Source organism: Rhizobium ruizarguesonis (assembly GCF_012349115.1).
Lineage (GTDB): Bacteria > Pseudomonadota > Alphaproteobacteria > Rhizobiales > Rhizobiaceae > Rhizobium > Rhizobium ruizarguesonis.
The window spans coordinates 1-43,993 of the sequence record NZ_PQIG01000107.1 but is presented as its reverse complement, the minus strand read 5'-3'; the positions used below and the strand labels follow the sequence as shown (position 1 = coordinate 43,993).

At 61.5% G+C, this 43,993-nt stretch carries 41 protein-coding genes, 1 tRNA gene and 1 pseudogene; 25 read left to right on the top strand and 18 right to left on the bottom strand.

Annotation, left to right across the window (positions count from 1 at the left end):
- Window positions 1-237: 237 nt before the first annotated feature.
- The 4 genes from C3Y91_RS29035 to C3Y91_RS29020 are packed head-to-tail and all read right to left on the bottom strand — an operon-like array spanning window position 238 to window position 2,712.
- Entirely contained in the window at window positions 238-1,023 is a 786-nt protein-coding gene (locus C3Y91_RS29035) for a rhomboid family intramembrane serine protease (RefSeq protein ID WP_130665174.1), read from the bottom strand.
- A 33-nt stretch (window positions 1,024-1,056) separates the two neighbouring features.
- The gene (locus C3Y91_RS29030) at window positions 1,057-1,635 is read right to left on the bottom strand and encodes a cob(I)yrinic acid a,c-diamide adenosyltransferase (protein ID WP_130656348.1); all 579 of its coding nucleotides are present in this window, start codon (window positions 1,633-1,635) and stop codon (window positions 1,057-1,059) included.
- Window positions 1,636-1,656: 21 nt separating this feature from the next.
- Complete coding sequence (locus C3Y91_RS29025; RefSeq protein WP_018069234.1) at window positions 1,657-1,860, bottom strand: twin transmembrane helix small protein; 204 nt, start codon at window positions 1,858-1,860, stop codon at window positions 1,657-1,659.
- 18 nt (window positions 1,861-1,878) lie between these two features.
- Window positions 1,879-2,712, bottom strand: coding sequence for an SDR family oxidoreductase (locus tag C3Y91_RS29020; protein WP_018069233.1), 834 nt, complete (start codon window positions 2,710-2,712; stop codon window positions 1,879-1,881).
- A 75-nt stretch (window positions 2,713-2,787) separates the two neighbouring features.
- Between C3Y91_RS29020 and C3Y91_RS29015 the strand changes: the two genes are divergently transcribed.
- Complete coding sequence (locus C3Y91_RS29015; RefSeq protein ID WP_018069232.1) at window positions 2,788-3,711, top strand: YihY/virulence factor BrkB family protein; 924 nt, start codon at window positions 2,788-2,790, stop codon at window positions 3,709-3,711.
- On the opposite strand, the gene gluQRS is transcribed toward C3Y91_RS29015, so the two are convergent.
- Window positions 3,676-4,557 (bottom strand): tRNA glutamyl-Q(34) synthetase GluQRS, encoded by an 882-nt coding sequence (gene gluQRS / locus C3Y91_RS29010; RefSeq protein WP_130665173.1) that lies wholly within the window; start codon window positions 4,555-4,557, stop codon window positions 3,676-3,678. The genes C3Y91_RS29015 and gluQRS overlap by 36 nt on opposite strands.
- Here gluQRS and C3Y91_RS29005 point away from each other — a divergent pair.
- Both C3Y91_RS29005 and C3Y91_RS29000 read left to right on the top strand, forming a co-directional pair.
- Entirely contained in the window at window positions 4,556-5,248 is a 693-nt protein-coding gene (locus C3Y91_RS29005; RefSeq protein ID WP_130662846.1) for a DNA-3-methyladenine glycosylase family protein, read from the top strand. The two genes, gluQRS and C3Y91_RS29005, sit on opposite strands and share 2 nt — an antisense overlap.
- A gap of 111 nt (window positions 5,249-5,359) precedes the next feature.
- Window positions 5,360-5,917, top strand: coding sequence for an HNH endonuclease (locus tag C3Y91_RS29000; RefSeq protein WP_018069229.1), 558 nt, complete (start codon window positions 5,360-5,362; stop codon window positions 5,915-5,917).
- A 74-nt stretch (window positions 5,918-5,991) separates the two neighbouring features.
- On the opposite strand, the gene C3Y91_RS28995 is transcribed toward C3Y91_RS29000, so the two are convergent.
- Both C3Y91_RS28995 and C3Y91_RS28990 read right to left on the bottom strand, forming a co-directional pair.
- Window positions 5,992-6,513, bottom strand: a complete 522-nt coding sequence (locus tag C3Y91_RS28995) for a disulfide bond formation protein B (protein WP_024323604.1) — start codon at window positions 6,511-6,513, stop codon at window positions 5,992-5,994.
- A 22-nt stretch (window positions 6,514-6,535) separates the two neighbouring features.
- Window positions 6,536-7,132 (bottom strand): YqaA family protein, encoded by a 597-nt coding sequence (locus C3Y91_RS28990; RefSeq protein ID WP_024323603.1) that lies wholly within the window; start codon window positions 7,130-7,132, stop codon window positions 6,536-6,538.
- 202 nt (window positions 7,133-7,334) lie between these two features.
- Between C3Y91_RS28990 and C3Y91_RS28985 the strand changes: the two genes are divergently transcribed.
- Window positions 7,335-7,619 carry a hypothetical protein gene (locus C3Y91_RS28985; RefSeq protein ID WP_024323602.1) on the top strand — a complete coding sequence of 95 codons (285 nt, stop codon included), beginning with the start codon at window positions 7,335-7,337 and terminating at the stop codon, window positions 7,617-7,619.
- A gap of 47 nt (window positions 7,620-7,666) precedes the next feature.
- On the opposite strand, the gene C3Y91_RS28980 is transcribed toward C3Y91_RS28985, so the two are convergent.
- Window positions 7,667-9,415, bottom strand: a complete 1,749-nt coding sequence (locus tag C3Y91_RS28980) for a cation:proton antiporter domain-containing protein (protein ID WP_024323601.1) — start codon at window positions 9,413-9,415, stop codon at window positions 7,667-7,669.
- Between the two features lie 282 nt (window positions 9,416-9,697).
- On the opposite strand from C3Y91_RS28980, the pseudogene C3Y91_RS28975 reads away from it, so the two are divergent.
- Window positions 9,698-9,983 (top strand): annotated as a pseudogene (locus C3Y91_RS28975) (hypothetical protein).
- Between the two features lie 169 nt (window positions 9,984-10,152).
- Entirely contained in the window at window positions 10,153-10,440 is a 288-nt protein-coding gene (locus tag C3Y91_RS28970) for a hypothetical protein (protein WP_012759154.1), read from the top strand.
- A gap of 255 nt (window positions 10,441-10,695) precedes the next feature.
- On the opposite strand, the gene C3Y91_RS28965 is transcribed toward C3Y91_RS28970, so the two are convergent.
- The gene (locus C3Y91_RS28965; protein WP_130665171.1) at window positions 10,696-11,553 is read right to left on the bottom strand and encodes a LysR family transcriptional regulator; all 858 of its coding nucleotides are present in this window, start codon (window positions 11,551-11,553) and stop codon (window positions 10,696-10,698) included.
- A gap of 109 nt (window positions 11,554-11,662) precedes the next feature.
- Here C3Y91_RS28965 and C3Y91_RS28960 point away from each other — a divergent pair, with 109 nt between their 5' ends.
- Window positions 11,663-12,121 carry a DUF3237 domain-containing protein gene (locus C3Y91_RS28960; RefSeq protein ID WP_018069222.1) on the top strand — a complete coding sequence of 153 codons (459 nt, stop codon included), beginning with the start codon at window positions 11,663-11,665 and terminating at the stop codon, window positions 12,119-12,121.
- 122 nt (window positions 12,122-12,243) lie between these two features.
- Here C3Y91_RS28960 and C3Y91_RS28955 read toward each other — a convergent pair.
- Window positions 12,244-12,328 (bottom strand) — tRNA-Leu (locus C3Y91_RS28955).
- Between the two features lie 125 nt (window positions 12,329-12,453).
- Entirely contained in the window at window positions 12,454-13,749 is a 1,296-nt protein-coding gene (locus tag C3Y91_RS28950; RefSeq protein WP_024323599.1) for an MFS transporter, read from the bottom strand.
- 129 nt (window positions 13,750-13,878) lie between these two features.
- On the opposite strand from C3Y91_RS28950, the gene C3Y91_RS28945 reads away from it, so the two are divergent.
- Window positions 13,879-14,457, top strand: a complete 579-nt coding sequence (locus C3Y91_RS28945) for a TetR/AcrR family transcriptional regulator (RefSeq protein WP_130665170.1) — start codon at window positions 13,879-13,881, stop codon at window positions 14,455-14,457.
- Between the two features lie 89 nt (window positions 14,458-14,546).
- Here C3Y91_RS28945 and C3Y91_RS28940 read toward each other — a convergent pair whose 3' ends face one another.
- A complete protein-coding gene (locus C3Y91_RS28940) occupies window positions 14,547-15,527 on the bottom strand; it encodes an aldo/keto reductase (protein WP_168576101.1) in 981 nt (326 codons plus the stop codon).
- Window positions 15,528-15,745: 218 nt separating this feature from the next.
- Here C3Y91_RS28940 and C3Y91_RS28935 point away from each other — a divergent pair, with 218 nt between their 5' ends.
- The gene (locus C3Y91_RS28935) at window positions 15,746-17,374 is read left to right on the top strand and encodes an AMP-binding protein (protein WP_027689392.1); all 1,629 of its coding nucleotides are present in this window, start codon (window positions 15,746-15,748) and stop codon (window positions 17,372-17,374) included.
- Window positions 17,375-17,419: 45 nt separating this feature from the next.
- On the opposite strand, the gene C3Y91_RS28930 is transcribed toward C3Y91_RS28935, so the two are convergent.
- The 3 genes from C3Y91_RS28930 to secA all read right to left on the bottom strand — a co-directional run bounded on the left by C3Y91_RS28930 (window position 17,420) and on the right by secA (window position 23,011).
- On the bottom strand, window positions 17,420-18,697 hold the full coding sequence (locus C3Y91_RS28930) for a GNAT family N-acetyltransferase (protein WP_018069217.1): 1,278 nt from the start codon (window positions 18,695-18,697) through the stop codon (window positions 17,420-17,422).
- Window positions 18,698-20,113: a lipopolysaccharide biosynthesis protein gene (locus tag C3Y91_RS28925; protein ID WP_032995491.1), complete on the bottom strand. Its 1,416-nt coding sequence runs from the start codon at window positions 20,111-20,113 to the stop codon at window positions 18,698-18,700.
- Window positions 20,114-20,293: 180 nt separating this feature from the next.
- Window positions 20,294-23,011, bottom strand: a complete 2,718-nt coding sequence (secA, locus tag C3Y91_RS28920) for a preprotein translocase subunit SecA (RefSeq protein ID WP_018069215.1) — start codon at window positions 23,009-23,011, stop codon at window positions 20,294-20,296.
- Between the two features lie 246 nt (window positions 23,012-23,257).
- Between secA and C3Y91_RS28915 the strand changes: the two genes are divergently transcribed.
- The 6 genes from C3Y91_RS28915 (at window position 23,258) to C3Y91_RS28885 (ending at window position 27,491) form a co-directional block, all read left to right on the top strand.
- The gene (locus C3Y91_RS28915; protein ID WP_024323596.1) at window positions 23,258-24,139 is read left to right on the top strand and encodes a peptidylprolyl isomerase; all 882 of its coding nucleotides are present in this window, start codon (window positions 23,258-23,260) and stop codon (window positions 24,137-24,139) included.
- Between the two features lie 227 nt (window positions 24,140-24,366).
- A complete protein-coding gene (argJ, locus tag C3Y91_RS28905) occupies window positions 24,367-25,608 on the top strand; it encodes a bifunctional glutamate N-acetyltransferase/amino-acid acetyltransferase ArgJ (RefSeq protein WP_024323595.1) in 1,242 nt (413 codons plus the stop codon).
- The gene (locus C3Y91_RS28900) at window positions 25,589-26,395 is read left to right on the top strand and encodes a GNAT family N-acetyltransferase (RefSeq protein WP_018069212.1); all 807 of its coding nucleotides are present in this window, start codon (window positions 25,589-25,591) and stop codon (window positions 26,393-26,395) included. The genes argJ and C3Y91_RS28900 overlap by 20 nt, the downstream gene beginning before the upstream one ends.
- Window positions 26,392-26,805 (top strand): 8-oxo-dGTP diphosphatase MutT, encoded by a 414-nt coding sequence (gene mutT / locus C3Y91_RS28895; RefSeq protein ID WP_012759141.1) that lies wholly within the window; start codon window positions 26,392-26,394, stop codon window positions 26,803-26,805. Before C3Y91_RS28900 ends, mutT begins: the two co-directional genes overlap by 4 nt.
- A gap of 126 nt (window positions 26,806-26,931) precedes the next feature.
- Entirely contained in the window at window positions 26,932-27,249 is a 318-nt protein-coding gene (locus tag C3Y91_RS28890) for a hypothetical protein (RefSeq protein ID WP_003543245.1), read from the top strand.
- A 74-nt stretch (window positions 27,250-27,323) separates the two neighbouring features.
- Window positions 27,324-27,491 (top strand): Flp family type IVb pilin, encoded by a 168-nt coding sequence (locus tag C3Y91_RS28885; RefSeq protein ID WP_024323594.1) that lies wholly within the window; start codon window positions 27,324-27,326, stop codon window positions 27,489-27,491.
- A 15-nt stretch (window positions 27,492-27,506) separates the two neighbouring features.
- Here C3Y91_RS28885 and C3Y91_RS28880 read toward each other — a convergent pair whose 3' ends face one another.
- On the bottom strand, window positions 27,507-28,391 hold the full coding sequence (locus C3Y91_RS28880) for a methyltransferase domain-containing protein (RefSeq protein WP_018069210.1): 885 nt from the start codon (window positions 28,389-28,391) through the stop codon (window positions 27,507-27,509).
- 77 nt (window positions 28,392-28,468) lie between these two features.
- On the opposite strand from C3Y91_RS28880, the gene C3Y91_RS28875 reads away from it, so the two are divergent.
- From C3Y91_RS28875 to C3Y91_RS28860, 4 genes are read left to right on the top strand one after another with little or no spacing between them, the layout of a single operon-like run.
- Window positions 28,469-29,245: a ComF family protein gene (locus C3Y91_RS28875; RefSeq protein WP_018069209.1), complete on the top strand. Its 777-nt coding sequence runs from the start codon at window positions 28,469-28,471 to the stop codon at window positions 29,243-29,245.
- Between the two features lie 33 nt (window positions 29,246-29,278).
- Window positions 29,279-29,536, top strand: coding sequence for a glutaredoxin 3 (grxC, locus tag C3Y91_RS28870; protein ID WP_018069208.1), 258 nt, complete (start codon window positions 29,279-29,281; stop codon window positions 29,534-29,536).
- A 10-nt stretch (window positions 29,537-29,546) separates the two neighbouring features.
- The gene (locus C3Y91_RS28865; RefSeq protein ID WP_018069207.1) at window positions 29,547-30,404 is read left to right on the top strand and encodes a carbon-nitrogen hydrolase family protein; all 858 of its coding nucleotides are present in this window, start codon (window positions 29,547-29,549) and stop codon (window positions 30,402-30,404) included.
- A complete protein-coding gene (locus C3Y91_RS28860; RefSeq protein WP_018069206.1) occupies window positions 30,401-30,829 on the top strand; it encodes a DUF1178 family protein in 429 nt (142 codons plus the stop codon). Before C3Y91_RS28865 ends, C3Y91_RS28860 begins: the two co-directional genes overlap by 4 nt.
- An 85-nt stretch (window positions 30,830-30,914) precedes the next feature.
- Here C3Y91_RS28860 and ubiG read toward each other — a convergent pair whose 3' ends face one another.
- Window positions 30,915-31,661 carry a bifunctional 2-polyprenyl-6-hydroxyphenol methylase/3-demethylubiquinol 3-O-methyltransferase UbiG gene (gene ubiG, locus C3Y91_RS28855; protein WP_018069205.1) on the bottom strand — a complete coding sequence of 249 codons (747 nt, stop codon included), beginning with the start codon at window positions 31,659-31,661 and terminating at the stop codon, window positions 30,915-30,917.
- Window positions 31,662-31,956: 295 nt separating this feature from the next.
- On the opposite strand from ubiG, the gene C3Y91_RS28850 reads away from it, so the two are divergent.
- The 6 genes from C3Y91_RS28850 (at window position 31,957) to clpB (ending at window position 41,514) form a co-directional block, all read left to right on the top strand.
- A complete protein-coding gene (locus C3Y91_RS28850; RefSeq protein WP_011653679.1) occupies window positions 31,957-33,231 on the top strand; it encodes an aspartate kinase in 1,275 nt (424 codons plus the stop codon).
- A gap of 89 nt (window positions 33,232-33,320) precedes the next feature.
- Entirely contained in the window at window positions 33,321-35,588 is a 2,268-nt protein-coding gene (gene ptsP / locus C3Y91_RS28845) for a phosphoenolpyruvate--protein phosphotransferase (protein WP_018069204.1), read from the top strand.
- Between the two features lie 29 nt (window positions 35,589-35,617).
- Window positions 35,618-36,697: a peptide chain release factor 1 gene (gene prfA / locus C3Y91_RS28840; protein ID WP_018069203.1), complete on the top strand. Its 1,080-nt coding sequence runs from the start codon at window positions 35,618-35,620 to the stop codon at window positions 36,695-36,697.
- On the top strand, window positions 36,694-37,554 hold the full coding sequence (prmC, locus tag C3Y91_RS28835) for a peptide chain release factor N(5)-glutamine methyltransferase (RefSeq protein WP_075225963.1): 861 nt from the start codon (window positions 36,694-36,696) through the stop codon (window positions 37,552-37,554). Before prfA ends, prmC begins: the two co-directional genes overlap by 4 nt.
- A gap of 342 nt (window positions 37,555-37,896) precedes the next feature.
- Window positions 37,897-38,661, top strand: coding sequence for a DUF4167 domain-containing protein (locus C3Y91_RS28830; protein WP_130673162.1), 765 nt, complete (start codon window positions 37,897-37,899; stop codon window positions 38,659-38,661).
- A gap of 252 nt (window positions 38,662-38,913) precedes the next feature.
- Window positions 38,914-41,514: an ATP-dependent chaperone ClpB gene (clpB, locus tag C3Y91_RS28825; protein ID WP_168576100.1), complete on the top strand. Its 2,601-nt coding sequence runs from the start codon at window positions 38,914-38,916 to the stop codon at window positions 41,512-41,514.
- Between the two features lie 114 nt (window positions 41,515-41,628).
- Here clpB and C3Y91_RS28820 read toward each other — a convergent pair whose 3' ends face one another.
- Window positions 41,629-43,569 (bottom strand): M23 family metallopeptidase, encoded by a 1,941-nt coding sequence (locus C3Y91_RS28820; protein ID WP_027689391.1) that lies wholly within the window; start codon window positions 43,567-43,569, stop codon window positions 41,629-41,631.
- Between the last annotated feature and the right edge of the window lie 424 nt (window positions 43,570-43,993).

Below are 43,993 nucleotides of genomic sequence, written 5' to 3'. Positions count from 1 at the left end.
GGATCTTCACGTTGTAGTCGACAACCCGTTTGACTGGGACGAGTATCTTCATGGGGTCCTTCCTTCAGGAGAAACTGGCTTCAGAGGCTTTTTAGAAAATGCGCGCTCGGGCGCCGCTCCGATTGTCGAATGGCGACATGGATACGCGTTTTTCCTCCAAATTCAACGCTTCCATGACGCCGGCAGGCAATTTGCCTCGGCAATATATGGACGTTTACGTTCACGTCAATATTGTCGTCAGCGACGGCCCCAGGGAAATCGCTGTGCCGTTCGCCCGTCCGTGCCGGCCGCGATGGCCGGGCCGGCGCCTGGGTCGTTTCTGACGGCACGGGGCGTGACGATCTGCCGGTCGAAGAGCGGCACACCAGGCCGGCGCAACACCAGGATCAGGAAAGCCCCTGCAAGGATGCCGCCGACATGCGCGCCCCAGGAAACGTCGCCGTCAGGTGCAATCGCCAGCATGAAGAACTGCTGCCCGATCCACAGAAGCAGCGGCACGAAGGCCGGCAGGGGCAACGGCACACGGAAAAACACCAGCACCCAGACCCGGACGCGCGGATGCACCATGACATAGGCGGCAACGACGCCGGAGACCGCCCCTGATGCGCCGACCAGCGGCGCTTCCGAAGTCATGGTCAGCAGGCCGTGGCAAAGCGCGCCGGCGGCTGCGCAAACGAGATAGAAAATCAGGAAGCGCAGATGTCCCATCGCATCCTCGACATTGTCGCCGAAGACCCAGAGGAAGATCATGTTGCCGGCGAGATGCCAGAAACCGGTGTGGACGAAGGCATAGGTGAGGTAAGTCAGCGGCTCCGGCACGATTTCGAGCCCCTGCGCCAGCACCGCGTGGCCGAAGGCGATTGCCGGGATATAGCCGAGCCCGACGGTCGTCGCCTGGGCTGCCTGTTCACTCTCAAAACTGGTCAAAAGCCAGGCCGCGACATTCAGTACGATCAGTGCGAGTGTCACCCACTGAACCTTGATATGTTTCAGCGTGTTGGCATCGTGAAGTGGTATGAACATAAAGGCCCCCGGGCGATCGTGATCGCGGCTAGCCTATCTGTTTTTTCCCGGAACCCAAAGCACATCCGCATGACCCCGGTTGTTTGCATGACGTGCGGCGACGAAGAGGAAATCGGAGAGCCGGTTGACATATTTCATCGCCGGCTCGCCGACGATTTCGCCGTCGGTGCGGGCAAGCGCCACCATCAAACGTTCGGCGCGCCGCGCAATCGTGCGGGCAAGATGCAGATGTGCGGCGGCCGGGCTGCCGCCTGGCAGGATGAAGGATTTCAGCGGCTCCAGACCGGCGTTCAGCTGGTCGATATCGTGCTCGACGCGGTCGACCTGCGTCTCGATGATCCGTAGCGGCTCGTAGGCCGGCGGCTCACCCGTGTCAGGGGTGGCGAGATCGGCGCCGAGATCGAAGAGGTCGTTCTGGATCGACATCAGCATGGCGTCGAGTTCGGGCAAGCCGGCCGTGTACAGCCGCGCCAGGCCGATCGCGGAATTGGCCTCGTCGATCGTACCGTAGGCCTCGATGCGCAGATCGTCTTTGAGCCGGCGCGGGCCGGACACCAGCCCGGTCGTGCCGTCATCGCCTGTTTTCGTGTAGATCTTGTTGAGCTTGACCACGGTTTCCCCCTTGAAGTCTGGTCAGGTCGGGCGGCCACCGCCGGTCAGCCAGAGTGTCAGCATGATCAGGATGACGGCAATCGCCTGCAGCAGCACACGAAGCTGCATCAGTTTGTTGGAAAGGTTGGGATCGCCGCCCTTCATCATGTTGAAGAGACCGCGGATCAGGACGAGGGCGACGACGCCCATGACGATGATCGCGAGGATATAGGTGACCGTGGACATGGTATTCAGCTTTCTCAGTCAGTCCGTCCGGCGCATCAGGCGGTAGAAGAGGTCTGCCGGAAGCAGCCGCTTCAGGAACATACCCTGCTTAGCCGGAGTCGTTACGGGATAATGTGGCCTCGGATTTTTCGAGTTCAATGCGTGTTTCAATACGGAATAGACCGCTTCCGGGCCGAGTTTGTGGCGATTGACCGGTCCCGATCCGTCGAGTCTCGCCAGTTGCCTGATGTAATCGACCGCGTGCGGCGAATTCTCGAGGTCGATATGCTCTTTGATCTTTGCGAGCGCATTGGCGGTGAAACGCGTGGCGATCGGTCCCGGTTCGATCAGGCTCACATGGATGCCGCTGCCCTGCAGCTCCATGCGCAGGGTGATGCTGAGGCCTTCGAGCGCGAATTTGGAAGCGGTGTAGGCGCCGCGATAGCGATAGGGGACGACGCCGAGGATCGACGAGCATTGCACGATCCGCCCTTGGCCACGTTTGCGCATCGGCGGAATGACCTGCCGCGTCAGTTCATGCCAGCCGAAGAAATTCGCCTCGAACTGTGCGCGCAGCGTTGCCGTCGAAAGATCCTCGACAGCGCCCGGCTGGCCGTAGGCGCCGTTATTGAAGAGTGCGTCGATGCGACCGCCGCTGCGTTCCAGAACCGCGCCGACCAGATCGGAAATCGTCTCGGTCCTGGCATAATCCATCAGGAAGGCTTCGATGCCCTCCGCTTCCAGCCCCTTGAGATCGTCCGGCTTGCGCACCGTCGCGAAGACACGCCAGCCATCGGCTTTCAGCGCCCGCGCGCAATGAGCGCCGATACCGGACGAACATCCGGTCACGACGATGGTGCGCTGCTCCGCCATGGAATGATTCCTGTACAAAATGGGACTCGTTTCCCATATTCGGCCAGAGGATACAATCTGAAAGCCGGAGACAGAATGCTGAAGGTGCTGCGCACGATCTACGAGGTGGTCTATGACGCGATCTGTCACATGGTCGAGGACGACGGCTTCGCCATGGCAAGCCATGTGGCGCTTTCAAGCCTGCTTGCAGTTTTCCCCTTCCTGATCTTCGGCACGGCGCTTGCAAACTTCCTCGGCGCCGATCAGTTTTCCTCGACCGCCATCCACCTGATCTTCGACACTTGGCCCGAGGCGATCGCCAAGCCGCTCGCCGACCAGGTGCTGCAGGTGCTGACCATTCCACGCGGCGGGCTGCTGACGATCTCGGTGCTGGCGGCCGCCTATTTCGCCTCGAACGGCGTCGAGGCGCTACGCATCTCGCTCAATCGCGCCTACCGGGTGCAGGAAACGCGGCCCTGGTATTTCACGCGTCTCGCCAGCCTGGGCTACGTGCTGATCGCGGTCATCATCTTCGCGGCAATCAGCATCCTGCTCGTCGCCCTGCCGCTGGCACTCGACTATGCCAGGAAGTGGTTTCCGCTGTTTGCCGATACGCTCGACATCGTCTTCAGCTGGCGCATCTACGGCACGCTGGTGGTTCTGACGGTCGGACTGCTGGTCATGCATCTCTGGCTGCCAGCCGGCAAGCGGCGGGTCTTCGACGTCATTCCCGGCGTGCTGCTGACGCTGCTTCTCTGGCTCGCCGGCGCGCTGATCTTTGCCTATTACCTGGTGACCTTCGCCAACTATACGGCAACCTATGCCGGTCTCGCCTCTGTCATGATCGTGCTGATCTTCCTCTACATGGTCGGCGTCATCTTCATCATCGGCGCGGAGATCAATGCGGCGCTGATCAAGTTCCGCGTCTTCCGGATGTTCTCCCACACGCTTTCGATCGTCGGCAGAGAGCGTGTCGAAAGGCAGTCAGAGCCCGACAAGGCGGCGAATATCCGCTCCTGACATGCCCTGGGCGCGCAATTCGCCAAGCCCAGTGTCGCCTTGGCTTTTCGAAAGCTTGCGGCCATCCGCGCCAAGAATGAGACGGTGATGGTGATAGACCGGCTGCGGCAGGCCGAGCAGCACCTGCAACAGCCGGTGCACCGATGTCGCGTGGAAGAGGTCGAGCCCACGCACGACATGGGTGACGCCCTGCAGCGCATCGTCGACGACCACGGAAAGATGATAGCTCGACGGCGCATCCGAGCGCGACAGGATGACGTCGCCCCAGACGTCGGGCTCGGCGGCGATCTCACCTGTCCTGCCGTCGCCGGTTTCCGTCCAGAACAGCAGCTCGCCGATCAGGTCGAGCGCTTTGCGCATATCGAGCCGCCAGGCATGTTTCTTCCCAGGGGTCAGCAGGTCCCGCCATTCGTCTGCCGAACGCTCGCGATCATTTGCGGTATAATGCGGAGTGCCGTCGGGATCGCGCGGCCAGGATTCACCAGTCGCCTCGTAGGCAGCGACGCGCGCCTTCACCTCGCCGCGCGTCAGAAAGGCTGGATAGACCAGCCCGCGCTCGATCAGCGTGTGCAGCGCCGTCTGATATTCGGGAAAATGGTCCGACTGGCGCCGCACCGGGCTTTCCCAGCTGATATCAAGCCATTCGAGATCCCTAAGGATGCCGGCCTCGAACTCGGGCGTGCAGCGCGTCTGATCGATATCTTCGATGCGTAGCAGCAAGCGTGCTTGTTCGGCCTCGGCCATGTCGCGGTTCAGCAGGGCCGAGAGGGCATGTCCGAGATGCAACGGCCCGTTGGGGCTCGGCGCAAAACGAAAGACAGGTTTTTGACGCTCACTCGTGGTCATGCTTTCTTCTGCCATGGATTCGGCTTTTGAACCACTGCGAGGCAAAATGCAGATCATCCGCAACGAAGACGATGTCAGGCAGGGGCTCGAAGCGCTGCTTCGCCTCGATCCACGTCTTGCGCCGATTGTCGCGGAGGCCGGACCTATTCCGCTGCGGCTGCGTGAGCCCGGCTTTGCCGGTCTTGCCCATATCATCGTCTCGCAGATGGTGTCGCGCGCCAGCGCCGATGCGATCTGGCGGCGCATGCTGCCGGCGGACGGTCTTTTAACCGCCGGAGGCTACGCACTGCTTCACTCCGAGGCATGGCGCGAATTCGGCCTGTCGCGCGCCAAGGCCGAGACGCTGTCGCGGATCGCCGAGGCGGTCGCCTCCGGCCGCCTCGATCTCCCCGGGCTCTGCCTGAAGCCGCCGGGCGAAGCGCTTGGCGAACTCACCGCGCTGAAAGGCGTCGGTCCGTGGACGGCGGAGGTCTATCTGATGTTTTGCGGCGGCCATGCCGATGTTTTCCCGGCCGGCGATGTCGCGCTGCAGAATGCCGTCGGAGCGGCATTCGGTCTTGCAGCACGGCCGCCGGCAAAGGCGCTGACCCAGCTTGCGGAAGTCTGGTCGCCGTGGCGTTCGGTGGCGGCACGGCTTTTCTGGGCCTATTACGCCACGAAAATGCGCCGTGACATGGTGCCGATCGGCTGATCGGCAACACTCTTCAAATTGCCTTTATCCTCTGAATTTATTGGACTTCACAATCCTGTAACAACCGGCCTAATATACAGGTGCAGATGCCGAATCGATCAGGAGAGTCCCTTGACGATTGCAGTCTCCCCACAGGCCCTGCCGGCGCTCGTCCTGAACGCTGACTACCGGCCACTGAGTTATTACCCCTTGTCGTTGTGGTCCTGGCAGGACGCGATCAAGGCGGTATTTCTCGACCGTGTGAACATCATTGCAGAATATGAACATTCGGTTTCTTCGCCGAGCTTTTCGATGCGGCTTCCGAGTGTCGTGTGCCTGAAGACTTACGTTCAGCCGTCCCGCAATCCCGCCTTCACCCGGTTCAACGTCTTCCTGCGTGACCGGTTCGAATGCCAGTATTGCGGCGCCCATGACGACTTGACCTTCGACCACGTCATCCCGCGCGCCCATGGCGGCGAGACGACCTGGCAGAATGTCGTGGCTGCCTGCTCGCCCTGCAATCTGCGCAAGGGCAGCAAGCTTCCGAAGCAGGCAGGCATGTTCCCGGCGCAGAAGCCCTACCAGCCGACGGTGCAGGATCTGCACAATAACGGCCGGCTGTTCCCGCCAAACTATCTGCATGAAAGCTGGCTCGACTATCTCTACTGGGATACCGAACTGCAGCCCTGATCGAACGGCCTACAGCGTCGCGCGTCTTTTCGGACGCGCAAAAGACGCTGTAGCATTTCGGTTTCCTGCATAATTTATTCAGTGGCGGCCTTGCGAACGCCGACAAAGGCGAAGGCCGCAAGCAGGATTCCGGCAATCACGTTCCAGCCGGCAAAAGACAGGCCGAGCACCCGCAGGGCCGCGTCGGTGCAGGACGGGCCCTTGATGGTGTTGAGCTCACCGAGCAGATCACCGGCATTGGTCGTCATGCTGCTTGCCGTCGTCGAGCAAGTGGCCGGGCCGGGCCAGAAATGCCATTCGACGCCGGCGTGATAGACACCCATGCCTGCCGTCACCAGCATCAGGATGCCGGCCGCGAGAATGAGCGCCCGGGTGATCCAGTTCGGCAGTCCGACGAGTTCGGAGATTGCGGCCAGGATCGCGATCGGGATGGCGTAATAATAGGGCTGACGCTGCAACAGGCAGAGCGCGCAAGGAATATAGCCGCCGATATACTGGAAGCCGAGCGCGGTGCCGACCGCCGCCGCCATGCCGATGGCGAGCAAAATGGAGTAGACAAAGCCGGGGCGGGCGAGCGGCGAGGAAGTGGCGGTCATGGCGGAGCTCCGCGAAATTGGCTCAGTGGGCAAACAGTTTATAAGCGATTCCGAGTGTGATGAGGACGCCTGCACCGATGCCGACGATCTGACCAAGGCGCTTCTCGACGAAGTGGCGGATCGGCTCGCCATATCGACGAAGCAGCCACGCCAAAAGCAGGAACCGAGCACCGCGAGCTATGATGGCTGAGATAACGAAGAAGCCTAGATTCATGCCAATGACGCCAGCCATAATGGTCACGACCTTAATCGGCGGAAGGTGTGCTAAGCCGGAAGTCACCAGCAATAGTAACAGGATTTCCCATTCGCCGTGAATTTCGCGTCGCAATCGCTCGAAATCATCGAATTTGCTGTAGAACTCAAGGACTGGTCTGGCGATTGCATCATAGGCGTAATAGCCGAGCGCCCAGCCGGCGATGCCGCCGAGGACGGAGGCGACGGTTGCAATCAGCGCATAGCGATAGGCGCGTTCCGGCTTGGCAAGCGCCATCGGCAGGAAGAGCACATCGGCGGGGACGAGAAAGACGGAGCTTTCGACGAAGGCGATGACGGCGAGCCAGACTTCGGCCGATTTGCGCGAGGCCAAAGACATGGTCCAGTCGTAAAGTCTGCGGAGCATTCCGTTTCCTTCCTGTTGCGGTGCAAAAAGCTTTAGGGGCCGTGCGCGGCGCTGTAAATGCTCGGCCGTGTCCTTCCTGCCACCGCCGTCGAAAAATTTTCGTGATGCGGGGTATCGGCACCTCTCCCAAGATTTCGTGGGATTGCGAATCGGCCATTCTGCGGCAAGCTGATTTGGGGTCGACGTGCAGGGTGGCAGGGGAATGTTCAAAGTGATCGAAGGCGGCCGTGGGCAGGCCGTGCAAATGGATGACCGATCCGAAGAGGGTCGTGGACCGAGCAAAGACGACGTGCGCCGGGAGGCTGCGCGGCGGCTGAACGAGAGCGGCTATCATCTCTCCCGCATCCGGGAATTCGCGACCGGCGTACCGATGCTGGCGTCTCTTAAATATTTGTCGCTGCAGATCGATTTCGCAGCCGAGACGTTGTCGCGGCTTGATCCGATCCCGGAGGATTTCCACGCCGATGGCTATTGGCCGGCGGGCTGAAGCAATCACGGTGGCGCGATTGCCGCTGACATGCGGTGGCGTTTGCGTCAGGACAGGTCCATCGACTTTTCCCGTTGCTGACGCAGGACGTTCATTTCCGTCCGCTGCTGGGCCATTTCGCTAACGGCGGCGCGCAGATGTGGATGGTGCGACATGAACATGTTGAAGTCGCGCCGTTCGAGCACCTCGAACTGGCAGAAGTCGACGGCGATGACGTCGGCTGTCCGCCGTCCGCCGGTCAGGAGCGCCATTTCCCCGAAGAAGGCTCCCGGCTCCAGGCGGATCGCGCCGCTGGCGAGCCGCACTTCCACCGCGCCCGAGGAGATGAAATACATGCTATCGCCCCGGTCGCCGCGGCGGATGACGCGTTCGCCGGGCGGCGCGGATTTCGCCTTGAAGAGCAGCAGCAGTTCCTCCTGCGCGTCCTCGTCGACCTCGGAGAACAGCGGGAAAGTCTCGATCAGCTGCTGCATCTTCAGTTGATGCTGGCGCTCGCGCTCTTCGCCGAGCGCCCTGATCTTTTCCAGTTCTTTGCCGAGCGCCTTCTGCCTGCTCCTGCCGTAGCTTTCCCAGAGGGAGGGCCACTTCGAATGGATGTATTTCTTCAGACCGTCGGTCGCGAAGATCACGATCGGGTTGAGGGTGATCGACAGGATCGCGGCAGCCAGGATCAGATCCTGGCCCTCATGTGGCAGGAGCCCGAGTGAGACGCCGAGGCCGGCGAGGATGAAGGAAAATTCGCCGATCTGGGCAAGGCCGCCGGCCAACGTTAACCCCATGCTGATCGGGTATCGCAGCAGGATGACGATGAGGAAGGTGATGATGCCCTTGCCGAGGATTACGAGCGCCAGCGCGCCGATCACGGCCAGCGGCTGGCGCACCAGGATCGAGGGGTCGAAGAGCATACCGACGGAGACGAAGAACAGCACGGAGAAGGCGTTCTGCAACGGCAGCGAGTCGGCCGCCGCCCTGTGGCTGAGCTGGGATTCGCTCATGACGACGCCGGCGAAAAATGCACCGAGCGCAAAGGAGACGCCGAAGATCGCCGCCGAGCCGAAGGCGATGCCGAGTGCGATCGCCAGTACCGTCAGCGTAAAGAGTTCGCGCGAGCCGGTGCGGGCGATCATCGTCAGCAGCCAGGGTACGATGCGAGGACCGAGGAAGATCGCCATGGCGGCGAAGGCCACAACCTTCAGCAGCGTCAGGCCGATCGTCAGCGCCAGCGGCAGGTCGCCGAGGCCGTGGTTGGTCGTATCGCTGGCGTTGCCACCCAAAAGCTCTGCGAGCGCCGGCAGCAGCACCAGCGCCAGTACCATCACCAGATCCTCGACGATCAGCCAGCCGACGGCGACGCGTCCGCTGGCCGCGTTGACGAGATTGCGCTCCTCCAGCGCCTTCAAGAGAACGACGGTGCTCGCGACCGACAGGCTGAGGCCGAGGACGATGCCGGCGCCGAGGCTCCAGCCCCAGAGTTTGCAAAGACCGATGCCCAACAGGGTGGCGAGGATAATCCGCCCGATTGCGCCCGGCACGGCGATGCCGCGCACGGCGAGCAGGTCGGAAGCGGAAAAATGCAGGCCGACGCCGAACATCAGAAGAATGACGCCCATTTCGGCGAGCTGGCCGGCAAGGGCGGTATCGGCGACGAAGCCCGGCGTGAACGGGCCCATCAGGATGCCCGCCATCAAATAACCGACAAGTGGCGGCAGCCGAAGCCTGTCGGCTCCATAGCCCAGGATCGCTGCGAAAACGAAACTGACGGCGACCGTCGCGATAAGTCCTACTTCCTGATGCACGTCCGCCCTCTCTTGTGATAGCGGCGGCCACTTTGGACGAAGCGCAAGCAAAATTAAACAGTTGATTTGGATGACCGGCTACTGTTCGGGGGCCTTCGCTCTCATTTTGGCGGGTAGGATAGAATAATGCTGCAATTCCAAATGTTAAGGCGTCCTTCTCAGGTCTAAAAAGTCGCGCGGCGTTGTAGGCACGGCCCTTTTTCGCGGCACGGTCGGACCGTCACGATGTTGGAACCACTTGTGTCTTGCCTCGTTGCTCTTTCATCACGAAAGGAAAACGACATGCGAAAGATGATCTTGAACTGTACTGTGGCGGCCCTTGCCGTCTGCTCGTTTGCAGCGCCTGTTCTTGCCGACAAGCGTCTATGTCAGGGAGCGTTCCTATGACGACGGCTATCGTCATGAGCGGGTACGACCCGGCATCACCATCAGCGAGCGTGGCGTCACTTTCGGTGCCGTGCGCGAACGTGAGCACCGCCGCTATCGCGATAATGGCTGCGAAACCAGGAGCGTCACCCGACAGACCGACGAAGGCGAGGTCACCAAGACGGTCCGGCGCTGCAATTAACGAAAAAATGTGCGATAAGGACGAAGCCCGGTTCCGACGAGCCGGGTTTTCGCCTTTTGTGGCACGAATATTTCAATGCAGTGGTGAAAGTCGTCTGTCGGTGTTATGAGCACGCCTTTGGTAACAGCGCGTTCCCAGCGCAAACACCGCCCGCACAGGATCTTTTAGTATGATTGAGCTTACGCCGTCCCAGATCGCCGCACTTAAACTCGCCAGGGATGGAGACCTTTATCCTCAGCCAGCCAATAAATGGACGCACGAGAACGCGACGGTGACTTATGCAAAAACTGACCGGTGGAAAGAGCGGCCCCAGAAAATAAAGTCGGTCACTGCCAAGACGCTGGGCGAGTTGAAAGAGCCGGGTTTTCTGGAGAGGCGGCATCTGGATGACGACGCAACAAAAGACGTCTACGGCATCACGATGGCCGGCAAGATGTGGCTGCTGAAAAACAAGTAAGCTCTGCGTAGGCGCCGAGTATTTTCACAAGCCTCCCAGCCTAACGGGATATGACGGCCTCATATCCGACTTTTTGGGAGGGACTTGAGATCGCCGCCAAAGCGTCGTGGCCAACAGAATTCTATCGGGTACGGGCGGCGGTCGAGGCGGTCGAGGCGGTCGAGGCGGTGATGCAGCGTCGTCTTTCGCTGGCGCACAGCTGCCAGCGACGGCGCCCGTTATGACGCTCAAGCTTCACAGTGTCTTCGTTCGGAACTATGCGACTTCACGTGCCTGCTCGCAAAGCCATGCGCAGAGCTGCCGTGGCGCCTGGCGCGCGTCATTGGAGCGCATGAGCGCAAAATGCCAGGCTGGGCCGCTCAGCACGTAGGGGAACGGTGCGATCAACCGGCCCTCGGTCAAAAGCGGCCGAAACAGCGACGGCGACAACAGCGCCACACCCACGCCTGCCAGCGCCGCATTGGCATCCAACTCGTGCGTGGGGTAATCGACCGCCAGAAAGCGCAAATCCTGCGGGGTCGCGCATTGAGCCTCCTTAAACCATTGCTCCCAATCAGGGTGCGGCAAAAGCTCGAAGTCAGCCAGCGCCTCCGGCGCGGCAAGCGTCCGTGTTCCAAGCAGGGAAGGCGACAGCATCGGCGTCACTTCTACGGGAGCGAGCCGATATTCTTCCAGCCCGGCCCATCCACCGCGACCCGTTCTTATGGCGACGTCGAATGCGCCCGTGTCACGTATTTCCGCCGAGACGTCGACCTCGATGACGGAAGCTCCAGGCGTAGGGTAGCGCGCCAGACGCGGTGCAAGCCAGCGTGACGCAAAGGTCGGCGGCGCCGTGAGCCTGAGTGGCGGTGTCGCCGCCTGAAATTCTGCGAGCGCCTCACTGATCCCGGTTAATGCCTCCCGGACCCGGTTTGCCAGAACGGAGGCGGCGCCCGTCGGGACCACTCGCCGACCGGCACGGATAAATAGCGGCTGACCGAGTTCAGCCTCCAGGGTGCGAATACGAAGGCTGACCGCCGCCGGCGTCAGAAACAAGCGTTCGGCTGCGCGCGCGAAGCTGCCGGCCGAGACACACGCCTCCAATACGCGCAGAGACTCCAATGACGGTCGCATGACCAGCTTCCCTTCACGATCAATTTATCTTGTGGTGACGACAAGCAAAGCGCGTTTTGAAGGCGGAACGCTCTGGTGCAATTTGGGGGCCAAGAATAGGAGATCTACGGTGTCCCTGCAATCTCAACACCTGTTTACACTCTTTATCGCGCTTCATCCGACGCTGGAGCTTGGGCAGACGCCAGCCGGCGGCCGGCGCATTTTTCCTGTCTCGGGCGGACATTTCCAAGGGGAGCGCCTGAAAGGCGAAGTATCGCCGTTGATCGGATCGGATCTCCTGCTCGCTCGTACCGACGGCACATTTCAGCAAGATGTCAGGCTCCTCCTCGTCGCCGACGATGGGGGCCTCGTCCTCATGACCTATCGCGGCATAAGGCGTGCGTCACAGGCCGTCGACGAGCGTTTGGCGCGCGGCGAAACGGTCGACGCTTCGGAATATTATCTGCGCACGACACCATATTTCGAGACCGCGGCGCCTGCGCATGCGTGGCTCAACAGCATTGTCGCGGTCGCAAAGGGCGGCAGGTGTCCGGGCGGTGTCGAATACGAAGTCTTTGAAGTTCTGTGACCACGATATTGTCCTCGCCGTTCTCTTACATTGCGGGCGGGGTTTTCCCCGATCTTCCACGCGAGACGACCCAGCCCGCTTGCGTTGCTTGAACTATCGGACAAAGAGCTTGAAGATTTTGGTGGTGCCCCATGCCGGAGTCGAACCAGCACTTCTTTCGAAACTCGATTTTGAGTCGAGCGCGTCTACCAATTCCGCCAATGGGGCAACGGATACGAACGGGCGGCTGTCTAACATGCGAGCGCCCGGACGCGCAAGACGGGCAAGCGAAGTTATCGGACTGATCCGGTAGAGAGATCCGGCCCCGTTTTGAGGCCGGATCCTGTTTGACATCAATGGGCGGCGGCCGGTGCCGGGCTGCTCAGGCCGGACTTCTTTAGCGTGATCGCCAGGATCGAGGCCAGCAGGCAGAAGGCGCCGGCGACGAAAAACGCCGGCAGGTAGCTCGAAAGCTCCGTGCGCGAGAGGCCGGCGCCATAGGCGGCGGTGGCGGCTCCCAGCTGATGTCCGGCAAAGACCCAGCCGAAGACGAGGCCGGTCTTTTCGCGGCCGAAGCGGTCGGCGGCGATCTTGACGGTCGGCGGCACGGTGGCAATCCAGTCGAGGCCGTAAAAGACGGCGAAGATGGAGAGGCCGTAAAAGCTGAAATCGCTGAAGGGCAGGTAGAGCAGCGACAGGCCACGCAGGCCGTAATACCAGAAGAGCAGCCAACGATTGTCGAAGCGGTCGGACAGCCAGCCGGAACCGATGGTGCCGAAGAAATCGAAGATGCCCATGACAGCCAGCACACTGGCCGCGGCCACCGGCACGATGCCGAAGTCGCCGCACAGGGTGACGAAATGGGTCTGGATCAGGCCGTTGGTGCTGAGACCGCAGATGAAGAAGGTGGCAAAGAGGATCCAGAAGGTCGAGGTCTTCGAGATTTCCTTGAGGACGGTGATCGGCGTCATCAGCGCGGCGCCGAGGGAGGTGCTTGCCGGTGGCGGCGTCACCTGCGTCTCACCGAAGGCGGGCAGGTTGAGGTCGGCGGGGCGGTCGCGCATGAAGGCAAGCACGGCAAGGGCTGCGACCATGATCATGGCGCAGACGAAAAACACCGTCGAGCGCCAGCCATAACGTTCCGTCAGCTCCGCCATCAGTGGCAGAAAGACGAGCTGGCCGGTGGCCGAGCTTGCCGAGAGCATGCCGACGACGAGGCCGCGATGCTTGGTGAACCAGCGGCTAGAGATCGTTGCGGCGAGCACCATGGCCGTCAATCCCGTGCCGAAACCGACGACGATGCCCCACAGCAGCAGCAACTGCCACAGCGTCGTCATGAACAGCGAACCAACGAAGCCCGCGCCGATCAGCGCTAAGGCGAAGACGATGACCTTGCGCACGCCGAAATAATTCATGAAGGCGGCGGCGAACGGACCCATGAAGCCGAAAAGGATCAGGCGGATCGCAAGGGCCGAGGAAATCTGCGAGGTCTCCCAGCCGAACTCGTCCTGCAGCGGCTTGATGAGCACGCCGGGTGCGCCCATGGCGCCGGCGGTGACCAGCATGGTGAGGAAGGTCGCGGCGACGACGACCCAGCCGTAATGGATGTTGCGCCGGGCAAGGGAGGAGGCGAGGGCTGTGGAAACCATGGGCAAGATTCCGTTTGAATTCAGGTTCGAGAAGATATTGGATCGATTTACATGATGGTCATCATATTTCTTGCGTATTGATGATGGACGTCATATATTTTGTCAAGCGACTATTTCTGGAGACGACAAATGCGGGTCAGCCGCGAAAAATTTGCCGAAAACCGCGAAAAGATTCTGAGCGTTGCCGGCGTGCTTTTCCGCGAAAACGGTTTCGACGGGGTCGGCGTTGCCGACATCATGAAGGCGGCGGGGCTGACGCATGGCGGCTTCTACGGTCATTTCGATTCGAAGGACGACCTGGCGCTGGAGGTCAGCCGCAAGCTGATCGACAGGGTGGAAGAGCGCTGGAAGGAACATATCGCCGAATCGCCCGACCGGCCGCTGGCCGCTCTTCTAGACCATTATATCCACTGGCGCACGGTTGACGATCCCGGCGGCAGCTGTGTCTTCGCAACGCTGATCCAGGAAGTCAGCCGCAGCCGCGGCGCCGTCCGCGCGGTTTTCAGCGATGGGCTTTCCGTGCTGGTCGAGACGCTTGCCGATATCGTTTCCGGCGAAACGGAGGAGGAGCGCCGCGCCAATGCGACGACGACACTCTCATCGATGATGGGCGCTGTCATTCTTGCCCGCGCGGTCGAGGACAGGGCGCTTGCTGAGCAGTTTTTGGTGACGATGCGCCGGCAACTCGATCCTGACAGCCAGACATAATCTCAGTCGCGGGGCCATGGTTTCGCTCTCCCTCTCCGGGTGGAGAGGGATCTGCCCTTGCATATGCCTGAGGACCGAGAAGCCAGTGACTACTTGAAGCCGGCGATGGCGTGCGGGACATAGGGTGCTTCCAGTGCTGCGATTTCCTCGGCGGTGAGCTTGACCGAGAGCGAGGCAACGGCGTCTCTGAGGTGGTTCGGTTTGGACGCACCGATGATCGGGGCGGTCACCGCACTTTTCTGCAGGATCCACGCAGTTGCGACCTGGGCGCGGGAGATGTTGCGGGCCTTGGCGATTTCGGCCACGGCCCCGACGATCTTGCGGTCGGCATCAATGGACTGGGTGTAGAGCGTCTTGCCGAATTCGTCGGTTTCGCTGCGCGCCGTCGTCTCGTCCCAGTCGCGGGTCAGGCGGCCGCGGGCAAGCGGGCTCCAGGGGATGACGGCGATCTTCTGATCCTCGCAGAGTGGCAGCATTTCGCGCTCTTCCTCACGGTAGAGCAGGTTCAGGTGGTCCTGCATGCTGACGAATTCGGTCCAGCCGTTCAGCCTGGAGACGTAGAGCGCCTTGGCGAATTGCCAGGCATACATGGAGGAGGCGCCGATATAACGCGCCTTGCCCGATTTGACGACGTCGTGCAGCGCTTCCAGCGTTTCCTCGATCGGCGTCGTGTAGTCGAAGCGGTGGATCTGGTAGAGATCCACGTAGTCGGTGCCGAGGCGACGCAGGCTGTTGTCGATCTCGTCGAAGATCGCCTTGCGCGACAGGCCGGCGCCGTTCGGGCCTGGCCGCATGCGGTTGAACACCTTGGTCGCCAGCACGATGTCCTCGCGTTTGGCGAAGTCTTTTATGGCCCGGCCGACGATCTCCTCTGATGAACCATTGGAATAGGTGTTGGCGGTGTCGAGGAAATTGATGCCGAGGTCGATCGCCTGCTTGATCATCGTCCGGCTTTCGTCTTCCCTGAGGCTCCAGGCATGATTGCCGCGGCCGGGGTCGCCGAAGGTCATGCAGCCCAAGCAGATTTTCGACACTTCGAGACCGGTCTTTCCAAATTTTGCGTATTCCATGAAACGACTCCGTGATGAATTGGATGACCCCCCAGGCGGCTTTCCATGATTTAGCGCGCGATGGCCAAAGTCGCAGGGCGGCAAATGAAGAATCTATGCTGCATGCGCACAATGATCCGTGATCGACTTCTGAAGCTCATCGCTGTCGATTCCGGCTGCAGCTTGCACATCCGCGCCGCAAGATGTTAGCTGATGCAGCATTTTACTGGAATCCGACCATGCAACTGCCGTCCCACGATCGCTACGACGATCTTTATCGCGATTTCTCCTGGCGGATTCCGGAGGATTTCAATATCGGCCGCGCCGTCAGCGACGACTGGGCCGCAAGAGATCCGGAGCGCGTCTGCCTTGAGCATTTCAGCCCCGATGGCAATCATCTTTCGCTGACTTACGGTGAGCTTGCCGGTTCCTCCTCCATGTTCGCCAATGCGCTGGCTTCGCTCGGCATTAAGCGAGGCGACCGTGTCGCCCTGCTGATGCCCCAGTCCTTCGAGACCGTGGTCGTTCATGTTGCGATCTACAAGATGGGCGCAATCGCCTTGCCGCTGGCGCTGCTCTTCGGCGTCGAGGCGCTCGAATACAGGCTGAGGACCTCAGGTGCGGTGGCAATCGTCACCAATGATTTCGGCCTCGATCGCATCCGGCAAATTCGCGATCGGCTGCCGGAGCTTCGGCATGTGATCAGCCTCGATAATGCTCTCGATGCTCTCTCCTTTGCCGATCTGATCGTGTCATACGAGCCCTTCTTCAAGGGAGAAAAGACGTCTCCCGACGATCCGGCGCTGATGATTTTCACCTCGGGAACGACAGGCCCGCCCAAGGGCGCGCTGCATGGTCATCGCGTTCTGCCCGGCCATATTCCCGGTATGCAGTTTGCCCATGAGGGCTTTCCGAAAGTGGGCGACAAGGTCTGGACGCCGTCCGACTGGGCGTGGGCGGGCGGTCTGCTCAATGCGTTGCTGCCGAGCCTTCTGCTCGGAATTCCCGTGGTCTCGTCGCCGGCGCAGAAATTCGATGCCCATATGGCCTATCGCATCATGGCGGAGATGGATGTGCGCAACGCCTTCATTCCGCCGACGGCGCTGAGGCTGATGAGATCCGTGCCCGATCCACGCTCGAAATATGATCTGGTGCTGCGCACCATCGGTTCGGCCGGGGAGGCGCTCGGCCGCGAGACCTATGAATGGGCGCGGCATACGCTCGGCATCACCGTCAACGAATTCTACGGCCAGACGGAGTGCAATTTCGTGCTCGCTTCCAGCGCTGCCTATGGCGTCACCAAGGCCGGTGCCATCGGACGGGCAGTGCCTGGGCATCGCGTCGCGATCGTCAGCGAGACGGGCGACGAGTTGCCCGTCGGCGAACCGGGCCAGATCGCCATCGCCAGTCCCGATCCTGTGATGTTCCTCGGCTATTGGGACGATGCGGCGGCGACCGAACGAAAATTCGCCAAGGGCTGGCTGCTCACCGGCGATATCGGCCGGCAGGACGCCGAAGGCTACGTCACCTTCGAAGGCCGCGATGACGACGTCATCACCTCGTCGGGATATCGCATCGGCCCGGCCGAGATCGAGGACTGCCTGATCGGCCATCCCGCCGTGCAGCTCGCCGCCGCCGTCGGCAAGCCCGATGCCGTGCGCACCGAGATCGTCAAGGCCTATATCGTGCTTTCACCGGGCCATCACCCAAGCGAGGCGCTGGCAGCCGAGATAAGGGAGTGGGTGAAGACGCGGCTTTCGATGCACGAATATCCCCGCGAGGTGGAGTTCATCGATGCATTGCCGCTGACCACCACCGGCAAGGTGATCCGCCGACTGCTGCGCGAAAGGGCGGCCAGCGAGCGATAGAGCATTCCCGGACGAAAAACCGCTACGCACTTTTGCTGGAATTGCTTAGCCTCGGCCGGCAAGCGACATGATCTTTTCGCGCAGCATCTTCGCCATGTTGCGGGTGCTGCGGTACATGTGGAGCTGGGCTGAGACCTGGCGCATGTCGCGGTCGCCGTTCTGCGTCAGGCCGATCACCAGCGTTCCCATCTCCTCGCGCTCCTGCCAGAAACGGCTCATGATCGGATGATCCGAGACAGCGCAGGAATCGGAGCGCACGATATTGGCATCGTCGAGATGCCATTCGGTGAGTTCGCTCATCAAAAGCTTGCCCGGCGAATAGCGGGCGTAGTTCTCGTCATAAGCGGTCTTCCACGTATAGGCCTCGCCGCCCATCATCAGCACGACGATGGCGGCTATCGCCTTGCCGTTGAGATCGATCGTGTGAATACGCACGGCATCGACGGCGGCAAGGTTCGACACCGCCTCGCGGGCGAAGGCCGTATGATAACGATCGGTGACGAGAGCGCTTCGCCGCTTGCCCTTCCAGCCGCCGGCTTCCATCGCCAGGAATTCCTCGAAGCGGACATGGATTTCGCGCGGCTGGCGGGCGACGGTATAGACCGCTGTTCCCACCTCCTCCAGCAGGCGCCACTGGCGGCGCATCTCGCGCATGTGCGAGGAGGAGATGGTTTTGCCGAGATAGGCCGGCGCCTCTTCGTCGCTCTGCAGCATCGGGCGCAGGTAGGGATTGGTGACAGTAACGGGAAGATTGCGGCTGAGCGCCACGGCCTTGAGCATGCGCACGAAGATACCGTTCAGCCTGAGATCCGGCAGAACCAATATGCCGGGCAGATTGAGATCGCCGGCGGTCAGTCCCTCGAAGAGATTGTCGAGCGTCTCGGCGGCATCCTCGCCATCGACGAGCGGCGTGCCGAGCGGACCGAAGCTGTTCGACCAGCCGCGGATGATCGATGGGCCGACGGCGAAGCCCGGCTTGTCGACCGAAAACGGCAAGAGGAACCGCATGCGGCTGCGGCCGGCATTGTGATCGCGGATCAGGGCGAAGTTCACCTGCCGATCTTCGAGCCGCGGCATGGCGGGGGCTAGGAAACGGCCGGAGAAAAAGACGTTCGGCTCCATCGCCCGGTTGGAGAGGAAATCGAGCTCATCCTGAAGCTCATAGCCCAGCTTGCCGGGATAGAGGCAGAGCTCGCGCCCCGGCCGGCCGATCTCGGCGCGAGCCTCGGCCCGCGGTGCTTCGAAATTCAACGCGGCGAGATCATGCACCATGCGGTTTGCGGCGCTGTCGGTGCTTTCGGTAACGGGGGGAACACGCACCATCTATCGAACTCTCATTTCTGGCGTTGCGGCGGAGGGGCTGGCGAAGGCGAAAAGGACGATGCCGAGCGTATGGCGCACGGCGACATGCAGCAGGATCGCCTCGACCGCCATGGCCGAGGCCGTGGCGATCGCCGTGCCCTCGATGCCGTAATGCGGGATCAAAGCGAGGTTGAGGCTGACATTGGCCGTCAATGCGCCGGCATAGAGTGTGACGCAGAGGTTCTGCTTGCCTGCCATCATCAGCAGCGTTTCGGCCGGGCCGACCAGCGATTTGGCGAGGATGCCGGCGAGCAGGATCGCCATCACCAGATAGCCTGATGTAAAGGCGCCGCCGAAGAGCGACAGCAGCAGATGGCCTGCCGCAAGCACGACAAGGCCGACCCCGAGCGCCGGCCAGAAGGTCCAGCGGGCGGCGTCGATGGCAGCGGTTGCCAGCTGGGCGTGGTCGCCTTCGGCGATGATCGAGGAAAAGCGCGGGCCGGAGGCGGCCTTGACCGAGAAATTGATGAAATGCACCAGCGCCATCGTCTTGGCGGCGGCGAAATAGATGGCGACGTCGTGCGGCTCGAGGAAGATGCCGACGACGACGACATCGGAATTGGTGAGCAGGAAGCTCACGCCCTCGATCAGGAAAATCGGGAAGGCGACGCTGAACCAGGCGAGGAAATCGACCTTGCGCGGGCCTTCGTCATAATGCCGGCGAAGGCGGTAGAGCGTTGCGGCATACTGACCAAGGGCGGTGACGAAGGTGGCGACGAGTGCTGCCTGCATCGCGGTGACGGCCGTGTGCTCGGCGCCGATGGCAATCGCGATCAGCATGAAGAGGATGATGAGGATCGGGCGGACGATGTAAACCGGGCTCAACGCCATCACTGGCCAATGGTTCGCCCGTGACGTGCCTTCCAGAATATCGCCGAGCGCGATCATCGGCATGGCGAGCAGGCCGATGAAGATCGGGACGAGATAATAGACCTGGATCATATCGCCGAAGAAATGCAGCCCGAGCATGCCAGCGGCGAGCACCGTCGTGCCGGACAGCAGCGCAAAAATCCGAGCCGTGCCTGTCAGGCCGCGGATTTCCTCGAAAGCGCCCGCTGCCCTGTATTGCGGCAGGAAGCGGATGATCGCGGTGTGGAAACCGAGGCATGAGAGATCGCCGAAGACGACGACCAGCACCCAGACGAAAACGAAGATGCCATATTCATATTCGCCCATCAGCCGGGCAAGCACGATCTGGGAGACGAAGGCGAGTGCTGCGCTGAGGATGCGGATCGAAAACGCTGTCAGCGCCATGCGCTGGGCGGCCGCCTTCTCCCCGCGTTCGGTGAGCACGGCCGCAAGCATGCGCAGCGTACGGCCGCCGATTGGGCGCAGGCCCGCTGGCAGCATCTTCTCCGCTGTTTCTATGACCGCCATGATGAACACGCAAAACTCTGAGGTCAGGCAAATCGCCCCTGAAGTCTTGACAGAACAGGGTTAAGAAACGGTTCCGGATCGGGCTTGCCGTCCGACGTTGAAATTCCGGTTTTCCGGCGTAGCCGCAGAAAAGAAAATGCCGCCCGAAGGCGGCATTTTCGCGGATCTTGCGGGCTTGCCTCAGACCTGCTCGAAGGCGCCGTGGCAATGCTTGTATTTCTTGCCGGAGCCGCAGGGGCAGGTCTCGTTGCGGCCGACCTTGCCCCAGGTGGCGGGATCATCCGGGTTGCGGTTTTCAGGAGAAACGATGACTTCCGATGCCTGGTAGATCGCCGGGGCGAAATCGTCCTCGCCGGTCGTCGGATCCAGATGATGGGCCTGCATCAGCGGCGGTTCTGGTTCGGCAGGCGCCTGCTGCACCAGTTCGACGCGCATCAGCTGGGCGGTGACGGCCTCGCGCAGATTGTTGAGCAGCGCCGTGAAGAGCTCGAAGGCCTCCGACTTGTATTCCTGCAGCGGATCGCGCTGGGCGTAGCCGCGGAAGCCGATGACGGAGCGCAGATGGTCGAGGTTGACGATGTGCTCGCGCCAGAGATGATCAAGCGTCTGCATGACGATCGAGCGTTCGACATAATGCATGATGTCGTCGCCGAAACGCTCGGCCTTTTCCGTGAAGGCCGCATTGGCGGCTTCCGTCAGGCGCTCGCGGATATCGTCCTCGCCGATGCCTTCTTCCTTCACCCAGTCCTCGACCGGCAGGTCGAGATTGAGGATGTTCAAAGCGCCGGTTTTCAGGCCGACGGCATCCCATTGTTCGGCATAGGCGCGCTCTGGGATATGCTTGTCGACCATGTCCTCGATCACCTCACGGCGCATGTCGGAAACGGTCTCGGAAATATTGGTCGATTCCATCAGTTCGAGGCGCTGCTCGAAGACCACCTTGCGCTGATCGTTGAGAACGTCGTCATACTTCAAGAGGTTCTTGCGGATGTCGAAGTTGCGGGCTTCGACCTTCTTCTGGGCGCGCTCCAGGGCCTTGTTGATCCAGGGATGGACGATCGCCTCGCCCTCCTTGAGGCCGAGCTTGGTCAGCATGCTGTCCATGCGGTCGGAGCCGAAGATGCGCATCAGGTCGTCCTGAAGCGAGAGGTAGAACTTCGAGCGGCCGGGGTCACCCTGACGGCCGGAGCGGCCGCGCAGCTGATTGTCGATGCGGCGGCTTTCATGGCGTTCGGTAGCAATGACGTAGAGACCGCCGGCTTCGAGCGCCTTCTGCTTGAGTTCCTTGATCTCCTCGATGATCGCCTGGATCCGGGCGTCACGCTCCGGACCGGCTTCGACTTCGCCGAGCTCGCGCTCAATGCGCATGTCGAGGTTGCCGCCGAGCTGGATGTCGGTGCCGCGGCCGGCCATATTGGTGGCGATGGTGATGGCACCCGGTACACCCGCCTGGGCGACGATATAGGCTTCCTGCTCGTGGTAGCGGGCGTTCAGCACCTTGAAATCGTCGAAGCCTTGCTTGCGCAGGCGCTCGGCGAGCAGTTCCGATTTCTCGATCGAGGTGGTGCCGACCAGCACCGGCTGGCCGCGTTTGTGGGCGTCGAGGATCTCCTCGATGATCGCCTTGAACTTCTCGTCGAAGGTCCGGTAGACCTCGTCGTCCTCGTCGAGGCGCTTGATCGGCAGGTTGGTCGGGACCTCGATGACATCGAGATTGTAGATGTTGGCGAATTCTTCCGCTTCCGTCTGTGCCGTACCCGTCATGCCGGCGAGCTTGTCGTACATGCGGAAGTAGTTCTGGAAGGTGATCGAGGCCAGCGTCTGGTTTTCCGGCTGGATCTGCACCTTTTCCTTGGCTTCGAGCGCCTGGTGCTGGCCTTCCGAATAGCGGCGGCCCGGCATCATGCGGCCGGTGAACTCGTCGATGATGACGACTTCGTCGTTGCGGACGATATAGTCCTTGTCGCGCTGGAAGAGCTTGTGGGCCTTCAGCGCGTTGTTGACGTGGTGGACGATCGCAACGTTCTCGATGTCGTAGAGCGCGTTGCCTTTCAAAAGGCCGGCCTGGCGGAGCAGGTTTTCCAGCTTCTCGGTGCCCTCTTCGGAGAAGTTGGCGGAACGCTGCTTCTCGTCGATCTCGTAATCGCTGGGCACCAGCAGCGGAATGTAGGCGTCGATCGTATTATAGAGTTCGGAGCGGTCGTCGAGCGGACCGGAGATGATCAGCGGCGTGCGCGCCTCGTCGACGAGGATCGAGTCCACTTCGTCGACGATTGCGAAGTTGTGGCCGCGCTGGACCATCTGGTTCTTCTCGTACTTCATGTTATCGCGCAGATAATCGAAGCCGAGTTCGTTGTTGGTGGCGTAAGTAATGTCGCAGGCATAGGCCGCGTGGCGTTCCTCGTCGGAGAGGCCGTGGACGATGACGCCGGTGGTCATGCCGAGGAAGCCGTAAACGCGGCCCATGGTCGCGGCATCGCGCTGGGCGAGGTAGTCGTTGACGGTGACGACGTGCACGCCCTTGCCGGAAAGCGCGTTCAGATAGACCGGCAGGGTGGCGACGAGGGTCTTGCCTTCGCCGGTCTTCATCTCGGCGATCGCATTCGAATGCAGGATCATGCCGCCGACCAGCTGTACGTCAAAAGGTCGCAGGCCGAGAACGCGGCGCGAGGCTTCGCGCACGACGGCAAAGGCCGGGATCAGAATGTCGTCCAGCGTCTTGCCCTCGGCGAGCAGGGCGCGAAACTCCACGGTCTTTGCCGCGAGCTGCTCGTCCGTCAGGGCCTTCGTCTTCTCTTCGATAGAGTTGATGGCAGTGACGTTCGGCTGGAAGGACCGCACGCGGCGGTCGTTGGAAGACCCAAATAACTTGCGGGCTATACCGCCAAAGCTGACCATATGACTGGCCCTTTCTCAATATTCATCCCCGGCGTTTCTTGTTCGCGGCCCAGCCGAAAATCAGGCGCGCGCCTTAAAACGCCCGGAAACTGTTCTGGACGCGAGGTTGCGTGACAGATAAGAGGGGGGTCGAATGATGTCAACGGATTTGGCGGATACAGAAAGGCCACAATCCGATGTTGATGGCTATTTTGGGCTGGATTCAGGGGATGCTGAAACCGGCAATGTAACTGTGAAGGGTATTTCATGTTGAGCACCAACAAACTTGCCGTTCTGGCGTTCGCAACTTTTGTTGCGCTCCAGGCTCCGGCCTATGCCGATGACGCCGTCATCGCCAAGGTCGGCACTCTGGAGATCCACCAGTCGGAACTCGACCTCGCCGTCGCCAATCTCGACCCGCAGCTGGCACAGCTTCCCGATGACCAGAAGAAGGTCGCAGCCCTTTCCGCCGCCATCGACGTCAAGCTGCTCGCCGCCGATGCTGCGGCCGAGAAGCTCGATCAGACCGACGAATTCAAGAAGCGCATGCAGTATCTCACCGACCGCGAGCTGCACAATGCCTATTTCAAGAAGCATGTCGTCGACATCGTGACGCCTGACGAAGTCAAGGCCCGCTACGACAAGGAAGTCGCTGCCCTGCCGAAGCAGGAGGAAGTCCACGCCCGTCACATCCTCGTCAAGACCGAGGACGAAGCCAAGGACATCATCAAGCAGCTCGACGCCGGCAAGGATTTCGCCGAACTCGCCAAGGAAAAGTCCACCGATCCGAACAAGTCGGAAGGCGGCGATCTCGGTTATTTCTCGCGCGGCCGCATGGTCAAGGAATTCGAAGACGCAGCCTTCGCGCTTGAGAAGGGCACCTATTCCAAGACGCCCGTCAAGACCGATTTCGGCTTCCACGTCATCAAGGTCGAAGATAAGCGCGACGCTCCGCCGCCGCCCTTCGATCAGGTGCAGGATCAGGTTCGTCAGCTCGTCATGCGCGACAAGTATCTTGAGCTTCTGAACAAGGCGAAGGCTTCGGCCAAGATCGAGATCACGGACGAGACGCTGCGCAAGGGTTACGACCAGGCCAACAAGCAGCCGGAGCCGGGCAGCGAGCCCGTCGCGCCGGCGCCGCAGCAGTAATATTCGCATCAGGGCCCGGTTCTTCCGGGCCCTTCATTAGATCCGGATGTTTTTGGCCTGATCGACCTGAAATCTGAATCCGGATCTAAATCAAAAAGCAGAGCATGATGTCGTCCGAAAACCGCTGGCACTTTTCGGCATCATGCGCTGGCATCGTTTGTTGTCGCATTTCCGGACGGCGAACCGGTTTCCAATTCGCCTGGAAATGCTCATTGGCAGGTCTCATCATGTCCGGTTCCGTCTCTCCGCTTGCTCCGAAATCCTTCGTCTCGATGCCACCGCTGCGCGGCGTGCGCATGGCGACGGCTTCCGCCGGCATCAAGTACAAGAACCGTACCGACGTGCTGATGATGGTCTTCGACAGGCCGGCGACCGTCGCGGGCGTTTTTACCCGCTCGAAGTGCCCGTCGGCGCCGGTCGATTTCTGCCGCGCCAACCTCCCCCATGGCAGCGCCCGCGCCGTCGTCGTCAACTCAGGCAATGCCAATGCTTTCACCGGCCTGAAGGGCCGCCAGGCGACTGCGCTGACGGCGAAATCGGCTGCCGCTGCTGTCGGCTGCGCCGAGAATGAGGTCTATCTGGCCTCGACCGGCGTCATCGGCGAACCGCTCGATGCCACCAAATTTTCAGGCGTTCTGGAACGGATGCAGGTCGAAGCGACCGGCGATTTCTGGTTCGAGGCTGCCAAGGCGATCATGACGACCGACACCTATCCGAAGGTTTCCACCCGCAGCGCCGAGATCGGCGGCGTGGCCGTGACGATCAACGGCATCGCCAAGGGCGCGGGCATGATCGCGCCTGATATGGCGACGATGCTCTCCTTCGTCGTCACCGATGCCGACATCGCGCCTGCCGCGCTGCAGGCGCTTCTGTCTGACGGCGTCGGCCCGACCTTCAATTCCATGACCGTCGACAGCGATACCTCCACCTCCGATACGCTGATGCTGTTTGCGACAGGTGCCGCAGCCGAGGACGGCCAGGTCCGCATCGAACGCGCCGATGATCCGCGCCTTGCCGCCTTCCGAGCCGCACTCAACGAAGTGCTGAAGGATCTGTCGCTGCAGGTGGTGCGGGACGGCGAGGGCGCCACCAAGATGCTCGAAATCACCGTGACGGGCGCAGAGAGCGATGCCGCCGCCAAGCGCATCGGGCTGTCGATCGCCAATTCGCCGCTGGTCAAGACGGCGGCCGCCGGCGAGGACGCCAATTGGGGCCGTGTCGTCATGGCCGTCGGCAAGTCCGGCGAGATGGCCGACCGCGACCGGCTCGCCATCTGGTTCGGCGACATCAGGGTCGCCGTCAATGGCGAGCGTGATCCCGATTATTCCGAGGAGGCGGCCTCGAACGTCATGAAGGCGCAGGATATCCCCGTCAAAGTCGATATCGGGCTCGGCACCGGCACGGCAACCGTCTGGACCTGCGACCTCACCAAGGAATATGTTGCGATCAATGGCGACTATCGGAGCTGATCGTTCATTGGCGCAGGCATCCATTTCCTCACACAATCTGCCGCTGGTCCGCAGGCTGGAGGCCGTCGGCTTTCGCGCCTGGCCAGCGGCATCCGTGCAATATGACGGCAGCTGGCAGGTGCGGCTGACGGCCGGTCACCCGTCCAACCGACTGAATTCGATCGTGCCGCTTGATCCTTCGGATCATCGCGACGTCGAAATCCGCCTGGAAAAAGCGCGCCGGAAGTTCGAGGCCTATGGCCGCGCTGCCGTGGTCCGCCAGACGCCGCTTGCCTCGCCGGTGCTGATCGAACTTCTGCGCGCGCAGAACTGGACGCGCTTCGACGATACGGTGGTGATGACCTGCGACCTTGCCGAGGCAGAGCTGCCGGATACGCTCGATCACCTGCCGACCCATGATGTCGGCCGTTTCGTCGACGCCAACCTCGCCGTCGAGCAGGCGCCACTGAGGCTGAAGCCGGCGCTTGCCGAGATCATTTCGGCGATCAAGCCGCCATCCGGCCTGTTCATGATCGAGAACGCGGCGGACGGCCCGCTTGCGACCGTGCTCTGCGTCCAGGACAACGACCTCGCCGGCATCATGTCGCTTTCGGTCTCCGAGGCGCGGCGGCGCGAGGGGCTCGGCACCGAAATCCTGACCTCGGCGCTACGCTGGGCGCGCATGCGTAGCGCCCGTTCGGCCTGGCTGCAGGTGAAGCTGTCCAACCGCCCGGCCATCGCACTTTATGAGCGCCTCGGTTTTCGCGACGCCTATCATTATTGCTATTGGCAAAAGGAGCCGCGATGAGCGAGGCGGGCCGGAAGATATTGCTGGTCGCCGCCTGTGCGCTGATCGATGCCGACGGGCGTATCCTGTTGGCACAGCGCCCCGAGGGAAAGTCGCTCGCCGGGCTCTGGGAGTTTCCCGGCGGCAAGGTCGAGCCGGGTGAGACGCCGGAGGAAACACTGGTGCGCGAGCTCGAGGAAGAACTCGGCATCAACACCAAGATCGCCTGCCTGGCGCCGCTGACCTTCGCCAGCCACTCCTACGAGACCTTCCACCTTTTGATGCCGCTTTATATCTGCCGGCGCTATGAGGGCATTCCCCAGGGCCGCGAGGGTCAGGCGCTGAAATGGGTGCGCCCGCAGGCGCTGCGCGATTATCCGATGCCGCCGGCTGACGAGCCGCTCATCCCGATGTTGCAGGATTTACTTTAGCATTGTCTGATTATTATTGTGCCACACCGTTTTCGGCTGTGGATATTAATGGATCGTTTAACACCTTCTGCCAAAGATCGGCCTCAATCAAGCATCTGGCGTGCGTGTATTAAAAGGCTTGACGTCATGGACGATGATTTCTGGAAAGCTGTCCGGGAAAAGGAACGGGCCTCGTCTGCCTCGCGCAGGACGGGTGCGCTGAATATCGCCCTTCTGTTCGGCACGGCGGTGGTCGCGCTGACGCTCATCCTGACGCCAATGCTTGCGGATTCCTCGAAGAAAAGCGTCTTTGCCAGTGCTCCGGCGGATTTCGATACGATCACGACAGGATCAATCCCGAAGAGCGAAAGCGGCAAGCGTTATACGATCCGCCGCAGCGTCCTCCAGGATACGCCAGGCTCGGTCTGCGTCGTCCAGGGCTACGGCGTCGGCGCCGGTTGCTGAAGAATGCCGGCCGTCGCCCGATGGTCGTGGAATTGGTCGTTTGCTGTCGGTTTCGCTCAGAGGGTCGCGTAATAATGCGTATTTTGAAAGCATTTCTTGCCGATAACAGAGGTGCGACGGCAATTGAGTATGGCTTGATCGCCGCCCTCATTTGTGGCGCGCTCGTCTCTGGTCTCGGGGTCTTCACCGGCGCCTTGCAAGACGTCTTCAACGTGATCAACAACAATATGACGGTGAATTGAAGAAGCAGCCGGCCCTTACTGCTTGAGCTTGTGTTCGTCCACCTTCAGTGCATCGGCAAGGCGCGCCTTGGCCGAACCTGGCCTGAGCGGCTTTTGCTGGCTCTCATGGGCAGACCATCCCGAGACATAGATGATCGAGAAGGTGGCGCGGATACGTCCGTCGGGATCGGAATAACGTTCGGCGTAGATCTCCGCTGCGCGCAGGAAGAAGGCGCGCGTCAGCGGCATCCGGGCGCGGGCTGCAAGCGGATTGCTCATGCCCATCGCTCTCAGATCCCGCATCAGCGGAAAGAGCGAATCATATCGCACCGTATAGTTCTCCGCATCGATCACCGGCAACGTGAAGCCGGCGCGCTGCATGAGGCTGCCGACATCGCGCACATCAGCGAAGGGGATGACACGCGGGCTTGCGCCACCCGTCATCTCGACCTCGGTGGCCAGCAGCACATCGCGCAGTTCCTGCAATGTGCCGGCGCCGGAGATCGCGGCCATGAACAGGCCGTCCGGCTTCAGGGCGCGGCGGATCTGGATGAAGACACCCGGCGTATCGTTGGTCAGATGCAGGCTGAGCGGCGCAAGGATAAGATTGGCCGATTGCGGTTCGAGCGGCACATCCTCCAGCGGCGCCTCGATCAAGGTTTCGCCCGGTCCGGCATAGGCCTTCTCGCTTTCGATGCGGATCATCGTGCCGATTTTGCCCGTCGCTAGCGCGGCACGGGCGGCAGCACCGGTTGCGCCATGCAGTTCGACGGCGGTCTCGAAGGTCCGCTCGACCACAGTAAGCCTCTCTGCCATTTCCTCAGCGGCAATGTCGAGCAGGAAGGCGGCTTTCGGGTCGTTGTTTACAAGCGCACGATGGCGATGTGCGGCGATCAGGGCGCTGTCGAAGATCGTTTCCATGGCGATGTCCTTAGTCCCGCGCCGTCTGTGCGGCAAGACGATTTTCCTTTCGTGGAGAACGCGCTAGTCTCTGCGGCATGGGGCCAATCGAATTGAAAAGACCGGCAGAATTCTTGCGGACGCATCTCTTGCGGCCGTTTTCGGCGCTTGCCGATTTCTTTTATCCGCCCGCCTGTTCCGTCTGCGGCATTTCCACAGGCGGCCATCGCGGGCTCTGTGCGAAATGTTGGTCCAGTATCCGCTTCATCGAACGGCCCTATTGCGAGGTGCTCGGCATTCCCTTCTCGCACGATCTCGGCGCCGGGATCCTCAGCGCCGAGGCGATCGCCAACCCGCCGCCCTTCGACCGGCTGCGGTCGGCTGCGACCCACGATCATGCGGTCCGTGATCTCGTCCATGGGCTGAAATATCGCGATCGTACCGATCTGGCGCCGATGATGGCCGCCTGGATGCTGCGCGCCTCCGACGAAACCGTCGAACGTTGCGATGCGCTGATCCCGGTGCCGTTGCACCGCACCCGCATGCTGTCGCGCAAGTTCAACCAGGCAGCAGAGCTTGCCCGCCACATGGCAAAGCTCTCGGGCAAGCCGCTGCTTGCCGCCACGCTTATTCGCGTCAAGCGCACCAGCCAGCAGGTCGGCCTTGGCGCAAAGGCGCGCGAGGACAATGTCAGGGGCGCTTTCGCGATTGCCAAGGGTTGCGAAAACGACATTTTCGGCAAGCGCATCGTGCTGGTCGACGACGTCTATACAACAGGGGCGACGGTCGCTGCCGCAACCCGCGTGCTGCGCAAGGCAGGTGCCCTCGACATAACGGTTTTGACCTTTGCAAGGGCTCTTCCCGAGCCTATATGACAGACATACCCCGGCATCCGTCTGGAGATCTTTATGGTACCCGTCACTATCTATACACGGCAGTTTTGCGGTTATTGCAGCCGCGCCAAGTCCCTTCTCGAAGAAAAGGGCGTCGAATATGTTGAGCACGACGCGACCTTTTCGCCGGATCTTCGCCAGGAGATGATCGGCAAGGCAAACGGCCGTACCACCTTTCCGCAGATATTCATCGGCACCGATCATGTCGGCGGTTGCGACGATCTCTTTGCACTCGATCGGGCCGGCAAGCTCGATCCGATGCTTGTTGCCTGAGGAAAAACCGATGAGCTTCAAGGCCGCCGCCGTCCAGATGTGCTCCGGGGTTGATCCCGTAAAGAACGCCGCCGCCATGGCGCGCCTAGTGCGCGAGGCCGCAGCCCAGGGCGCGACCTATGTGCAGACGCCCGAGATGACCGGCATGCTACAGCGTGACCGCGCAGCGGCGCATGCCGTGCTTGCCGACGAGACGGACGACATCATCGTCAAGACCGGTTCGGAGCTTGCAGTCGAACTCGGCATCCATATGCATGTCGGCTCGACGGCGATCGCGCTTGCCGACGGCAAGATTGCCAATCGCGGTTTCCTCTTTGGCCCCGACGGCAGGATCCTCAATCGTTACGACAAGATCCACATGTTCGACGTCGACCTCGACAATGGCGAGAGCTGGCGTGAAAGTGCCGCCTATACCGCCGGCTCGGAGGCGCGCGTGCTGTCGCTGCCCTTTGCCGAAATGGGCTTCACCATCTGCTACGACGTGCGTTTCCCGGCGCTTTTCCGTGCCCAGGCGGTGGCCGGCGCCGAGGTGATGACCGTTCCTGCCGCCTTCACGAAGCAGACCGGTGAGGCGCATTGGGAGATACTTCTCCGGGCGCGGGCGATCGAGAACGGCGTCTTCGTCATCGCCGCCGCTCAGGCCGGCCGGCATGAGGACGGCCGTGAGACCTTCGGCCATTCGATGATCATCGATCCATGGGGCACGGTGCTGGCCTCGGCCGGCGCCACCGGCGAGGCGGTCATCGTCGCCGAAATCGATCCCGGCGCAGTCAAGGTTGCGCACAACAAGATCCCGAACCTTAGGAACGGCCGGGAATTCTCGGTCGAAAAGATTGCGGGGGCAGTCGCCGGAGGCGTCGCCGCTTGATCCGCTATTCCCTCACCTGCGACAATGCCCATGAATTCGAAGGCTGGTTTTCGGAAGGCGCGGATTTCGACCGTCAGGTCGCGACCGGTTTTCTGACCTGCCCGGTCTGCCATTCCGCCGCCATTTCCAAGTTGCTGATGGCACCCTCGGTCTCGACTGCGCGCAAGAAGGACGAAATGCAGACGCTGGCGATGGATGCCATGCGCCGCGAGGCCTTGCAAAAACTCAAGGAGGCCGTTGCGGCGGTCAAGGCCAATTCCGAGGATGTCGGCACGCAATTTCCCGAGGAAGCCCGCAAGATCCATTACGGCGAGGCGGATGCCCGCGGCATCATCGGCCAGGCGACGTTCGACGAGGCGCAGGCGCTCCTCGAAGAGGGCATCGAGATCGCAGCCATTCCCGTTTTGCCGGAAGACGTGAACTGACATGCAGTCCGCGCGTCTGGCCGTCTGCAATTTCAGCCTGCATTTCGAGCTGCCGAAAGTGTAGCCGGCTTACTGACGGCGGGAACTATGCCGGCCGCTTCGCCAGCAGCATATAATTCACGTCCATATCCTTGGACAGATTCCATTGGTTCGACAGCGGATTGAAGAAGACGCCAGTGCGGTCGGTGATCTCCAGGCCGCTTGCGGCCAGCGGCTTTTCCAGTTCTTCCGGGCGCACCAGCTTTTCATACTGATGGGTGCCGCGCGGCAGCCAGCGCAGAATGTTCTCGGCGGCGAAGATGGCAAGCGCTGCCGCCTTCATCGTGCGGTTGATGGTGGCAACGAAGATCAGGCCGCCGGGGCGGACCATTTTCGCGCAGATCGTCATGAAGAATTCGACATCGGCGACGTGTTCGACAACTTCCATGTTCAAGACGATATCGAAGGTCTCGCCAGCCTCAGCGAGCTCCTCGGCGGTGACGGCGCGATAGTCGACCGAAACGCCGGAGGCCTTCGCATGGGTGGAGGCGATGCCAATATTCTTCTCAGACGGATCGGCGCCGACGACGGAGGCGCCCATGCGGGCGACAGGTTCGGACAACAGGCCGCCGCCGCAGCCGATATCGAGCACGCGCAACCCCTCGAGCGGGCGCGCGCTCTTTGGATTGAGGCCGAAATTCTCGCAGGCTTTGTCGCGGATATAGGCGAGGCGGACAGGATTGAACTTGTGCAGCGGCTTGAATTTGCCGGTCGGGCTCCACCATTCCGCCGCCATCGCCGAGAAGCGGTCCACTTCGCCCTGGTCGATCGTGCTTCTGGCGCCTTCCGTCATCGTCCACTCCTTCATTCGCTAAAAGTGAAGTCGGACGATCGGGGGCATAAGTCAAGGGTGCAGACCAAAGGACTGGCGAGGGCGGAACCGCTCGCCAATAGCTTTTATCGCGCGCGCTTGCCTCCCCCCGCCAAACTCGCTAAGAGACGCCGCAACTTGGGGCCTTTGGGGACCTGGGCTTTAGAGCGGTTCCGGAAGTTGGAAATCCGGCTCTTGGCCAAGCGGTCTGCCCCAGAGCTTTCGTGATGCCGGGTCCGGTTTTCCGCTTTCCCGGCGCCAGTCGTGGTAGAGGCATATGGCACGCATCGTAATGAAATTCGGCGGCACGTCCGTCGCTGACCTGGACCGCATCAAGAATGTTGCCCGCCACGTAAAACGCGAAGTCGATGCCGGGCACGAGGTGGCGGTGGTGGTGTCGGCCATGTCCGGCAAGACCAATGAACTGGTTGGCTGGGTCCAGGGCACACCGAAGGTGATCGGTGCCAATTCTCCGTTTTACGATGCGCGGGAATATGATGCGGTGGTCGCATCCGGCGAGCAGGTGACATCTGGGCTGCTGGCGATCGCATTGCAGGCGATGGATATCAATGCCCGTTCCTGGCAGGGATGGCAGATCCCGATCCGCACCGATAACGCGCATGGCGCGGCGCGGATCATGGAGATTGACGGTTCTGACATCGTCAAACGCATGGGCGAGGGGCAGGTCGCCGTCATCTCCGGCTTCCAGGGGTTGGGACCCGACAACCGTATCGCGACGCTCGGGCGCGGTGGATCGGACACCTCGGCCGTCGCAATCGCGGCAGCTGTCAAGGCAGACCGCTGCGATATCTATACCGATGTCGATGGCGTCTACACGACCGATCCACGCATCGTGCCGAAGGCGCGCAGGCTGAAGAAGATCGCCTTCGAGGAAATGCTGGAAATGGCCTCGCTCGGCGCTAAGGTGCTGCAGGTGCGCTCAGTCGAGCTTGCCATGGTGCACAAGGTGCGTACCTTCGTGCGCTCGTCATTCGAAGATCCCGATGCTCCGGGCATGGGCGATCTGTTGAACCCGCCCGGAACGCTGATTTGTGACGAGGATGAAATCGTGGAACAGGAAGTAGTCACCGGCATCGCCTATGCCAAGGATGAGGCTCAGATCTCGCTTCGCCGTCTTGCCGACCGGCCGGGCGTTTCCGCGGCGATCTTCGGGCCGCTCGCCGAATCTCATATCAATGTCGACATGATCGTCCAGAATATCTCCGAGGACGGATCGAAGACCGACATGACCTTCACCGTACCATCAGGCGACGTCGAGAAGGCGATCAAGGTGCTCGGCGACCATAAGGAGAAGATCGGCTACGACGTCGTGCAGAACGAATCGGGGCTGGTGAAAGTATCGGTCATCGGCATCGGCATGCGCAGCCATGCGGGCGTCGCTGCGACTGCGTTTCGTGCACTTGCCGAAAAAGGCATCAACATCAAGGCGATCACGACCTCCGAGATCAAGATTTCCATCCTGATCGACGGTCCCTATGCAGAACTCGCTGTCAGGACTTTGCATTCCTGCTACGGTCTGGATAAGAATTGATTCCCAGCGGGCGGCCTGCCCCTTCAGGTTGAGGAGATGAGGGCCGGCCCGCCGGGACTGAGTGCGTTGTTTCGGGAGCTTGAGACGCCATGAGAGACCTTTCCGGCGGTCCGCGCGTGCTGCTCAGGCGGTTGCGCGAGTTGATGGCGGAGCCGCTGGAGCCGCAGGAGCGTCTTGACCGGATCGTCCGCCAGATCGCCGGCAATATGGTGGCGGAGGTTTGCTCCGTCTATGTGCTGCGCGCCGACGGCGTACTCGAACTTTATGCGACAGAAGGCCTCAACCGCGAGGCCGTTCACTTAGCGCAACTGAAGATGGGGCAAGGCCTGGTCGGCACCATCGCGGCCTCGGCCCAGCCGCTCAACCTTTCCGACGCTCAGTCGCACCCTGCCTTCCGCTACCTGCCGGAAACGGGCGAAGAAATCTACCATTCCTTCCTCGGCGTGCCGATCCTCAGGACCGGGCGCTCGCTCGGCGTTCTCGTCGTGCAGAACAAGGCGAGCCGTAACTATCGCGAGGAAGAGCTGGAAGCGCTCGAGACGACGGCGATGGTGCTTGCAGAGATGATCGCCACCGGCGAGCTCAAGAAGATCACCAAGCCGGGCCTCGAACTCGATCTGACGCGTTCGGTGACCGTCGACGGCGATACTTATAATGACGGCATCGGCCTCGGTTACGTCGTGCTCCACGAGCCGCGCATCGTCGTCACCAACCTGTTGAACGAAGATGCCGAGAAGGAAATCCGGCGGCTGGCCGAAGCCATGGGCTCGCTTCGGATTTCGATCGACGACATGCTGTCGCGTCGCGACGTCTCGATGGAGGGCGAGCATCGCGAGGTGCTCGAAACCTATCGCATGTTCGCCCATGACCAGGGCTGGGTGCGCAAGCTCGAGGAGGCGATCCGCAACGGCCTGACGGCGGAAGCGGCGGTCGAGAAGGTGCAGAGCGACACCAAGGCGCGGATGATGCGGTTGACCGACCCTTATCTGCGCGAACGCATGCATGATTTCGAGGATCTGGCGAACCGTCTGCTCAGACAGTTGACCGGTTATACCGGCCGGACGACCGCCGAAGGTTTCCCCAGCGACGCGATCATCCTGGCGCGCGCGATGGGAGCAGCCGAACTGCTCGATTATCCGCGTTCCAATGTGCGTGGGCTGGTGCTGGAAGAAGGGGCGGTGACGAGCCACGTGGTGATCGTCGCGCGCGCCATGGGTATTCCGGTCATCGGTCAGGCAGCGGGCGTGGTGGCGCTCGCCGAGAACGGCGATGCCGTGATCATCGACGCCGACGAGGGACATGTGCATCTGCGGCCGATGGCCGATCACCGGCGTTCCTACGAGGAAAAGGTCCGCTTCCGCGCCAGGCGGCAGGAGCAGTTCCGGGCGCTGCGCGCCGTCGAGCCGGTGACCAAGGACGGGCGGCGGATCGCGCTCATGATGAATGCCGGCCTGCTGGTCGACCTGCCGCAGCTTTCGGAATCGGGTGCCGAGGGCATCGGCCTCTTCCGCACCGAGCTGCAGTTCATGATCGCCTCCACCATGCCGAAGGCGGAGGAGCAGGAGCAGTTCTATCGCAATGTGATAAAGCAGGCGGCGGGCCGCTCCGTCACCTTCCGTACGCTCGACATCGGCGGCGACAAGGTGGTGCCGTATTTCCGTGGCCATGAGGAAGAAAATCCCGCACTCGGCTGGCGCGCCATCCGGCTGTCGCTCGACCGGCCGGGACTGTTGCGCACCCAGTTGCGCGCTCTGCTGAAGGCATCGGCCGACACCGAGCTGAAGCTGATGGTGCCGATGGTGACCGAGGTTTCCGAGCTGAAGATAGTGCGCGAGCTCTTGCAGAAGGAAGTGCAGCACCTCTCGCGCTTCGGCCACGGGCTGCCGCGCAAGCTGCAATTCGGGGCGATGCTGGAGGTGCCGGCACTGCTTTGGCAGCTCGATGAATTGATGGAGGCGGTCGATTTCGTCTCGGTCGGTTCGAACGATCTCTTCCAATTCTCGATGGCGGTCGATCGCGGCAATGCGCGGGTCTCGGACCGCTTCGATCCGCTCGGCAAACCGTTCTTGCGCATCCTGCGCGACATCGTGCGCGGGGCGGACCGGAACAAGACACCGGTGACACTCTGCGGCGAACTCGCCAGCAAACCCATCTCGGCAATGGCGCTGCTCGGCATCGGCTTCCGCTCGATCTCGATGTCGCCGGCCTCGATCGGACCGGTGAAGGCGATGCTGCTCGGGCTCGATGTCGGGGCGCTGACGAAGGCGATGGACGAGGTGCTGGACGATCACCACGCCTTGATGCCGATGCGCGAGGTGCTTGCCCGCTTCGCCGAGAGCCACAATATTCCCCTTTAGACAGGGATTAAGAAGAATCGGAGTGCAGGGTGGCGAAGCTTCCCGTTGAAAAGATGCGCGAGCTGGAACGTCGTTTCGGCGAGATCGAGGCGCGCATGTCGGCTGGCCCGGCTGCCGATGTCTATGTGAAGCTCGCATCCGAATATTCCGAGCTGCAGCCTGTCGTGACGAAGATCCGCGTCTATGAGAAGGCGATCGCCGAGCTTGCCGATCTCGAAACGCTGCTCGAGGACAGGTCCGTCGACCGCGAGATGCGCGACCTCGCCGAGCTGGAGCTGCCCGAGGTGAAAGAGCAGATCGAGGCGCTGGAACAGGAGATGCAGATCCTGCTTCTGCCGAAGGACGCAGCCGACGAAAAGAGCGCGATCCTCGAAATCCGCGCCGGCACGGGCGGCTCGGAAGCGGCCCTTTTCGCCGGCGATCTCTTTCGCATGTACGAGCGCTTTGCGGCGGAAAAGGGCTGGAAGGTGGAGGTGCTCTCGGCGAGCGAGGGCGAAGCCGGCGGCTACAAGGAAATCATCGCGACGATCACCGGTAGAGGCGTCTTCGCCAAGCTGAAATTCGAATCCGGCGTGCATCGCGTGCAGCGTGTGCCGGAAACCGAGGCGGGCGGACGCATCCATACGTCGGCCGCAACGGTTGCGGTGCTGCCGGAGGCAGAGGAGATCGACATCGAGATCCGGGCCGAGGATATCCGCATCGACACGATGCGCTCTTCGGGTGCGGGCGGCCAGCACGTCAATACAACGGACTCGGCGGTGCGCATTACCCACCTGCCGAGCGGCATCGTCGTCACCAGCTCGGAAAAATCACAACACCAAAATCGCGCCAAGGCCATGCAGGTGCTGCGCTCCAGGCTCTACGATGCCGAGCGGCAGAGGGCCGACAGCGAGCGCTCTGCCGATCGCAAGAGCCAGGTCGGCTCCGGCGACCGCTCGGAACGCATCCGCACCTATAATTTCCCGCAGGGGCGGGTGACGGACCATCGCATCAACCTGACGCTCTATAAGCTCGACCGGATGATGGAAGGCGAGATCGAGGAGGTCGTCGACGCGCTGATGGCCGATTACCAGGCCAGCCAGCTGGCGCAGCTCGGCGAGCAACAATGAGCTCGACGGTCGCCGATATGCTTGCCGATGCGCGTCGCCGCTTCACCGAAGCAGGTATGGTCGACCCGGCGACCGATGCGCGGCTGCTTGTCGCGGGCCTTCTGAAACTGTCGCCGACCGAGCTGTTGACGCGATCGGCCGAGAGGCTTTCTGCTGAGCAGGCCGAAGTGATTTTCAAGGCGCTGGAGCGGCGGCTTGGCCATGAGCCGGTGCATCGCATTCTCGGCGAGCGGGAATTCTATGGCCTGCCACTCCGGCTCTCGGCGGAAACGCTGGAGCCGCGGCCGGATACGGAAATCCTGGTCGATACGGTTCTCGTCTATCTCAAAGACCTTGCAAAGGCGCAAAGCCGTCTCCATATCCTTGACATGGGAACCGGGACCGGGGCGATATGCCTTGCGCTTTTGAGCGAATGTCCTGATGCGTCAGGTGTCGGCAGCGACATATCGGCGGATGCACTTTTGACGGCAAGATCGAATGCAGAAAGAAACGGGTTGCAGGATCGTTTTGAGGCCGTACAGTCGAATTGGTTCGAGGACATCCAGGGATCCTTTCACGCGATTGTCTCAAATCCGCCCTATATTGCTTCCAATGTCATTCACGATCTCGCTCCCGAAGTGACCAAATTTGATCCGGCTGCGGCTCTGGATGGCGGCCCGGATGGGCTTGACGCTTACAAAGCCATAGCCAAGGATGCGGCAAAGTTCATCAGGCCCGATGGGGTCGTCGGACTGGAGATCGGCTACGATCAGCGAAACGACGTGACGGCGATCTTTGAAGCGAAAGGCTTCAGGTGCCTCAAATCCGTGAAAGATTATGGTCAGAACGACAGGGTGCTCGTGTTCGCGCTCGCGTGAAAGACGATAATGCGGCATTGGACGAGACATTATTGTTATTGCGAAGAAAAGGCTTGGATTTCCCGGTGAAGCAATATAGGTTGCGGTCACGTGTTGGGCAGATAGGAATGAACGAGATTCGTTCGGTACTTGGTTTGCCTCGGGGGTCCGCTCTTTTAAACGAGAGTTTCAACGGTTGAACACGACCCAATGCGTGAATCAGTCAAACTGACTTGAGAACCAAGCGGCAGGTCGGCGCAAAGGCGCAGTATGCTCGCGGCACAAAGGTCCTGATCCGGTTTTCCGGTCATGGCGGTTGGTGCCATGTATCCATCACAAACAGAGAATTCAGGTGAACGATCTATGAGGCCAGGACAGCAGAACAAGCGCGGTCGAGGGCGTGGTAACAATAATAACGGCGGCGGCGGCGGTGGAAATAACAATAACAACAATTTCAACCGCAAGGGCGGCAATCCGCTAACCCGGACCTATGACAGCTCCGGCCCCGATGTGAAGATTCGCGGTACTGCGCAGCATATCGCCGAAAAATATGCGCAGCTCGCCCGCGACGCCCAAAGCTCCGGCGACCGCGTGATTGCCGAGAACTATCTCCAGCACGCCGAACATTATAATCGTATCATTGCCAGCGCCCAGGCGCAGATGCAGGAACGCTTCCAGCGCGACGACCGCGGCGAGTACAATGATCGCGACGGTGCGGATCGCGACGGCGACGATATGGACAACAATGACAATGAGAATGACAATGATGGCGACGATGTCGTTATCGTCCAGCCGCCGCAGAGCAGGCCGCACCAGCCGCAGCAGAGCAGACAACACCAGCCGCAGGCACAGCCGAAGCCGGTAGCCGCTCAGGCGCCTGCACCGGCACCCCAGTCCGAGGTCATCGATGGAACCGGCCCGCAGCCGGAGATCGAAGGCATTCCGGCCGAAGTCGCCATGGACGAGGAAGGTGCCGGCGGCCAGCCGCGCGAACGCCAGCCCCGCCGCCGCAGCACCGGCAGCCGTCCCCGTCGCCCGCGTCGCGGCGCTGAGGGCGAAGAAGCAGCCGCTGAAGGCGAGGGTGCCTCTGCCGAGGCGCCAGTGCTGGCTGATGTCGCATCGGAATGAGGATTTCGCTTCCCCCCTCAGGGAGAGCGTGACGTTCATGCCATCTGCTCGAATTAGCTTGAAAATCCCCGGCCTCGTGCCGGGGATTTTCATTTTATGGGCTCTTTAAACTCGCAGAACAGGCTACCATATTCTCCTCGAACTGCTTCGCCCAAATCTCAGACGGGCCAGGCGCGGCCTGCCTTTTCAGGGGGTCGATCTCAATCATCGGTCTGCGCCTCGTCAGGGCAGGGCGATCCATGGAGGTAGAATATGAATATCGAGAAATATTCGGAGCGGGTGCGCGGTTTCATCCAGTCCGCCCAGACCTATGCGCTGGCGCAAGGTCACCAGCAATTTACGCCCGAACATGTGCTGAAAGTCCTGCTCGACGACGATCAGGGCATGGCGGCGTCGCTGATCGAACGCGCCGGCGGCGATGCCAAGGCCGCCCGTCTTGCCAATGACGCGGCCCTTGCCAAGCTGCCGAAGATCTCCGGCGGCAACGGCAATATCTATCTGGCACAGCCGCTCGCCAAGGTGCTTTCGACCGCCGAAGAAGCGGCGAAGAAGGCCGGCGACAGCTTCGTTACCGTCGAGCGCCTGCTGCAGGCGCTGGCGATCGAATCCTCCGCCTCGACCTTTTCGACCCTGAAGAATGCCGGCGTGACGGCCCAGGGTCTCAATCAAGTCATCAACGACATTCGCAAGGGGCGGACGGCGGATTCCTCCAATGCCGAGCAGGGTTTCGACTCGCTGAAGAAGTTCGCACGCGATCTCACCGCCGAAGCCCGTGAGGGCAAGCTCGACCCGGTGATCGGTCGCGACGACGAAATCCGCCGCACCATCCAGGTGCTTTCACGCCGGACGAAGAACAATCCTGTGCTGATCGGCGAACCCGGCGTCGGCAAGACGGCGATCGTCGAGGGCCTGGCGCTACGCATCGTCAACGGTGACGTGCCGGAATCGCTCAAAGACAAGAAGCTGATGGCGCTCGACATGGGCGCGCTGATTGCCGGTGCGAAATACCGCGGCGAATTCGAGGAGCGGCTGAAGGCCGTGCTCAATGAAGTCCAGGCGGAAAACGGCGAGATCATCCTGTTCATCGACGAGATGCATACGCTGGTCGGCGCCGGCAAGGCGGATGGGGCGATGGATGCCTCCAACCTGCTGAAGCCCGCCCTTGCCCGTGGCGAGCTGCATTGCGTCGGCGCGACCACGCTCGATGAATATCGCAAACATGTCGAGAAGGACCCGGCCCTTGCCCGTCGCTTCCAGCCCGTCGTCGTCGACGAACCGACGGTCGAAGATACGATCTCTATCCTGCGCGGCCTGAAGGAAAAATACGAGCAGCATCACAAGGTGCGCATCGCCGATGCGGCGCTGGTCGCCGCGGCAACACTTTCCAACCGCTATATCACCGACCGTTTCCTGCCCGACAAGGCGATCGACCTGATGGACGAGGCGGCGGCGCGGTTGCGCATGCAGGTGGATTCCAAGCCGGAAGAGCTCGACGAACTCGACCGGCGCATCATGCAGCTGAAGATCGAGCGCGAGGCGCTGAAAAAGGAAACGGACGCCGCGTCCGCCGACCGGCTGAAGCGGCTTGAAACCGAAGTGACCGATCTCGAGGAACAGGCCGATGCGCTGACTGCCCGCTGGCAGGCGGAAAAGCAGAAACTCGGCCTTGCCGCCGATCTCAAGAAGCAGCTCGATGATGCCCGCAATGAACTGGCGATCGCCCAGCGCAAAGGCGAATTCCAGCGTGCCGGAGAGCTGACCTACGGCGTCATTCCGGACCTTGAAAAGCAGCTCGTCGATGCCGAGAAGCAGGATGGCGACCGCGGCGCGATGGTGCAGGAGGTCGTCACCCCCGACAACATCGCCCATGTCGTGTCCCGCTGGACCGGCATTCCGGTCGACAGGATGCTGGAGGGCGAACGCGACAAGCTGCTCCGGATGGAAGACGAGTTGGCGAAATCGGTGATCGGCCAGGGCGATGCGGTGCAGGCCGTGTCGCGCGCTGTCCGCCGCGCGCGTGCCGGTCTGCAGGATCCGAACCGGCCGATCGGCTCGTTCATCTTCCTCGGCCCGACCGGCGTCGGCAAGACGGAACTCACCAAGGCGCTCGCCCGCTTCCTCTTCGACGACGAGACGGCGATGGTGCGCATGGACATGTCGGAATATATGGAGAAGCACTCCGTTGCCCGGCTGATCGGTGCGCCTCCCGGCTATGTCGGTTATGATGAAGGCGGAGCGCTGACGGAAGCCGTGCGCCGCCGGCCCTATCAGGTCGTGCTGTTCGACGAGATCGAAAAGGCGCATCCCGACGTCTTCAATATCCTGCTGCAGGTGCTGGACGACGGGCGTCTGACGGACGGCCAGGGCCGGACGGTCGATTTCCGCAACACGATGATCATCATGACCTCGAATCTCGGCGCCGAATATCTGACGCAGCTGAGGGACGGCGACGACAGCGACACGGTTCGCGAGCAGGTGATGGAGGTGGTGCGCGGGCATTTCCGGCCGGAATTCCTGAACCGCATCGACGAGATCATCCTCTTCCATCGCCTGAAGCGCGAGGAGATGGGCGCGATCGTCGATATCCAGCTGAAGCGGCTGGTGGCTCTGCTGTCCGAGCGCAAGATCGTCATCGACCTCGACGAGGAAGCCCGCCACTGGCTGGCGAACAAGGGTTACGATCCGGTCTACGGCGCAAGGCCGCTGAAGCGGGTGATCCAGAAGTTCGTGCAGGATCCGCTGGCCGAGCAAATCCTGTCCGGCCAGGTGCCGGACGGATCGACGGTGACGGTGACGAGCGGTTCGGACCGGCTGCAGTTCACGACGAGGCAGACGGTGAGCGAAGCGGCGTAAGCCGGTTTATCGAACGGATGGGAAATGGCGGCTTCGGGCCGCCATTTTCGTTTGGTGGCTTTTTTCGTTTGGTGGCGGGGGCGACTCTTGAAGGGGAAGCAGCGTAGATGGACGCTACTTGCTCGCCACCTGGTCCGGCGTCTGGTTGTTCAGCAGCGTATCGATGCGCTTGCGCTCGTCTTCGAATTTCGCCAGCGCCTCGCCCTGCAGCGATTTGCCGCCCGGCAGGCGGATGCGCAGCGGATCGACCTTGGTGCCGTTGACGATCAGCTCGTAATGCAAGTGCGGGCCGGTGGATTCGCCCGTTGTGCCGACCCAGCCGATCACCTGACCCTGGCGGATCTTGGCACCGGGGACGACGCCCTTGGCAATGGCGCTCTGGTGATTGTAGGAGGATTCATAGCCGTTGGCATGGCGCACGATCGTCTGGTTGCCATAACCGCCGGAATCCCAGCCGGCTTTTTCGACCGTGCCGTTGCCGGCGGCGATGATCGCCGTGCCGCGGGGTGCAGCCCAGTCGACGCCGGTGTGCATGCGGGCAAAACCGAGGATCGGGTGGCGGCGCATGCCGAAGCCCGATTTGAAGATGCCGTTCGGCACCGGGTTGCGCAGCAGGAACTGGCGGATACTCTTGCCGTTCTCGTCGAAATAATCGACCGTGCCGTCCTCGGGGTCCTGGAAGCGGTAGAAGCGCGTCTGCGTATCGCCGAAACGGGCGTTGACGTAGAGCAGTTCGGAATCCTCGGTCGCCTGGCCGCCGCTGTCGGCGACGGAGAAGAAGGCCTCGAGACTGTCGGTCGGCCTCAGCTGTGCCTGGAAATCGACATTGCTGGCGAGCAGCTTGATGATCAGCGCCGTCATATCCTTGGTCATGCCGTAGGAAAGGGCGGCACGATAGATGCCGTCATAGACGCGCGGCAGGTTCTGGCCGGGGGGCGGTGCAAAGGAATTATCATCGAAGGCGGTGGCGATGGCATCCAGCATCGGCGGCTCGCTGCCGGGCACGTATCTGCCCTTGTCGTCGACGGCCACGGTGACGAGATGGCGCGTGCCGCGATAGACGCTGGCTCGGATGATCTTTGCCTGTTCGCCCTTCTGAATGATGCCGATGCGCAGCACATCACCCTTGTCGAGATCACCAGAACCCAGTTGCTGCGCGATATAGCCGGCAATGCCGTCGGCATATTGCTGCGGATAGCCTGAATCCGTCAGCGCCTTGGCGATGGGCGTATCGACGCGCACGGGCAGGATGTCGTCTGCGAATTCTTCGGTCTGCGGCGTGATCGATTCCGATGCGGAGACCGTCATGTTCTGTTCGAGGACGCGGGCGGACAGACCGGCGGTCAGATCGACGTCGGCGTCCTCGTTGGAGAAACGACGCGGATCGACGTAATAAAGGGCTGCGAGCTGTGTGTTGCCGTCGGTCAGCACCGAGCCGTTGGAGCGCACGTTCTCTTCAACCTCCTCGAGCGACAGGCCGGACGCCATCTGCATGCTGGTCTTGCCGGTCGGGAAGGGGATGGTCTTCAGGCTGACTTCGGATTCGACGTCGGAGCCGTAAAGCGCACCGGTGCGGCTTTGCGGCGCGGGCTGAGGCTCGTCGGCGGAAAAGATCGCCAGGGGATCGAAGTCGGGATAGTCCTCGGTCGCCACATGGTTGGCGGCCAGCGTCATCTTCACATGTGCGAAGGGCTGGCGGCGCACCACTTCCTTTTCGCCGTCGTGGACGACGGTTGAGACTTCCATGATGGCACGGTCGGATGGTTTTGCGGCGATGGCGGGCGCGATGAGCCGGCCACCGCGGACCACTGTCGTATCCTCATGCGCGTCCGCCGCAACACTTGCATAGGCCTCGGCGGGGATCGCCAATTGCTGGCGGCCGTCAAGGGCGGCAAAAAGGGCGACCCCCATCAGGACGGACGATGTGATGCCGGTGAGGAACGTGCCCGAGAGCCAGCGCAAGGAAACTTCGCGCCGGTCGGGCGCGCGTCTGCCGTCGGCCAGAAGCGGAGGCTCGTTGCCCAACGAGCGGATCATCATTTTCTCCGTCATCATGGCAGTCGGGTCCGCGTCCTTACATCAGGCGTCTGTGGGAGCATGTAGCCATCCTGGCTGGGGCGAAAGATGTGCATATTTTGGGCATGGAAGTCAAATCACTCAGGAAAAGGCAGTCTGCCTGCATTTGCCTGTGTGAATCATGTGTGTCTCTTAAGACCAGCAGATTGTGATGATGTCGGGGCGCGGGAGACAAAACAGCGTTCTTTCCACGAAAAGTCGAAAGACGTTCATCTTTCCTGTCCGTGTAAGGCCGGTCGGAATCCGGGAAACGAACGCATTTGCGTGCTGTCTGAAATTTTTCCTGTAAAAACAATGGCCTGAAAGAAAAATCAATTTTTTCGAAAAGCGCTGTTGACTGTTCTAATGGGTTAGTTCTATAAGCCCACTCACTGAACGAGGGCGGCGGCGCTGCTGGCGACGA

What these genes read in the sequence shown, in the direction of transcription:
- C3Y91_RS29035 (WP_130665174.1), bottom strand. Translation starts at nt 1,023, where the DNA reads ATGTTCATACCACTTCACGATGCCAACACGCTGAAACATATCAAGGTT.
- C3Y91_RS29025 (WP_018069234.1), bottom strand. Translation starts at nt 1,860, where the DNA reads ATGTCCACGGTCACCTATATCCTCGCGATCATCGTCATGGGCGTCGTC.
- C3Y91_RS29020 (WP_018069233.1), bottom strand. Translation starts at nt 2,712, where the DNA reads ATGGCGGAGCAGCGCACCATCGTCGTGACCGGATGTTCGTCCGGTATC.
- C3Y91_RS29015 (WP_018069232.1), top strand. Translation starts at nt 2,788, where the DNA reads ATGCTGAAGGTGCTGCGCACGATCTACGAGGTGGTCTATGACGCGATC.
- C3Y91_RS29005 (WP_130662846.1), top strand. Translation starts at nt 4,556, where the DNA reads ATGCTTTCTTCTGCCATGGATTCGGCTTTTGAACCACTGCGAGGCAAA.
- gluQRS (WP_130665173.1), bottom strand. Translation starts at nt 4,557, where the DNA reads ATGACCACGAGTGAGCGTCAAAAACCTGTCTTTCGTTTTGCGCCGAGC.
- C3Y91_RS28995 (WP_024323604.1), bottom strand. Translation starts at nt 6,513, where the DNA reads ATGACCGCCACTTCCTCGCCGCTCGCCCGCCCCGGCTTTGTCTACTCC.
- C3Y91_RS28990 (WP_024323603.1), bottom strand. Translation starts at nt 7,132, where the DNA reads ATGCTCCGCAGACTTTACGACTGGACCATGTCTTTGGCCTCGCGCAAA.
- C3Y91_RS28985 (WP_024323602.1), top strand. Translation starts at nt 7,335, where the DNA reads ATGTTCAAAGTGATCGAAGGCGGCCGTGGGCAGGCCGTGCAAATGGAT.
- C3Y91_RS28970 (WP_012759154.1), top strand. Translation starts at nt 10,153, where the DNA reads ATGATTGAGCTTACGCCGTCCCAGATCGCCGCACTTAAACTCGCCAGG.
- C3Y91_RS28965 (WP_130665171.1), bottom strand. Translation starts at nt 11,553, where the DNA reads ATGCGACCGTCATTGGAGTCTCTGCGCGTATTGGAGGCGTGTGTCTCG.
- C3Y91_RS28950 (WP_024323599.1), bottom strand. Translation starts at nt 13,749, where the DNA reads ATGGTTTCCACAGCCCTCGCCTCCTCCCTTGCCCGGCGCAACATCCAT.
- C3Y91_RS28945 (WP_130665170.1), top strand. Translation starts at nt 13,879, where the DNA reads ATGCGGGTCAGCCGCGAAAAATTTGCCGAAAACCGCGAAAAGATTCTG.
- C3Y91_RS28940 (WP_168576101.1), bottom strand. Translation starts at nt 15,527, where the DNA reads ATGGAATACGCAAAATTTGGAAAGACCGGTCTCGAAGTGTCGAAAATC.
- C3Y91_RS28935 (WP_027689392.1), top strand. Translation starts at nt 15,746, where the DNA reads ATGCAACTGCCGTCCCACGATCGCTACGACGATCTTTATCGCGATTTC.
- C3Y91_RS28930 (WP_018069217.1), bottom strand. Translation starts at nt 18,697, where the DNA reads ATGGTGCGTGTTCCCCCCGTTACCGAAAGCACCGACAGCGCCGCAAAC.
- C3Y91_RS28925 (WP_032995491.1), bottom strand. Translation starts at nt 20,113, where the DNA reads ATGGCGGTCATAGAAACAGCGGAGAAGATGCTGCCAGCGGGCCTGCGC.
- secA (WP_018069215.1), bottom strand. Translation starts at nt 23,011, where the DNA reads ATGGTCAGCTTTGGCGGTATAGCCCGCAAGTTATTTGGGTCTTCCAAC.
- C3Y91_RS28915 (WP_024323596.1), top strand. Translation starts at nt 23,258, where the DNA reads ATGTTGAGCACCAACAAACTTGCCGTTCTGGCGTTCGCAACTTTTGTT.
- argJ (WP_024323595.1), top strand. Translation starts at nt 24,367, where the DNA reads ATGTCCGGTTCCGTCTCTCCGCTTGCTCCGAAATCCTTCGTCTCGATG.
- C3Y91_RS28900 (WP_018069212.1), top strand. Translation starts at nt 25,589, where the DNA reads ATGGCGACTATCGGAGCTGATCGTTCATTGGCGCAGGCATCCATTTCC.
- mutT (WP_012759141.1), top strand. Translation starts at nt 26,392, where the DNA reads ATGAGCGAGGCGGGCCGGAAGATATTGCTGGTCGCCGCCTGTGCGCTG.
- C3Y91_RS28890 (WP_003543245.1), top strand. Translation starts at nt 26,932, where the DNA reads ATGGACGATGATTTCTGGAAAGCTGTCCGGGAAAAGGAACGGGCCTCG.
- C3Y91_RS28885 (WP_024323594.1), top strand. Translation starts at nt 27,324, where the DNA reads ATGCGTATTTTGAAAGCATTTCTTGCCGATAACAGAGGTGCGACGGCA.
- C3Y91_RS28880 (WP_018069210.1), bottom strand. Translation starts at nt 28,391, where the DNA reads ATGGAAACGATCTTCGACAGCGCCCTGATCGCCGCACATCGCCATCGT.
- C3Y91_RS28875 (WP_018069209.1), top strand. Translation starts at nt 28,469, where the DNA reads ATGGGGCCAATCGAATTGAAAAGACCGGCAGAATTCTTGCGGACGCAT.
- grxC (WP_018069208.1), top strand. Translation starts at nt 29,279, where the DNA reads ATGGTACCCGTCACTATCTATACACGGCAGTTTTGCGGTTATTGCAGC.
- C3Y91_RS28865 (WP_018069207.1), top strand. Translation starts at nt 29,547, where the DNA reads ATGAGCTTCAAGGCCGCCGCCGTCCAGATGTGCTCCGGGGTTGATCCC.
- ubiG (WP_018069205.1), bottom strand. Translation starts at nt 31,661, where the DNA reads ATGACGGAAGGCGCCAGAAGCACGATCGACCAGGGCGAAGTGGACCGC.
- C3Y91_RS28850 (WP_011653679.1), top strand. Translation starts at nt 31,957, where the DNA reads ATGGCACGCATCGTAATGAAATTCGGCGGCACGTCCGTCGCTGACCTG.
- ptsP (WP_018069204.1), top strand. Translation starts at nt 33,321, where the DNA reads ATGAGAGACCTTTCCGGCGGTCCGCGCGTGCTGCTCAGGCGGTTGCGC.
- prmC (WP_075225963.1), top strand. Translation starts at nt 36,694, where the DNA reads ATGAGCTCGACGGTCGCCGATATGCTTGCCGATGCGCGTCGCCGCTTC.
- C3Y91_RS28830 (WP_130673162.1), top strand. Translation starts at nt 37,897, where the DNA reads ATGAGGCCAGGACAGCAGAACAAGCGCGGTCGAGGGCGTGGTAACAAT.
- clpB (WP_168576100.1), top strand. Translation starts at nt 38,914, where the DNA reads ATGAATATCGAGAAATATTCGGAGCGGGTGCGCGGTTTCATCCAGTCC.
- C3Y91_RS28820 (WP_027689391.1), bottom strand. Translation starts at nt 43,569, where the DNA reads ATGATGACGGAGAAAATGATGATCCGCTCGTTGGGCAACGAGCCTCCG.